Annotated in this window: 33 protein-coding genes and 1 pseudogene; 26 read left to right on the top strand and 8 right to left on the bottom strand. The window is 73.9% G+C overall.

Translation table 11 applies throughout. The annotated features are described in order from the left end of the window. Positions 1 to 295 precede the first annotated feature (295 nt). The 3 genes from ABD353_RS26025 to ABD353_RS26010 all read right to left on the bottom strand — a co-directional run bounded on the left by ABD353_RS26025 (position 296) and on the right by ABD353_RS26010 (position 3,632). Positions 296 to 1,270, bottom strand: a complete 975-nt coding sequence (locus ABD353_RS26025) for a recombinase family protein (RefSeq protein WP_344626102.1) — start codon at positions 1,268 to 1,270, stop codon at positions 296 to 298. 412 nt (positions 1,271 to 1,682) lie between these two features. Further along, positions 1,683 to 3,107 (bottom strand): RtcB family protein, encoded by a 1,425-nt coding sequence (locus tag ABD353_RS26015; RefSeq protein ID WP_344626101.1) that lies wholly within the window; start codon positions 3,105 to 3,107, stop codon positions 1,683 to 1,685. 81 nt (positions 3,108 to 3,188) lie between these two features. Continuing rightward, on the bottom strand, positions 3,189 to 3,632 hold the full coding sequence (locus ABD353_RS26010; RefSeq protein ID WP_344626100.1) for an archease: 444 nt from the start codon (positions 3,630 to 3,632) through the stop codon (positions 3,189 to 3,191). Between the two features lie 88 nt (positions 3,633 to 3,720). Here ABD353_RS26010 and ABD353_RS26005 point away from each other — a divergent pair, with 88 nt between their 5' ends. The 14 genes and pseudogenes from ABD353_RS26005 (at position 3,721) to ABD353_RS25945 (ending at position 19,197) form a co-directional block, all read left to right on the top strand. Beyond that, the gene (locus ABD353_RS26005; protein ID WP_344626099.1) at positions 3,721 to 4,569 is read left to right on the top strand and encodes an HAD-IIA family hydrolase; all 849 of its coding nucleotides are present in this window, start codon (positions 3,721 to 3,723) and stop codon (positions 4,567 to 4,569) included. A gap of 97 nt (positions 4,570 to 4,666) precedes the next feature. Further along, positions 4,667 to 5,794 (top strand): CapA family protein, encoded by a 1,128-nt coding sequence (locus tag ABD353_RS26000; RefSeq protein WP_344626098.1) that lies wholly within the window; start codon positions 4,667 to 4,669, stop codon positions 5,792 to 5,794. 138 nt (positions 5,795 to 5,932) lie between these two features. Further along, positions 5,933 to 6,454 carry a nucleoside-triphosphatase gene (locus ABD353_RS25995; protein ID WP_344626097.1) on the top strand — a complete coding sequence of 174 codons (522 nt, stop codon included), beginning with the start codon at positions 5,933 to 5,935 and terminating at the stop codon, positions 6,452 to 6,454. Continuing rightward, positions 6,451 to 6,816 (top strand): hypothetical protein, encoded by a 366-nt coding sequence (locus tag ABD353_RS25990; RefSeq protein WP_344626096.1) that lies wholly within the window; start codon positions 6,451 to 6,453, stop codon positions 6,814 to 6,816. The genes ABD353_RS25995 and ABD353_RS25990 overlap by 4 nt, the downstream gene beginning before the upstream one ends. A gap of 491 nt (positions 6,817 to 7,307) precedes the next feature. After that, positions 7,308 to 9,443: a SpoIIE family protein phosphatase gene (locus ABD353_RS25985; protein WP_344626095.1), complete on the top strand. Its 2,136-nt coding sequence runs from the start codon at positions 7,308 to 7,310 to the stop codon at positions 9,441 to 9,443. A 280-nt stretch (positions 9,444 to 9,723) separates the two neighbouring features. Beyond that, positions 9,724 to 11,067, top strand: a complete 1,344-nt coding sequence (locus tag ABD353_RS25980) for a serine hydrolase domain-containing protein (protein WP_344626094.1) — start codon at positions 9,724 to 9,726, stop codon at positions 11,065 to 11,067. 293 nt (positions 11,068 to 11,360) lie between these two features. Continuing rightward, positions 11,361 to 11,627 carry a hypothetical protein gene (locus tag ABD353_RS25975; protein WP_344626093.1) on the top strand — a complete coding sequence of 89 codons (267 nt, stop codon included), beginning with the start codon at positions 11,361 to 11,363 and terminating at the stop codon, positions 11,625 to 11,627. A 3-nt stretch (positions 11,628 to 11,630) separates the two neighbouring features. Next, on the top strand, positions 11,631 to 12,908 hold the full coding sequence (locus tag ABD353_RS25970; RefSeq protein WP_344626092.1) for a M14 family zinc carboxypeptidase: 1,278 nt from the start codon (positions 11,631 to 11,633) through the stop codon (positions 12,906 to 12,908). 83 nt (positions 12,909 to 12,991) lie between these two features. Further along, positions 12,992 to 13,117 (top strand): annotated as a pseudogene (locus tag ABD353_RS40525) (exodeoxyribonuclease III); the annotation flags it as partial. 698 nt (positions 13,118 to 13,815) lie between these two features. Beyond that, a complete protein-coding gene (locus ABD353_RS25965; protein ID WP_344626091.1) occupies positions 13,816 to 14,484 on the top strand; it encodes a hypothetical protein in 669 nt (222 codons plus the stop codon). Between the two features lie 196 nt (positions 14,485 to 14,680). Continuing rightward, the gene (locus ABD353_RS25960; protein WP_344626090.1) at positions 14,681 to 15,385 is read left to right on the top strand and encodes a TNT domain-containing protein; all 705 of its coding nucleotides are present in this window, start codon (positions 14,681 to 14,683) and stop codon (positions 15,383 to 15,385) included. A 198-nt stretch (positions 15,386 to 15,583) separates the two neighbouring features. Continuing rightward, positions 15,584 to 17,620, top strand: a complete 2,037-nt coding sequence (locus tag ABD353_RS25955; protein ID WP_344626089.1) for a thioesterase domain-containing protein — start codon at positions 15,584 to 15,586, stop codon at positions 17,618 to 17,620. Between the two features lies 1 nt (position 17,621). After that, a complete protein-coding gene (locus ABD353_RS25950; RefSeq protein WP_344626088.1) occupies positions 17,622 to 18,887 on the top strand; it encodes an ATP-grasp domain-containing protein in 1,266 nt (421 codons plus the stop codon). A gap of 157 nt (positions 18,888 to 19,044) precedes the next feature. Beyond that, positions 19,045 to 19,197, top strand: coding sequence for a hypothetical protein (locus ABD353_RS25945; protein ID WP_344626087.1), 153 nt, complete (start codon positions 19,045 to 19,047; stop codon positions 19,195 to 19,197). A 31-nt stretch (positions 19,198 to 19,228) separates the two neighbouring features. On the opposite strand, the gene ABD353_RS25940 is transcribed toward ABD353_RS25945, so the two are convergent. From ABD353_RS25940 to ABD353_RS25920, 5 genes are all read right to left on the bottom strand, one after another. Continuing rightward, complete coding sequence (locus tag ABD353_RS25940) at positions 19,229 to 19,999, bottom strand: hypothetical protein (RefSeq protein ID WP_344626086.1); 771 nt, start codon at positions 19,997 to 19,999, stop codon at positions 19,229 to 19,231. Then, positions 19,983 to 21,212 carry a hypothetical protein gene (locus ABD353_RS25935; protein WP_344626085.1) on the bottom strand — a complete coding sequence of 410 codons (1,230 nt, stop codon included), beginning with the start codon at positions 21,210 to 21,212 and terminating at the stop codon, positions 19,983 to 19,985. The genes ABD353_RS25940 and ABD353_RS25935 overlap by 17 nt, the downstream gene beginning before the upstream one ends. A gap of 58 nt (positions 21,213 to 21,270) precedes the next feature. Continuing rightward, positions 21,271 to 24,225 (bottom strand): AfsR/SARP family transcriptional regulator, encoded by a 2,955-nt coding sequence (locus ABD353_RS25930; protein WP_344626084.1) that lies wholly within the window; start codon positions 24,223 to 24,225, stop codon positions 21,271 to 21,273. Positions 24,226 to 24,409: 184 nt separating this feature from the next. Continuing rightward, complete coding sequence (locus ABD353_RS25925) at positions 24,410 to 25,693, bottom strand: cytochrome P450 (RefSeq protein WP_344626083.1); 1,284 nt, start codon at positions 25,691 to 25,693, stop codon at positions 24,410 to 24,412. Next, entirely contained in the window at positions 25,690 to 27,951 is a 2,262-nt protein-coding gene (locus tag ABD353_RS25920) for an alpha/beta fold hydrolase (RefSeq protein WP_344626082.1), read from the bottom strand. The genes ABD353_RS25925 and ABD353_RS25920 overlap by 4 nt, the downstream gene beginning before the upstream one ends. 229 nt (positions 27,952 to 28,180) lie before the next feature. On the opposite strand from ABD353_RS25920, the gene gntD reads away from it, so the two are divergent. The 12 genes from gntD to ABD353_RS25860 all read left to right on the top strand — a co-directional run. After that, positions 28,181 to 29,233 (top strand): guanitoxin biosynthesis L-enduracididine beta-hydroxylase GntD, encoded by a 1,053-nt coding sequence (gene gntD, locus ABD353_RS25915; RefSeq protein ID WP_344626081.1) that lies wholly within the window; start codon positions 28,181 to 28,183, stop codon positions 29,231 to 29,233. After that, entirely contained in the window at positions 29,230 to 30,078 is an 849-nt protein-coding gene (locus ABD353_RS25910) for a dimethylarginine dimethylaminohydrolase family protein (protein ID WP_344626080.1), read from the top strand. Before gntD ends, ABD353_RS25910 begins: the two co-directional genes overlap by 4 nt. 9 nt (positions 30,079 to 30,087) lie before the next feature. Further along, complete coding sequence (locus ABD353_RS25905) at positions 30,088 to 30,300, top strand: MbtH family protein (protein WP_263102138.1); 213 nt, start codon at positions 30,088 to 30,090, stop codon at positions 30,298 to 30,300. Beyond that, entirely contained in the window at positions 30,297 to 35,282 is a 4,986-nt protein-coding gene (locus tag ABD353_RS25900) for an amino acid adenylation domain-containing protein (RefSeq protein ID WP_344626079.1), read from the top strand. Before ABD353_RS25905 ends, ABD353_RS25900 begins: the two co-directional genes overlap by 4 nt. Continuing rightward, positions 35,272 to 42,798, top strand: a complete 7,527-nt coding sequence (locus ABD353_RS25895) for a non-ribosomal peptide synthetase (protein WP_344626078.1) — start codon at positions 35,272 to 35,274, stop codon at positions 42,796 to 42,798. The genes ABD353_RS25900 and ABD353_RS25895 overlap by 11 nt, the downstream gene beginning before the upstream one ends. Positions 42,799 to 42,982: 184 nt before the next feature. Then, positions 42,983 to 43,954: a TauD/TfdA family dioxygenase gene (locus ABD353_RS25890; RefSeq protein ID WP_344626077.1), complete on the top strand. Its 972-nt coding sequence runs from the start codon at positions 42,983 to 42,985 to the stop codon at positions 43,952 to 43,954. Between the two features lie 14 nt (positions 43,955 to 43,968). Further along, positions 43,969 to 45,144, top strand: a complete 1,176-nt coding sequence (locus ABD353_RS25885) for a Zn-dependent hydrolase (protein WP_344626076.1) — start codon at positions 43,969 to 43,971, stop codon at positions 45,142 to 45,144. Then, on the top strand, positions 45,141 to 45,728 hold the full coding sequence (locus ABD353_RS25880) for an LOG family protein (RefSeq protein ID WP_344626075.1): 588 nt from the start codon (positions 45,141 to 45,143) through the stop codon (positions 45,726 to 45,728). Before ABD353_RS25885 ends, ABD353_RS25880 begins: the two co-directional genes overlap by 4 nt. Positions 45,729 to 45,792: 64 nt before the next feature. Further along, positions 45,793 to 46,674 (top strand): FAD binding domain-containing protein, encoded by an 882-nt coding sequence (locus tag ABD353_RS25875; protein WP_344626074.1) that lies wholly within the window; start codon positions 45,793 to 45,795, stop codon positions 46,672 to 46,674. Then, entirely contained in the window at positions 46,674 to 47,147 is a 474-nt protein-coding gene (locus ABD353_RS25870) for a (2Fe-2S)-binding protein (protein ID WP_344626103.1), read from the top strand. Before ABD353_RS25875 ends, ABD353_RS25870 begins: the two co-directional genes overlap by 1 nt. Positions 47,148 to 47,150: 3 nt before the next feature. Further along, positions 47,151 to 49,538: a xanthine dehydrogenase subunit D gene (pucD, locus tag ABD353_RS25865; protein WP_344626073.1), complete on the top strand. Its 2,388-nt coding sequence runs from the start codon at positions 47,151 to 47,153 to the stop codon at positions 49,536 to 49,538. Positions 49,539 to 49,555: 17 nt separating this feature from the next. Beyond that, the coding region (locus ABD353_RS25860; protein WP_344626072.1) for an XdhC family protein at positions 49,556 to 49,932 on the top strand (377 nt) is incomplete at its 3' end.

Raw genomic sequence — 49,932 nt, 5'->3', positions numbered from 1 at the left:
GTGACCGCCTCCGAGGTGATCGCCGACCTGACCGAGCTGACCACGCCGTGAACCCTCGCGACCTCACCGCCCCCCGGGGGAAAGGCCGCCCGTGACCACGACCACCGCCGAGGAGGAGCTCCAGCGACCGCCCGCCGAGGTCCGGTACGCCGAGGAGCGGGCGGCATTGCACCCCGAAGACCGCGACCCGTGCTGGCGCTGGGAGCTGAGCCTGCGCGGTCCGCCGGTTCATCGTCGGCGACGAGGCCGCCGGCATCGCCCGCAAGTTCGTCGGGGGTCCCGACGGTCCCGCGCATCACGCGCCCGACGCCGAGCTTTCAGCACACTTCGTCTGTCGTACTCGTGCTTCGAGTTCGGCGGGCAGGTACCAGCCTTCGATGGTGGGTGTCATGTAGAGGCGGGCCTTGAGACCGAGAAGGAGTTGGCGGCGCCTTTCCTGGTCGGCACGGCTCCAGGCGTCGGCGAAGGTCTGTCCGGTCTCGACCTCGACCCAGGCGGAGGGGCGTTGTGGGAGGGCGGCGAGGCGGCGGCGTTCGTCGACGAGGGTTTCGAGGGCTTCGGAATATTCGTCGTCGCCACCGGGGTAGTCGAACAGGTTGCGGCGTTTCTCCTCCCGGAGATCTTTCATGGCCTGGGTGTCGAAGCCTGCGGCTTCCAGAGCCGTAGCGATCATCCACTGGCTCTGCCCTTCCAGGAGCAGCTTGCCCATGTAGCGGACGGCCTCGGAGGTGACCGGGTCCGGTTCGAGGGTGCGCCCGCCGCCGGGACGGTCCACGATGCGGTACCCGTACGGTGGCTGCCCGCCGGCCCAGCGGTCCGTCTTCCGCAGGTGCTTGTGCGCCGCCGTGACCATCGCCTTGATCCGCTTGAGCTCCATCTCCGCGAAGATCGACGCCAGCATCAGGAACACCTTCGCCAGCTCGTTCCCGAACGACGACTCGCGGCCCTTCCGGTAGTCCAGCGTGATCCCGTCGTCCGTGAACACCAGGACCTTGTGGTTCTCCTCCGCCCAGTGCGCCACGTCCGCGCAGTCCTTAGCCGACCGGAACGCCCGGTCCACCTTCGCCCACACCAACGCGTCCCGCTCACCCTGCCGCTCGGTGAGCCACGGGCCCAGGTCCGGCTGCTTCCACGGCGTGATCTCCGCCGAGACGTCCAGGTCCTCGAACGACCCGACAACCTCCCACTCCTTTGACAGCGCATGCCGCGTCGCCGACTCGGCCTGCACCAGATGCGAGACCTTGCCCTCATCCCCGTGCGTGTCCGACACACGCGAACCCACCACGCCCGAACCGGCACCGAAGCCGTCATGACGCTCACAGGAGGTCCCCTACCGCCCAGGCCAGCGAGCACCCTCGAACAGGCTGCGCTCGAACGGGTGGACCTTTTTCGAAGATGCGTCTCTTCGCTGGCGCATCGATTACCACATCGCCTCCGCCGGCCTGGCCGCCCGCACCACCGACGCCACCGTCGAACGCGCCGCGGCCCACGCCGAGCGCTGGTCCGACCACGCCCCGGTCACCGTGTTCTACGACCACGGAGTCTGACGGTCCGTCTCGGACCGGGTCCCCGGCGCCCGCCGGGCGTTCTTCGCGAGGAGTCGTCGTGTCCGTCCCCGTGCGGCACCGTCCGCGCGACCGGCGACGGTCGTCGAGGCCGCGTACGGCGCGCCCTTCGGCCCGTCACCCCTTCAGCACCCCGAGCGGGACCAGCCGGGCGACGATGCGGCTGAGCCCGTTGCGCTCACTGGCGGTGACGACGGCGTCGACGTCCTTGTAGGCCTCCGGCGCCTCCTCCGTCGCACTGCGCCACGAGGTCGGGCGGGCCGACACGCCGGCCGCGACCAGCTCGGCGCGCAGGTGGCGGATGTCGATCTCGCGCTGGGCGCGGTGGCGGCTCCAGACCCGGCCCGCACCGTGGCAGGAGGAGTCGAACGCCTCGTTCCCCGGCACCCCCGCCAGGACGTAGGACGCCGTGCCCATGGTGCCGGGGACGAAGACCGGCTGCCCTGCCCCGGCGAGGTCGGCCGGCAGGTCCGGGTGGCCCGGCGGCAGAGCCCGGGTGGCACCCTTGCGGTGGACGCAGAGCAGTCGGCGCTCTCCGTCCACCTCCTGGCGTTCCAGCTTGGCCAGGTTGTGCGACACGTCGTAGAGCAGGTCCAGACCGTGGCCGGTGTGCTCCCGGAACACCGCTCGGGCGGCGTCGGCCAGCAGGTGGCGGTTGGCGCGGGCGTAGTTGGCCGCGGCGGCCATCGCCCCCAGGTAGTCCCGGGCCTCCGGGGAGTCCACCGGGGCGCATGCCAGCTGCCGGTCGGGGACGGAGATCCCCCGGCGGTGCATCACGGCCTCCATCCGCCGGACGTGGTCGGTGCAGATCTGGTGGCCCAGGCCGCGCGAGCCGCAGTGGATCATCACGCAGACCTGATCGGTGCGCAGACCGAAAGCCCGGGCGCATGCCTCGTCGTAGATCCGGTCGACGGCCTGGACCTCCAGGAAGTGGTTGGCCGAGCCCAGGCTCCCGACCTGGCCCGCCCCGCGTTCCAGCGCGCGGTCGCCGACCTGCGTCACGTCCGTGACGTCCACCGCCCCGCCGTCCTCGCAGCGGTCGAGGTCGCGCGGCACCCCGTGCCCCATGTCCACCAGGTAGCGTGCGCCGCCGCGCAGCAGGTCGGCCAGTTGCCGGCGCCCGGCGGGCCGCCACAGGCAGCCCCGCCCGAGGCCGCGTGGGATCAACGGGTCCAGCCGGTCCATCAGCGCCGGCAGCACCTCGCGCACCGTGTCCCGGTCGAGCTCGCTGGTGAGCAGCCGGACCCCGCAGGAGATGTCGAACCCGACCCCTCCCGGAGACACCACACCGCCGGCCGCGACCTCCGTGGCCGCCACCCCGCCGATCGGGAAGCCGTAGCCCCAGTGGATGTCGGGCATCGCGTAGGAGGCCCGGACGACACCCGGCAACGAGGCGACGTTCGCGACCTGTTCGAGTGCGCGGTCGCCCTCGTCGAGCGGCAGCAGCCCGTGCGGGGCGAAGACCACCCCCGGCACCCTCATCACGCCGCTGCGCTCGATCCGGTAGCGCCAGGGGGTCTCCTCCACCAGTCGGACGTCCATGTCAGCCGATGCCTCCTCGGCCCCGTCACGCTCATGTGCCGTGGTGGCGCTCGTCCGCCGCGTGCCCGGGCCGCGCGCCGGTCAGACGTCCAACGTCACGTGGCACCGCCAGCCCCCAGCCGCTTCCCTCGTCATCCGCAGTCCGTGCAGGGACACCGCCTTCGGCACCGCGCCGACCTGCTCGACCAGGGCACTGTCCACCATGGCCAGCCGCATCCGCACGGCCGTCCCCGTGCGCCGGACCGACACCCGGGCCGGCAGCTCCCCGGCCGTCTCCGCCCGGAAGATCATCTCCTCCAGCGCCGAGACCAGCAGCCGCTCGTCGGTGTCGTCGGCCAGCTCGTACTCCCGCTCGGTGCGCACCGCCTCCGGCGGGATCTCCGCGAAGCCCCCGACCGCCCCGCGGACCGCCTCCGCGACGCACTCCTCCCGCTCCGGGGCCCATGCCTCGACAGCCAGATCCCCGGTGTGCGGCACGGTCCGGTGACCGGTGCCGCCGGGAGCTGCGCCCTGTGCTCCACTCACGCCACCAGTCTTCCCCCCGAACGGGGCCCGGCGGTAGTCCGGGGAACCGGAACGTGCCGCACGGCCGGGTCGGCGCTACGGTCGGCCCATGCGGCACCGCACCACGACGACCGTCAGCGCGGCCCTGATCGACATCGACGGGGTGCTCACGCTGTCCTGGAAGCCGCTTCCCGGCGCTGTCGAGGCGCTGGAACGGCTCCGAGATACGGGGCTGCCCTTCCTGCTCCTCACCAACACGACCTCGCGCACCAGGGCCTCGATCGCGACGGCCCTCGTCGGTGCGGGATTCCCGGTCTCGGCCGAGTCCGTCCTCACTGCACCCAGCGCCACCGCGGCCTTCCTGGCGGAGCACCATCCCGGCGCCCGCTGCATGCTGCTCAACAGCGGTGACGTCCGGGAGGACCTGACCGGGGTGGCTCTGGCCGAGGACGACGAAGCCACGGAGGGGGAGGACGTGGACGTCGTCCTGGTCGGCGGTGCCGGACCCGAATTCGGCTATCGCGCCCTCAACCGCGCGTTCGGCCACCTCCAGCGGGGAGCCCGTCTCGTCGCCATGCACCGCAACCTGTACTGGCGCACCGACCGTGGCCTGCAGCTCGACGGCGGCGCCTTCCTGGCCGGCCTGGAGCAGGCCTCGGGTCAGCGGGCCGAGGTGGTCGGCAAACCCGCTGCCGCGTTCTTCGCCGGGGCGCTGACCCGGCTGGGAGTCGAGGCGGACCGGACGCTGATGGTGGGCGACGACATCGAGTCCGACGTGCTCGCCGCCCAGCGCTGCGGCATCGGCGGCGTCCTCGTGAGGACCGGGAAGTTCCAGGGCCGTACGCTCCGCGACGCCGACGGAACCCCCGACCACGTCCTCGACTCCGTCGCCGATCTGCCGGGCCTGGTGGCGCGGTTGGCCCACGGCGTGTCTTCAAAGGCGATCGGGCAGCCATAGGGGCGCGTGGGGCACCTGAATCGACCACCCCACTGTCCTTTGAAGACAAGCCCTGGCTTGGCCTCTCCTCCGGAAGGAGAGGGCCTAGCGTTGAAGCGTGGACGCCGACGTCGTGACGCTGTTCCTCTGCGGGGACGTGATGCTCGGGCGCGGTGTCGACCAGATCCTGCCGCACCCGGGTGCTCCGCGGCTGCGGGAGCCGTACGTGCGGGATGCGCGGGACTATGTCGGGTCGGCGGAGGCCGTGAACGGCCCGATCCCCCGCCCGGTCGACTTCTCGTGGCCCTGGGGCGAGGCCCTGGCGCTGCTCGACCGGGCCGCGCCCGACGTCCGGGTGCTGAACCTGGAGACGAGCGTCACCCGGAGCGACGACTTCGCGCCGGGCAAGGACGTGCACTACCGGATGGATCCGGCGAACATTCCCTGTCTGGCCGCGGCCCGGCCCGACGTCTGCGTACTGGCCAACAACCACGTGCTGGACTTCGGTGTCCCCGGGCTCCGGGAGACGCTGGCCGCTCTGGCAGGCGCGCGGTTGCGGACGGTGGGAGCGGGGCGGGACGCGGACGAGGCCCGACGGCCCGCGATCGTCGGAACCGACGGCGGCCGCCGAGTGCTGGTCTTCGCCTTCGGAACCGCGTCCAGCGGGATTCCGTCGAGCTGGGCCGCGTCCGAGCAGCGGGCCGGCGTCCACGTCGTCTCCGAGGCGTCGAGCGCCGACGCGGCCGAGGTCGTCGACCGGGTGCAGCGGGTCAGGCGGCCGGGCGACACCGTGGTCGCCTCGGTCCATTGGGGTTCCAACTGGGGCTACCAGGTCTCCCGGGAACAGGTGCGCTTCGCGCACACGCTGATCGACGGTGGTGTCGACGTGGTGCACGGGCACTCCTCGCACCATCCCCGTCCCGTCGAGCTCTACCGCGGACGGCTGATCCTCTACGGGTGCGGCGACTTCATCGACGACTACGAGGGCATCGCCGGCCACGAACAGTACCGGGACGACCTGCGGCTGCTGTACTTCGTCGCGGTGGAGCCCGACAGCGGGGAGCTGGTCGGTGTACAGATGGCACCCGCACGGGCTCGCCGGATGCGGCTGGAGCGCGCCTCCTCCGAGGACTCGCAGCACCTGCGCGACACGCTGGACCGGATCAGCCGCGGCTTCGGCGTACGCGTGGGTTCCGGGCCGAACGGCATGCTGGCGCTCCGTGCCGCACGGGGGAAGGAGGCGTGACGGGAGGACCTCCCGGGGCCTTCCCCCTCCCGCACCCCCGCGAGCGGATCCACGCCCCGCCCTCGGGGGACCCTGCCCGTCATCCGGGTGGGAGGCTGGTAGGAGGGCCTGAGCGCCGACGACCGATCCGAGCACGTGATGCCCACGAGGATTCTGCTGGAGGGGCGCCCCGGCAGCGGGAAGACGACCGCGATCCGCCGGCTGGCGGCGCTGCTGCACACCCGGGAGGCCGTCGGCTTCACCACGGAGGAGATCCGCGAGGGCGGCGCCCGGGTCGGTTTCGCGTTGGAGACGCTGACGGGCCACAGAGGTGTGCTCGCCCGGATCGGCTTGCCGGGGCCTTTGCAGGTCGGACGGTACGGCGTCGACACCGGAGTGATGGAACGGCTCGCGGTGCCCTCGCTCGCGAGGCCGCTGGAGCCCGGCACGCTCGTGCTCGTCGACGAACTCGGGCGGATGGAACTGGCGTACTCCCCGTTCCGGGACGCCGTCCGGGCCGTGTTCGCGGCCGATGTGGACGTGGTCGCCACCGTGCACGCACAGCACGGCCCCTTCACCGACGTCCTCAAGCACCGTCCCGACGTCGAGCTGATCCGGCTGACCCGGGCGAACCGGGACCTCCTCCCGGAGCGGCTGGCGACGCGGCTGGAGGGACGGTGAGCGGCACGGTGCCCCACCGGGGCCGGGCCGGCGCCGCGGTCCTCCGGCGACGCGACGACTGGCGGGCCGGGTTCCTGACCGCCTCCGACCGGTGGGCCGAGCGCGCCGACCGGTGCGCCGATTGGACCGGCCGGGGCGTGGAGCGGTGCCGCCGATGGGCGCGCGAGGGCTCGCAACGGCCCGGGGAGCTGGCACCGCCGTCGTGGTTCTTCCTCGCCCTGCCGTTCGGCACCAGCTGGTACCGGGTGACGGGTGGCGCTGCGCGGGCCTGGTGCGGACTGGCCCGCCCGCTGTGCCGGATCGTCGCCGGAGCCCTCTCCGGGGTGCTCACCGCCTTGGCCCTCGTCCTGTCACGGCCGTGACCAGGAGACGACGCACGTGGTCACGGCGACACCGGACGCCCGAGAGCCGGCCGGCGCCCTCAAGCAGCACCGGACGAGCAACCACGCGGCCTCCCGGAGAGGCCTGCGCCGTGGTGCCGGGGAGAGTGGCGCTCCCGCCGACCGTTGCCGCAGGGCGAGCCAGGCACCCGTCGAGCCACGGGTTCTCCAGGTTTCAGCGATCACCGGCATGCCGTGCTCGTTGCTCCGCCCGCCCCGTGCCGGTTGCCGTCTCCGCCCGGCTTTCGCCTGGAGGACCGGCACGAGGCCTGAACCACGGCCCACACGTCGATGCCGAGCCGTCGCCCCCTGGATAGACTGACCAAGCGTTCCAGGAACGGACCGGCGCCGGCGGCGGAGCACTCATGCGCCTCGTTGCCGTACCTGTACGCCGCTCTCCGTGACCGCACGGCGATGGCAAGCCCGTCGCGGATGATCCGGCAGCGGGCCATCGATCGGACGGGAGCCCTGCCATGGCGAACACGTCCAGGTCTCCGGACGGCCACGACCCCGAGATCACCCTCCCCGTGTCCGCCCGCGCTCCTTCGCCGTCGTCGGGCTCCCCCGGTGACACCGAGCCGACTGCGGCCAACGACCGGCTGGCGCTCAACGGCATGGGCAGCTTCGACTGGGACCTCGACAAGGGCACCTACCACCTCGACGACGTCGGCCTGGAAGTGTTCGACCTACGGGCCGACGAGTTCGACGGAGTGCCCGCGTCACTCTCCGCCAGGGTGCTGCCGACGGACAGCGAGCGGCTCGACAACGCCGTGTCCCTCGCGCTGCGGGAGGGGCACCTGACCTTCGCGTCCTATTTCCGCCTGGTCTGCCGCGACGGAACCCTGCGCTGGGCCCACACGCAGGGGCGCATCCTGCGCGACCCGCAGGCGCACCCCTACCGCATCGTCGGCATCGTCCGCAACGCCGAGGAGGAGTTGGCCCACGCCGAGGGGATGCGTACGCTCGCCGCTGACCGGCGCCGCCAGACCGACTCCGTGCGCGCCACCACCGAGGCCCTCGCCCGCGCCATCACCGTCCGCGACGTGACCAACGTGCTGACCGACAGCGAAGGGCTGCGACGCTTCGGGGCGGACGGGCTGGCCCTCGGGCTGGTGGACGGGGACGTCATGCGCCTCGTCGCCGTGACCGAGCAACCGTCCGCGGAGCTCAGGGCCCGGGACGACCTGTCGCTGACCCACTTGGAGGACGGGCTGCCGCTGTCCGAGGCCGTGCTCACCCGGCGCGCGCGGTTCGTCGGCACCCGCGAGGAGCTCACCACCCGCTACCCCCGCCTGCTGCCCTACGCCGAGGAGATGGGGATCGAGGCGGCGGCCTTCCTGCCCCTTGCCGCCCAGGCCCGCACCATCGGCGCACTGGGCCTGTTCTACCGGGGCAGGCACCACTTCAGCACCGAGGACCGCAACATCTGCATCGCGCTCAGCAGCGCCGTCGCGCAGTCCCTGCAACGCGCCATGCTCTTCGACCAGGAACGCGAATTCGCGACCACGCTCCAGACCACCATGCTGCCGCGCCGCATCCCCGAGATCAACGGCGGTGAGGTGGCCGTCCGCTACCGCGCCGGCCGCAGCGGACGCGAGGTGGGCGGGGACTGGTACGACGTCATCCCTCTGCCGGGTCGGCGGGTGGGTCTCGTGGTCGGCGACGTGGAGGGACATGACAGCCACGCGGCCGCCATCATGGGCCAGTTGAGGATCGCTCTGCGGGCCTACGCCACCGAGGGGCACACTCCCGCCACGGTCATGGCCCGCGCGTCCAGGTTCCTCGCCGATCTCGACACCGAGCGGTCCGCGACGTGCATCTACGTCGACGCCGACCTGGAGACCGGAACCCTGCGCATGGTGCGGGCCGGCCACCTCGAACCACTCGTGCGGCACAGCACCGGCCGTACCGGCTGGGCCGGCGTCCGCGGTGGCCTGCCGCTCGGCCTGGCCACGGTCTTCGGCCAGGACGGCTACCCCGAGACCCGTCTCGACCTCAACCCCGCGGACACCATGCTCCTGTGCACCGACGGCATGGTCGAACACCCCGGTCGGGACATCGCCGACGGCATCGAAGCGCTCGCCGCCGCCATGCGCGCCGGCCCGCTCGGCACCGAGGCGCTTGCCGACCACCTCTGCGGCGGCGACCCGAGCCGCCTCGGCAGCAGCGACGACGTGGCGCTCCTGCTGCTGCACCGCGCAGCCGGACCCGGCGCCCGCGCCACCCGGCAGATGACCCAGCACGTCCACCAGGCAGATCCGGAAGGGCTGGCGGAGACCCGTGCCATGCTCCGCCAGGCCCTGGCCGCGTGGGGTGCGACCGACTTCGCGTCCGACGTCGAACTCACTGCGGACGAACTGATCACCAACGCCCTGGTCCACACCGACGGGGGCGCACTGCTCACCATCGAACTACGGGCCGGGACCGCCCCCTGCATCCGCCTGGAGGTCCAGGACCGCTCCAGCGTCCTGCCGCGCCGCCGGACTCCCGGCGAGACCGCCACCTCCGGCCGCGGCCTGCTGCTGGTGGACGCCCTCAGCGGGAGCTGGGGCGTGGAGCCGCTCGGCAGCGGAAAGAACGTCTGGTGCGAATTCCCGCTGGCGGTTTGACCGTCTGACGACAGTTCACCTGCTCGGCCACTCGCCCGTCCACGCGGCCGCCGACGGCTCGACTTCGCCCGCCCCCTGAAGAAACTGCGCCGAGCATGGACGGAAGAGGCAAGTCAAGCCCCTTGATGCCGATGTGATTCACCGTCACCCCCGCTGTTCGACCGGGCGGCCCGGTCCTCGGGGCGCACGGTCGATGACCCTCCGGAGGACGAGGCGCAGGGGGTGCGGCAGATGGGACCGTGGTGCCGACGGCCCGGGGCCGGGCCGGAAGGGGGGCACCATGACCATCGTTCAGGCTCGAACACCGCACCGGCGCGGCCGGTTGGGGACGCGGCTCGCTGCCGTCGCCCTGGCCGGTGCCACCGCCGTCACGCTCGCCCCGACAGCGGCGGTGGCGGCGGGAGGGACGGGCGCATCGGTGTCCGGAACCGGGTCCGCGGAGGAACGACGGCCCCGCGTCGACGGACAGCAGGAGCTGCGGGACCTCGTGGAACGCGGGGGGACGACCGCCGCGCTCGCGGAGATCCGGTTCGCCGGCCGCCCCCAGTGGCGGGGCGCCGCCGGGACCGCCGACCTGGCCACCGGGCAGCCGGCCCGGGCGGACGGCCGGTTCCGGATCGGCAGCGTGACCAAGACCTTCGTGTCGACGGTCGTCCTCCAGCTGGTCGGGGAGGGCCGGCTCGGACTGGACGACCCGGTCGAACGGCACCTGCCGGGGGTCGTCCCGAACGGCGCAGCGATCACCGTGCGGCAACTGTTGAACCACACCAGCGGCCTGTTCAACTTCACGGAGGACGAGCGGTTCCTGGTCAGGAACGAGGCCGACCTGCAGGATTTCGCGTACGGCGGGTGGCGTTACCGCGACTACCGCCCGCAGCAGTTGGCCGCGGTCTCCGCCGAGCACGCGCCGTACTTCACGCCGGGGCAGGGCTGGCACTACTCCAACACCGACTACGTTCTCGCCGGGATGATCGTCCAGAAAATCACCGGGCGCACCTGGCAGCACGAGGTCGAGCGCCGGATCGTCCGGCCCCTGCACCTGGACGACACGACGTTCCCCGGCTCCGAGACCGGCCTCGGCGGTCCGCACGCCCGCGCGTACCTCGACATGCCGGCGGGGCCGGCCGACATCACCCGGCTCGACCCGACCGTCGTGGACGCGGCCGGCAACGGCATCTCCACCACCTCCGACCTCAACCGCTTCCACGCCGCACTGTTCGGCGGGAAGCTGCTGCGGCCGGCCGAGACGGCCGCGCTGACGGACACGGTGCCGACCACGATCGAGGGCGCGCGGTACGGGCTCGGCGTGGTCCGGATCGACCTGGGACCGGGCTGCGAGGCGGCCTGGGGCCACGACGGCAGCCTCCCCGGCTGGAGCACCCTGCTGCTCGGCAGCCGGGACGGACGGCGGCAGTTCGCACTGTCGACCAACCCGTACGTGGGCAAGGACGACTCGGCGAGCGGGGATGCGATCGGCTCGCTCATCGTCAAGACGCTGTGCGACCCGGGGACGGCTGCGGGCGCCGTCGCGGGTTCCACCGCCGAAGCGGTCCCGGCTCCGAGGACCGTCCCCCGGACCGGCCCGGACCTTCGCGTCGAGGGCGGCGGCCCGTCCGCCCGCTGAACCCCGGCTGAACCCCGCCGGGCGGCGGCCGCCGGCGGTTGGCGTCCGGGGCCCGGTGTGCCAGGCTGAAGGAGTGCGTGGGTTCCCCGCACCCGACGGCGGGAACCCCGGCTCTGGTGTTCCGGAATTGTCACCGTCCGTCACCCGGCCTGATGCGGGCCGGCGGTGACCCTGTGTACCCGGCGCTCCGGTCGGCCGGGCCCGGAGGCGCCGCCGGACGCGGCGGGCAGTCCCGGCCCCGCGCTCACGCACCGCATCCGCAGAGCGGGGCCGCCGGCAAGGTGGTGAGTGTCGTGAGCCTGGTTCAGATCGAAGGCTCCGAGGAGGTCCTGCGTGCCGTGCAGGGCATTCCGGAGCTCCACCTGGTGCGTTCGAGCCTGGAGGCCCGTTCCGACTACCGGTACAAGGTCGCGGCGTACGCGTCCGACCAGGCGGTCGAGGCGGCGGTCGCGCAGGGTGCACAGGTGACGGTGGTGCTCTCCTCGGAGGGCGTCGACGAGCACCACGCCCGGATGTCGGCCGTGATCGGCCAGGGGTACACCGAGCGCGGGGAGGTGTGAACGATGCCCCCGCCCTACGCCACACCGACCGTGCCGCAGACACCGGCCCAGATCGAGGCGGCACTCGCCGACCTCGCGGCCACGTTCCCCGCCCTGTGCACGCTCGGTGAGTTCCCGCATCGCAGCGTCGAGAACCGGGAGATCCACTTCATCCGCATCGCGAACGCACCGCAGAACGGCCGTCCGGCCGTGGTGCTGACCGGTGGCGTTCACGCACGCGAGTCCGCGCCGCCGGACGCGCTGGTCCACTTCGCGCAGAATCTCCTGGTGAGCCGCACCACCGGCACCGACATCGTCTTCCCCGCGAGGTCCTGTCGGCCGCTACCGGCCGGGCCGACGGTGAACTACCCTCCGTTCACCATCCCGGCGGTCGAGGTGGAGCGGATCCTGAACGGCGTCGACCTCTACGTCGCACCGCTGATCAATCCCGACGGCCGGCTGTTCGACCAGCTGAACCCGCCGTCCGACCCGATCGGTGCCGGCTGGCGCAAGAACCGGCGGCCCCACCCCAACCCGGCCAGGGTCGGAGTGGACATCAACCGCAACCACGACATCGCCTGGAAGTTCGAGGACTACTACGACATGGGGGTCTACCTGTCCTTCTACCAGGACGGCCCCGCCTCCACCGACAGCAGGGCGGAGACCTACCGGGGACCGTCCGCGGCCTCCGAACCGGAGACCGCGAACGTGCAGTGGCTCATCGACGACGCCAGGGCCACGTACTTCGTCGACGTCCACCAGTTCGGCCGCAAGGTCCTGCTCTGTTGGGGCATCGAGGACAACGGCAGCGACCCGTCCATGAACTTCTCCTCCCCCACCTGGACGAGCAAGCGGGACGGCCTCCGCCCGGGCAGCCCCGGCCTGCCGCCGGACCGCCCCGACTACCAGGAGTTCGTCAGCAACGCCCCGCCGCACTTCGTGCGCAAGACCCTCGTCACCATCGCAAGTGAGATGCGCGACGCCATCCTGCGCAGCGCCGGCGTGGACCCGACCGTCAGCACCGCGAAGCCCCAGCGCACCCACTCCACCTACGACGTCGGCCAGAGCGCCTCGCTGTACCACCCGCTGGGCGGACCGGTCACCGGCACCACCGACGACTACGCCTTCCGCCGGCAGTTCGACGACCCGACCAGGGCACCGGTCTTCGCCTTCACCATCGAGACCGGGCACGAGGAGGAGTCCGGGTTCCACCCCGACTACGACAGCCCGCCCGGGCACTATGCAAAGATCGAACGGGAGGTGCATGCGGCACTCGTGGCCCTCTGCAACTTCGCTGCCTGAGCGCCGAGTTGCCGGATCCGGAACCAGTACCGGGTCGCACACGCTCGAACGGGTACACCTGCTCGGAAAGCGGTTCGTTCCGCTGGCGCATCGACTACCCTGACGGCCAGCCCGGGCCTCGCCGCCAGTGCGCCGACGCGTACGTCGAGCGGGCCGCCTCCCACGGCGAGCGCTGGTCCGACCACGCACCGGTGACCGCCGTATTCGACTTCGGCCAACTCCATTGGTGTTCGGAGAAGACGGAGCGCCTCGGTGAGGTCTCCTCGGGCCACGGCACATCCGACCGGGGCAGAGCCGGGGTTCGCTTGCCCGTCACCACATCGCACACCACACGGCGACGGTCACATTGCTCGCGCGGGAGAGACCGGACGCCGCTCAGGGAGGCGACTCGGTTTGTAGAGATCGGATGGGCCGGCCTCGGTCCGGACCGTGGTGCTACGAGCCCGGCCGGGGAATCGGCAGGCTGTCAGGGCAAGGACGGCGGACGGGCCGCCCTGGCTCCAGTTCAGCGGGCTCTCGCCGCCGCGGCACTGCTGGGACGGACTGTCGATCACCCGGACCAGGCCGGTGGACCTCTGGTAGCAGGCGTGGATCCGGCCGGAGCCGTCCGGGATCGAGGCCCAGCTGATCCCGGCGGCGGTGGCGGTCAGGGCGGCGGCCGGCAGGACGGTTCCGCGTCGGCCGGTGCGAAGGGACATGCGTGTTCCGTTCCTCCCCCGGGTTCCGTCGGGCGAGGACGCCGCGACGCGCATCCGCGGCCAAGCTAGACCGCGGGCGGCCCCGCCCCGGTTTTCATCCGGTCGGACGGGAGCCCGCACGACCGTGGCGGGAGCGGGGACGGCAGCGGCGGCGGAGGCCCGGCCCGGGCGCCCGGCCCTGTGGTACGTTCCGGGACCGGGGGGCTGTCATGGACGAGACCGCGGACGCACGTGCCGAACTGGACCGGCTGGGCCGGTCGTTGCGGGAGCAACTGGTCGTGCTGATCACCGACCTGGCCCCCGGCGCCGACCTCGGCCTGCTGTTCCTCGACGCACCGTCGGTCGCCGACCGGCACGAGCCGCTGCGCCACCACTACGCCGCCGTGTTCCGCGGCGAACGTCCCGCGGCCGTGACCGCCGCCGGGACCGCCTCCCGCGCGGCCGCCCTCCTCGGCTCGGCCGGCTGGGACGTCACGGCCTCGGAGGAGGACGACGACGGGCAGCGCTGCAGCATGGTCCTCGCCCACCGCGACGGCATCCGCATCCGCGTCCGGACGGGCGACCACACGTCCGCCGTGATGTTCGGCGGCCGGACGCCGGCGCTGGCGTTCGGCCCGGCGGAGCCCTTCCGGCAGCCGGAGCCGGTGCGCACACCGGACACCCTCACACCCGGATACCTGCTCTGCTACGAGTGCGACGGCCTCGGGTGGTGCCCCGGATGCGGCGGCCGGGGGTGGGTGCCCTCCGAACCCCGCGGACGGACCCGCTGCCGGGTGTGCCGCACCGAACGCGTCTGCCCGATCTGCCGTGGCGGGGGCGAGCTGGCCGCCTCCCAGCTGTCGGACTACCAGCGGGGCTACTACCCGGAGCTGGACTGAGCCCACGGCCCCGGCCCCGGCGGCCGCCGGCCCTGGTCTACCGTCAGATCGATTAGCCCGCACGTGTGTTCTCCGACCGGCCGCCGCCGGGGTTCTTCGCGCGCGGAGGGGGTTGCGTGTGCAATGACGGTGCTGTCGGGCGCCGTGCCTCCGGGCACCCGTGCCGCCCGTTGACCCGGTCCCCTTGGAGCTGCCCGTGCGCTCTCTCACGCTCGTCTCGTTGTCCATGGCGGCCGCGCTGCCGCTGACGCTCGTCGCCGGCGCCGGGGAGGCCGCGGCCGCCGCGCCGGCCCGTGCGGCGGCCCGTCAGCTGCCCGCGGACTGTCCCGACCTCCTCCCGCCCGACGACCCGGCCGTCCACTACTGCGGCCGCCCCGAACTCGGTCCGGCCGTCCTGCCGACGACGGGGCCGGTGGCGGCACTGCTGAAGGGCTACCACCGGCTCGGCGGCCTGCAGCCGACCCAGTTCCTCGACTGGTACCGCGTCGGCGACCAGTGGAAGTACCCCGGCAACCGGGGCTTCGCGGAGCTGAACGGCGTCCTCGACATGCACCGGCGGACGATGGCGCCGGGCGGTCTGCTGGACCGCTTCGGGGCCGACACCGGCAAGTACCTGGCGACCGGCGGGACGCCGTACGCCGAGCGCGCCCTGCCGCCGGACTCGCTCAACGGCGCGGGCAACGGCTACCACTGCTACGTGGTGAACCGCGACTTCGACGTGCAGGCGGGCCACATCGCGGCCGGCTTCGCCCAGCCCGGCTTCGGCGTCCAGGAGTGGCTGGACCCGGCCCTCAAGCCGGCCGACTTCGCCGACTCCGAGACGTACAACGTCGCCAACCTGGTCAAGCACGAGTACCTCGCGGACACCGCACCCGAGCGGTGCGCCGCGAACCGCCCCTGAGCGGCCGCCCGCACGCAGCGTCCTGACGGAGAGGGCGGGGGGCCCCCCCGCCCTCTCGGCGTGCCGGGACGCCCGTCCGGCTCCCCCGTAGGGAGGGGACGGCCCGAAAGACCCGACGCCGTGCCCATTACCGGCCCGACGGCGATGCCCAATCATGACGGGAGAGTCCATCGCGGGCACGCCAGGAGGGGACCGGGCATGAGGGTAGACGAACTGTTGCCGTTGTGGGCCGGACGCGGCACGGGCCTCCCGGTCTTCTGCCTGCCCCACGCCGGCGGCTGCGCGTCCGCCTACCGGGGCATCGCCCGGGGCGCACCCCCGGAACTCGGCCTGCAGCCCGTCCAGCTCCCCGGCCGGGAGACCCTCGCCCGGCTGCCCCTCTGCGACGACGTGCCGCACCTGGTGGACCTGCTGGGCACGGCCCTGCGGCCGCTGCTGGACGAGCCGTTCGCGCTCGCCGGGCACGGCATGGGCGCGCTGCTCGCCGCCGAGCTGACCGCCTGGCTGGAACGCCGCGGGGCCCCGGCGCCCCGGCTGCTGGTCGTCTCCTCCTGCGGCGGCGACCTTGGGCCGGACGCCATGCCGACCGGCGACCTCGGCGACGCCCGGCTGCTCACGGGGCTCGCCGGGCTCGGCCGGACGGCCCCCGGCCCGACCGCGGACCCGGAGACCAGGGCCCACCTGCTGGACGTCCTCCGCAACGACCTGCGCCTGATGCGCCGGTACCGGCCGGGCCAGGGCCGGCTGACCGTCCCCGTCCTGGCCATCGGCGGCGACCGCGACCCGGCGGTGACCGCCACGGCGCTGGCCGCGTGGCGCCACCGCACGGACGGCGACTGCCGCGTCGAACTCCTGCCGGGCGGCCACTTCGTCCTCCACGAGCAGGCCGCGGCGGCGTGCGCCCTGATCGCGCGGCAACTCCGGCAGGTGGCACGGCCGTTCGACGTCCTGTCCGCGGCGGACCGGGCACGGCTGCCGGCCGGGCTCGCCGACGCCTTCCCGGCCTCCGCGGAGCAGTCGGCGCTGCTGGCCGACCGCCGGGGGCCGGGCCGGGACGTGGTCGGCGTGCACGTCGAGGCGCCGTTCGACGAGGAGCGGTTCCGTACCGCACTGCGCACGGTGACCGCCCGCCACGACTCCCTGCGCAGTTCGTTCGCGGCGGCCGGGTTCTCCGTGCCGCTGCAGCTCGTCCGGGCGGAGGCGGACCCGCCGCTGGAGGTCGAGACCGGCGGCGGCGCCGCACTCGTCCGCGCCTTCCAGCGGCGGCGGTTCGCCCCCGGCGCCGACGCGGCCGGGCCGCCGGCCTTCCGCTGCCACGTCGTCCGTGAGCCGGCGTCCTTCAGCGTCTCGGTGGCCGCCCACCACGCCGCCGTGGACCGCTGGAGCGTGTGGGTCCTGCTGACCGAGCTGGTCGCCCTGTACGAGGCCGAACTCACCGGTTTGCCCGCCGAGTTGCCCGACGTCCCGCCGGACGGGCACCGGCGGCTGGCCGTACCCGAGTACGCGGACCCGGCCTCCGCGGCGTTCTGGCTCGCCGAGGCGAACGCACCGCCGCTGCTCCTGCCGCTGCGTGCCGCCGACGCCGTCCCCGACCCGGACGAGGCACGGTTCATCCCGCTGGACGGGCCGGCCGTCGACCGCATCCGCGCGGCCGCCGAGGAGGCGGGGGTGCCGCCGAAGAGCCTCTTCCTCGCCCTGCACGTCTGGTCGCTGGCGCAGGCGACCGGACGCGACAGCGACATCGTCACCGGCCTGGTGACGGACTGCCGGCCCGCCGGCACCGGGTCCGACCACCTGGTGGGACGCTTCTCCAAAACCCTTCCGCTGCGGCTGCGGACCACCGGCGGCAGCTGGGCCGACCAGGCCAGGCGGGCCTGGAGCGCCGAGCGGAACACCGCGGCGCACCGGCACTTCCCGCCTGCGGAGATCGAACGCCGGCTGCGCCGGGCGCCGTTCGACGTCGCCTTCGGCTTCACCCGGTTCCGTCCGCGCCACCGACTGGAGCACCTGGAGACCGCCGTCGGCTCCTGGTGGTCCGTCGGCGGGGCGGGCATCCCGCTCGGCGTGGACGTGCTGCTCGGCTCGCCCGACCTCGGCAGCGGCGTGCTGGTCGCCTTCGACCCCGGGCTGGTCAAGGCCCCGGTCGTCGACGAGTACGTCCAGTCCTTCACCTTCGCACTGCTGTGCGTCGCCAACTCCCTTCCGTTCGTCATGCGCACCTTCCCCGGAGGCTGACATGCTGGTGATCGCCTACGACCACGGGGCCGCCGCTGCGGCGGAGATCGCCACGGCGCTGGCCGCGGACACCCCGCTCGCCTTCCTCGTCCCGCGGACCGACCACACCGTCCAGGTCCGGCCGCTGCTGGAGCAGTTGGGCACCGTCGTCGACCTCGCCGGTGACGACCGGGACGTCGCCCGGGTGCGGGCGCTGCGCCCCGACGGCATCGTCACCTACAGCGAGCCGATGCTGCGGGACACCGCCCGGATCGCCGCCGCCCTGGGGCTGCCGGGCCACCGGCCGGAGACCGTGCTGCTGCTCACCGACAAGGAGCGGCAGCGCCGGCGGCTCGCGCAGGCCGGGGTGGACTCGGTGCGCCACCACCCCGTCCACCGCCCGGAGGACTGGGCCGCGGCCCTGGACGCCGTCGGGCTCCCGGCCATCGTGAAACCGCTGTACGGCGGCGGCAGCCGGGACACCCACCTCGTCCGGGACGAGGAGACCCTCGCCCGGCTCGCCGAACGGCACCCCGCCGGCATGATGGTCGAGGAGTACCTGCAGGGCAGGCCCAGCCTGCCGTACGGGGACTACGTGTCGGTCGAGAGCCTCTGCGCACCGGACCGGATCACCCACGTCTCCGTCTCGGGCAAGTTCCCGATGGCTCCCCCGTTCCGCGAGCAGGGCCAGTTCTGGCCCTCGGCGCTGCCCCCGCAGGACGTGGCCGCGGTGGCCGACCTGACCACCCGGGCGCTGCGCGCGCTCGGCGTGGACTTCGGCGTCACCCACACCGAGGTGAAGCTCACCGCCCGGGGGCCGCGGATCATCGAGGTCAACGGCCGGCTCGGCGGGCTCGTCAACGAGATCAGCCGCCGGGCGGCGGGAGTCGACCTGATCCGGCTGGCCGGCCTGCGGGCCACGGGCAAGGACGACTGGGCCGAACCGGAGCCGATGGACCGGGTCCACTTCCAGTACTGGGGTGCCGGGCCCGCCGAGCGGTGCCGGCTGACCGGCGTCGAGGGCGGCCGGGAGGCCCGGGCGGTGCCGGGCATCACCGCCTACCGCCCGATCGTCAAGCCCGGCCAGTGGCTGTTCGACGGCGGGATGACCTGCCAGCTCGACATGGTGTGCGGAGAGGCGGCGTCCCACCGGGAGATGTTCGCGGTGCTCGACGAGGCGCTGGGGAGGATCGCCTACGACTTCCGGTTCGAGGACGGGCGCACCGTCCGGGTCACACCGCCGCGGCCGTGGAGCGAGGCCGCCGGTAGCGCGTCGCCGCAGGTCTGACGGCCTCCGCCGCGGCCGCTATCGCGGTGGCGGCGGAGGCGATAGTGCACCGATGCGGTGGCAATGGGCGGCCTTCCTAGCGTGAGCATCACGAGGAAACGCCGAGCAGGGCGCCACCGCCCGCCGGCCCGGCCCCGCCGACACATGGGAGACAGCGATGACCAAGCTCATGTTCGTACGTGCGTGCGCATGCCTGCTGGCCGCCGTGGCCCTCACCGCGGCCGCCGACTCCCTGGAGTCGCAGACCGGCCCCACCCACCCCGTCCACGTCGTGGCCGACAACCCCTGGGGCCCGGGCCCGCAGTCCTGACACCCGGTTCGCAGCCCTGGCGCGGTCGGGGTCAGACGGGCGGCATCAGGTCGCTCTCGCTGACGGTGTACGTCAGCAGGGGGTAGGTGAAGTCCGCTTCGTGGTTCTCGCGGCGCCGCAGCCGGTAGAACTCGCGGCTCTGCTCGTCGTCGGCCGCCACGAGGCGTGCACCGTCCGGGAGGTGGGCCTGATCGTCGCGGAAGCGGACGAAGGTCTTCGAGGTCCGGAACGTGACGCCCAGCCAGTGGTTGTCCGACGCCGGGACGGTCGTGTCGAGCACGATCCTGTGCCGGAGCCGCCGGTTCGAGGCGACGGAGAACGCGACGACGCCGTTGTGGGCGAGCGGGATCTCGAACCCGTCGAGATCCGGCTCCTTGGATTCGAAGATCAGCTTCCTGGACGGGCCCGCTTCGGGACGCAGGTAGCAGGAGAAGACGGCGATGAACGAGTCGTCGGCCAGATCGAGGGCCTGGTCGGAGTGGGCGCCCATGGTCCGGTAGGCGTCGGTGTAGCGCTCGACGAGGGCGTTGTTGAAGCCGACCGGGAGCGCCGCACCGTCCTGGATCCGCTGCGCCAGCCGTTCGTGCACCGCCCGGAAGCGCTGCGCCGGGCTGCCGTACCGGGTGGTGGTGCGCACGAGGGGCACGCCGCCCGCCTCGTCGACCCTGGTGAGCACGGCGCCCTGGCGGCCCCTCCCCACGTCCTCCAGGCGGGCCGACGCGGCCAGCTCGGCGAAGAGGTCCTCCGCGGCCGGCAGGGTGCACGAGACGATCTCGTCCGCGATCCTAGGCCCGGGGTGCACCGTAGTCTCCCGTGTTCATACTGAAGAGCAGTTCGTCGCCGTAGTCGACGAAGGACGAGGACCTGTTCTCCTCGGCGTACAGCCTGCGCAGCTCGTCCATGCCCTCCGGTGTGGGCGGCCCCAGCCGCACCGGGCCGCCGGCCGCCTTGAGGAAGGTGCGGCCGTCCTTGTGGACGGCCTCGGCCTTCGAGCAGCGCACCACGTAGCCCAGTCGGGTCGGGAGCAGCTCGGCGTCCAGCGCCGAGGGCCGGATCTCGTGCGTGTACAGGCGGTTGGTGGACAGCGGCACGAAGAACACGGAGCCGGGGTGGAGGGTCACGGTGAACTGCGCCGGGAGCGCGGCCCCGTCGTGTCCTGCGGTCGGCTCCTTGAGGCGGAAGTGCAGCCTGGTCAGCGCGCTGACGCCCTTCACGCCGCGGTCGAAGGCGTCCTCGGCCGAGGGCTGCAGCCCGTCGAGCCGGTCGTAGAAGGTGCAGAAGGCCATGATGCCGTTGACGGGCATGTCCTTGGTCTTGTCGGCGTGGGCCGAGATCTTGGCCTTGGACTGCTTGCGCCCGTCCGTGGCGGGGGTGTTGTGGTAGATCTGGGCGAGCACGTGGTTGAGCGGAGCCTGGTTCCGGAAGACGGCGGCGGCCTCGCGGTTGAGCGCCTCGACGATCTCCGTGTCGGTCGGGCGGAAGCCCTCGGTCGGCCCCGAGAGGTTCGTGGAGCAGCGGAGCAGGCGGAAGTGCAGCTCCTCGCCGTCCCGGGTGACGGGCGTCAGGTAGATCCCGCTGCGGTGGGCCGTTCCGGGCTTGGTGGACTCCGTCAGGGACTGGAAGGCGTGCTCCGCACGGATCCGTCCGAAGTGGTCGGCGTCGGGGTCGAAGAAGCGGGGGTAGTACACGCCCGCGCCGTGCACCCGCACGGGGACCCGGCCGAGGCCGACGACCGTCCACGGCTCGTCGGCGTCCTCGCGGTGACCGTGCGACAGCTCCCGGACGACGAACACCCGGGCCGCCGCCCGCAGGTGGTGCCTGCTGGTCCCGGAGACGTCACCGCACAGGTAGACCGTCCTCCCCGCGAGGTCGGGCGCGCCGGAGGCGAGCTCCTCCGGTGTGACGGTGGACCCGAAGAAGTCCCTGACGACGTCGTTGTCCTGCAGCTCCGAGGGTGCGACCAGGACGGTGCGTGCGGCCTCGATGCAGGCTTCTGCCGGCTCTGTGGTGTCCATCAGACCTTGATCGTCCCACGGGGGCCCGACAGCGGGCAACGGAATGACTCGGGAGGGCCTAGCGGTTGACCCCGTCCAGCCGTGCCAGGGCCGTTCGGGCCCGGGTGAGGGCGGCTTGGTGGTCGTGGTCCTCCAGCACGCGCAGGGCCTCCTCCAGCAGGTTCCTCGCGCGGCCGTCCAGGCCCTGGGCGATGCACACCTCGGCGAGGCTGACCCGTACCTGTGCGGCCGCGTGCAGGTGTCCGGCCGCTTCGGCCGTGACGAGGGCGCCCTCCAGGCAGCCTGCGGCCTCCGCGTGGTCGCCCCTGGCCATGTGGGTGTCGCCCAGGCCGTGCTGGACGATGCACTCCCCCAGCGAGTCGGCCTGTCGGCGGACGATGGCGAGGGCCTCCCGGTACCAGCGCAGTGCGTCGTCCAACCGCCTTTGGCCGAGGCAGAGTTGCCCCAGGCGGTGGAGGCTCATCGAGGCGACCCGCGAGCTGCCGATCGACTGGCAGATCCGCAGTGCCTCGGTCAGTTCCTTTTCGGCCCGGCCGGGGTCGCCGCCGGCGGCGTGGATCGGCGCCATGTTGGACAGGACGTGGGCGCGGCCCAGCGGGTCCCCGGCGAGCCGGAAGAGCTCGGCCGCCCGTTCGTACCGCCGGAGTGCGCCGTCGAGGTCGCCGACGGTGTGCAGGCACAGCGCGATGTTGCGGTTGGCCAGGGCGGTTCCGCCGGTCTCGTCGAGTTCCTCGAAGAGTGCCAGCGATCTCTCCAGGTGGGGAAGCGCCCGGCCGGCCTGCCGCTGCGAGAGGTGGAGCGATCCGAGCGAGCAGCGCACCGCCGCCTCGCCGCGGACGTTGCCCGTCCGCCGGACGAGTTGCAGGGCCGTCTCGTGGCTCTCCTGCCAGTCGGCGTAGTGCTGCCGCACTTCGAAGAGGGTGACGAGTTGGGTGGCGGCCTCCCAGCACTCCTCGTCGAGGCCGTGTTCGGCGGCGAGGCCGACGGCGGCGAGGAGTCCGGGCCGTTCGGTGTCCAGCCAGCCGAGCGGGTCGGTCAGGACGTGCCGGACGACGGCCTCCGGGGCCTGCCAGCGGGCGGAACCGCCGCGGACGACGGTGTAGTTGCCGCCCCACAGCTGGGCCTGGGCGAGGTCCATCAGGCCGAGCCAGCCCGCGAGGACGGCGCGGACGGTGCGGGCGCGCTGTTCGGCGGGGAGCCGGTCGACGGACTCCCTGAGGTAGAGGCGGACGAGGCTGTGGAAGCGGTAGCGGGGGTTGTCGGTCGGTTCGGCGTCGGTGGCGACGAGCAGCTGGCTGGTGGCGGCCTCGTCGATGACGTCGTTGGCGTCCTCGGTGTCGCCGCCGAGGATCGCGCCGGCCATCCAGCCGGGTAAGGCCTCCGCGCCGAACAGGCTGAGGTCGCACAGGAGGTCGCGCAGGTCGGGCTTGAGCGTGTCGAAGGTCGAGGAGATGGTGCTGCGGACGGCCCGGTTGCCGTGGGCGAGTTCGTCGAGCCGTCGGCGCTCGTCGTGGATGCGGTGGGCCATGGAGGAGATCGTCCGGTGCGGCGAGGCGGCGAGGCGGGCGCCGACGATGCCCAGGGCGAGCGGCAGCCGGTCGATCTCGCGGACCAACTGGGCGCTGGCCAGGGGTTCCTGGGAGACCCGCCGGTCGCCGACGATCCGGCCGAGGAGTTCGACGGCCTCGGTCTGGGTCAGCACGTCCAGGTGGACGGACTCCAGTTCGGGGAGGCCGGTCTGCGGGCGGCGGCTGGTGACGACGACGCCGCAGTCCCGGCCGCCGGGCAGCAACGGGCTGATCTGGTGCTCCTCGGCGGCGTCGTCGAGGATGACCAGGATCTTCTTCTCGGCGACCAGGCTGCGGAACATCGCGGCCCGCTCGTCGAGTTCGTCGGGGATGTCGCCGGGCGGGACGCCGAGCGCCCGCAGGAAGTGGTCGAGGACCCGGACCGGCGCCGCGGTGACGGTGTTGCTGCCGTGCAGGTCGTAGTAGAGCTGTCCGTCGCCGAAGCGGTCCTGGAGGGCGTGGGCGACGTGGACGGCGAGGGCGGTCTTGCCCGTCCCGCCGGGGCCGTACAGGTTGACGGCCCGGTAGGGGTGGTCCTCGGGCCCGCGCGGGTCCGCCAGGACCGCGGTCAGCCGGCGGACGGTCTCCTCGCGGCCGATGAAGTAGCGGGACTGTCTGGGGAGTTGGCGCGGGGCGGCGGGTCCTTCGGGCTTGCCGTAGCCGGGGTTCAGCTCGGGTGCGTCGCGGAGTATCTCCTGTTCGAGGCGGCGCAGTTCGTCGGAGGGTTCGATGCCGAGTTCCCGCACCAGCAGCCGGCGGCCCTCGCGGTAGATCTGGAGGGCGTCGGAGCGCCGTCCGGCGCGGTGCAGGGCGAGCATCAGCTGGCCGCGGAGCTTCTCGCGCAGCGGGTGTTCGGCGATCCGGTCGGCGAGTTCCTGGATCAGTCCCCGGTCGCGGCCGCGCAGCAGTTCCAGGTCGAAGTACTCCTCCAGGACGGTGAGCCGTTCCTCGTCGAGGGCGACCGCCCGGCGCTGCAGGACGTCGCTGTCCACGCCGCCGAGCGCGGGCCCGCGCCACAGGGCGAGCGCCTCGCGGTAGGTGCGCACCGAGGTCTCGAGGTCCCCGGCGTCGCTGGCGGAGCGTGCGCCGCGGACGAGTTCGGTGAAGCGGTCGACGTCCCGGCGGCCCGGGGCGAGCATCAGGGCGTAGCCCACGGGGTGGGTGACGAGGGCCTCGCTCATCCCGATGACGCCGAGGGTCTTGCGCAGGGTGGAGATGCAGATCTGGATCTGGGTGCGGACGGTGGTCGGCGGGTCCTCGGCCCAGACCACCTCGCTGAGGTGCTCGACGCTGACGATCTCCCGCGGCCGGCAGGCGAGGGCGGCGAGCAGGAGCCGGCTCCGCCTGGCCTGGAGGGGTACCGAGGTGCCGCCGCGCGTGACCTCGAACGGCCCGAGGAGTGCGAAGTGGACGTCGTCGTCCGCATCGTGCGGCTGCAGCCCCATCTGGTTCCTTTTCTGGTGGATTCCGTCCGGCGGGCCCGATCGGCCGTCCTGCCTCGTGAGCGGACGGCGACCGTGAGTGGCGATACGAGCCGCGGGTAATGCTCGCATGCTTCATCCGTGGGCGAAACCAGTCTGTCGACGCGGTGTCAACATCCTTTCGGAACAACCGATGGGAGGGGGCCGCTCACCCCTGCGGGCCCGTCGGGCGCAGTGTCATGGCGACCGGCATGCTGCCCAGGCCGGCGATGAAGTTGGACCGCAGGCGCCGGACGGGGCCGGCCGGTTCGAGGTGTTCCAGCCGGCCGAGGAGTTCGGTGAACAGCTCGTTCAGGGCGATCCTCGCCAGGATCGCGCCGAGGCAGTAGTGGGCGCCGGCGCCGAAGGTGATGTGGCGGTTGCCGGTGCGCCGCAGGTCGAAGCGGGCGGCCTCCTGGAAGACGGTCTCGTCGCGGTTGGCCGAGCCGACCCAGGCGGCGACCGCCTCGCCCTTGCGCAGCACGCCGCCCTCCAGTTCCACGTCCTCGACGGCGTGCCGCAAGAAGCTGCTGGCGGGGGAGGTCCAGCGCAGGCCCTCTTCGACCAGCGAGGGGACGAGTTCGGGGTGCCGGCGGGCCTCGGCGAGCTGGTCGGGGTGCTCCAGCAGGGCGAGGACGGTGCCGGTGAAGGCGTGCGGGGTGGTGGCGTTGGCGCCGAGCAGCAGGCTGTAGCAGTTGTAGACGGTCTTCGCCCGGCTGCCGAGTCCGGCCAGCAGGTCGAGCAGGTCGCCGCTGCCGTCCGGCCGGGCGGCGGTCTGCTCGGTGAAGTAGGAGAAGAGCTCGTGGTGGGCGATGGCCAGGGTGGCGTGCCGGTTGCGGATCTGGAAGCCGGGGTCCTCGGGGGACGCGGCCATCGAGGTCCACCGGACGAGGTCGGGCCAGTCCTGCTCCGGGATGCCCATGAGCGCCCCGGTGAACGTCATCGGGAAGTCCAGGGCGGCGGTGACCAGGTCGAAGGGCCGGCCGTCGGCGGCCGGGGCGAGGACGGCGCGGGCGGCGGCCCGGATGCGGGGCCGGGCGGCCTCCAGGGCGTTGCGCTGCAGGGCGTGCTGGAGCGGGCGGCGCAGTGCGGCGTGGTCGGGCGGGTCGGTGGAGACCATCATCTGGCCGGCGGCCTCGTCGCCGTGGCCGAGCTGGTCGAGCAGGCTGCCGCGCTCCGAGGTGAACGCGCGGGAGTCGCTGAGGACCCGGCGGACGTCGTGGTAGCGGGTGACCGAGGCGAAGTTCCGGCCGTCGGGCAGGGTCTGGCGGTGCAGCGGTGCGGCCCGGCGCAGGTGTGCCCAGATCCGGTGCGGGTCGCCGTCGGCGTGCAGGCCGGGGTCGAAGAGGTCCACCGTGTCGAGGTCCACCGTGTCGAGGTCGACGTCGGGGGCGGGCTCGGGGGCGGGCTCCTGCCGGGGGTCGCTGCCGGTGTGCCGGGTCAGGACGGTCATCGGGCCTCCCCCGGCCGGCCGGGCGCCGCGACGGTGGCGAGCGCGGCGCCGAGGGCGTCGACGTACCGGTCGACCAGGGTGCCGGGGACGAGCGCGGGGTCGTGCGCGACCAGCACCCCGCTGCCCAGGTCGGGTGCGTCGATCATCGCGTCGACGCCGAGCGGGAAGCTGGCCTTGTCGTAGGACCACCACTCGTCGACCTTGAACCTCAGGTCGTCGACCTGCCGGTACGGGTGGAAGTGGGTGAAGTTGAAGGAGACGTCGAAGGCGGGCCGGCCGAGGCCCTGTTCGATCGCCGAGAGCGGGTGGCGCCGGTGGGCGAGCAGGCGCTGTTCGGCCTCCCAGGTCCGCCCGGCGAGTTCGGCCCAGTCGCCCTCGACGGACCGCAGCCGCAGCGGGACGGTGTTGAGGAAGAGCCCGATCAGTGCGGCGGATCCGGGCACCTCGGGCCTGCCGTTGGCCACCAGGCCGGTCACCAGGTCGCGGTCGCGGCCGGTGGCGAGGGCGAGGGCCCGCAGGTGCAGGGAGAGCAGCAGGCTCTTCAGCGGGACGCCGGCGTGTTCGGCGGCGGCCTCCAGACGGGCGACGTCCGCCGGGTCGAGCGGGAGGTGGCGGGTCGCGACCGGGTCGGGGACGGCGCCGTCGGGGCGGTCGGGCAGGAGCAGCGGTGGCACGTCGGCCTCGGCCTCCCAGAACGGTGCGGACTCCGCGGCGGCCGCCTCCAGGGCGACGAACTGCCGGTGGCCGTCCGCCGGTACGGCGGGCAGCTGCGGGGTGCGGCCGGCCAGTTCGGCGTCGTAGCAGGTGAGCAGTTCGACCATCAGCTGGGCCATGCTCCAGCCGTCGATGACGGCGTGGTGGATGGCCAGGGTGAGCCGGAAGGCCTCGGGTTCGCGGGCGATGTGGATGCGGAAGGCGGGGGGTGTGCCGCAGTCGATGCCGGTGGCGAGGTGGCGTTCGCGGAAGGCCCGGACGAGTGCCTCGCCGTCGCCGGTCTCGATCTCCACCGGGACGGTGACCTCGGGGTGGACGAGCTGCACGGCGGTGGAGTAGGTGGCGAGGTCGAAGGAGCTGCGCAGCAGCGGGTGGCGCCGGGTGAGCGCGCCGAGCGCGGCGCGGAACCGCTCCTCGTCGAAGGGCGCGTTGACGCGCAGGCCGACGAGGTCGTTGTAGAGGCTGGGGTCGCCGGCGAGTTCGCAGAGGTAGATCAGCCCGACCTGGAGGGTGGAGGCGGGGTAGGCGTCCTGCAGGCCGGCGGGCAGCAGGGCGCGGTCGGCGGGGCCGAGTCCGTCGAACGGCCGGTGGGTGGGTTCGGGTGCGGCGGCCGGGGTGAGGAGCGGGACGAGTTCGGCGACGGTGGAGGCGGTGAGGAGGCCGCGCAGGGGGAGGTCGAGGCCGCGTTCCTTGAGATCGCCGACGACGGCGAGGGCGATCAGCGAGTCGCCGCCGGCGGCGTAGAAGTCGTCGTCCGGGGTGATGCCGTCGTCGCCGAGGTGGTGGCGCAGCACGTCGAGGAGGGTCTGCTCGGGTGTCCCCGGGCGTTCCGCGATCAGGGCGGCGACGGTGCCGGGGTTCTCGAAGACGGCGAAGTGGCCGCCGGGGAGGATCTCGACCCGGCTGCCGGCGGTGGTGCGGTTGCGCCAGGTGGTGAGTGCCTCCTCGTCCGCGTCGGGGTCGTCGGTGCCGCCGAGGGCGAGGATCGGGACGTTCACCGTGTCGTAGGTGGGCCGGTAGCCGCGGACGAGCCGGAGGTCGTTGCGGATGGTCTCCAGGATGAAGGAGAGCATCTCCTCGTTCTGCAGGACCTCCGGTGCGGTGCCGCCCAACTCGGTGAGGACCTCGGCCAGTTCCTGGTCGGTCCGGTCGCGGGCGGCCATCCGGTTGTGCCGGAAGTCGCCCGCGTAGGCGGAGACGACGAGCAGCTCGGGGGCGGGCCCGCCGTTGCGCTCCAGCCAGGCGGTCAGCTCGGCGGCGATCAGGGAGCCCATGCTGTGGCCGGCCAGGACGAAGGGCCGGTCGAGCCGGGGCAGCAGGCGCGGGCCGAGCCAGTCGACGAGCTGCCGGGCGTCGTCGACCAGGGGCAGCGCGACGAGGTTCTCGCGGCCCGGCAGCTGCACCGGCTGGAGGTTGACGGCCGGGCGCAGGTCGCGGGCCAGGGTGCGGAAGGCACCCGCACCGGCCCCTGCGTGCGGCAGGCAGAAGACCGGGAGACCGGGGAGGTCGTTCTCCCAGAACGGCAGCAGATCCTCTGTCCTCATGCGGGGTTCCTCTCCGGGTTCGGGCCGACTGCCGTCATCGTCCGGGGTGTCCGCGGTGCGGGTGTACCGGCCGGGCGTCGGCTTTCCGGGGCGCTCTCCGCCGCGCGGGGGAGGCGGTGGTGCGCCGGGGCCGCCGGCATCCGCCGCGCGGCGGATGCCGGGGCCGATTCCACTCCCGGGGCGGATGGTTCCGCCGGTCCGGCTCGGCGAGTTTGGTACCGCAGAACGAATGGCGGACCAGCCGGTCCGCCCGCCGAGAAAGCGGGCACTGATGAACTCCAAGAAATTTCCCCGGGACGTGGGTGTCTACCGGGTCGACGGCGGCGAACTGGAGCGGATCGAGCGCCTGGTGGCCCGGGTGCGGAAGCAGTTCGCCACCGCCTCCGACACGGACTTCCTGTTCCACGCGGCGAGCCTGGCGACCGGGCTCCCGGACGGCCTGGTGGACTTCCTGCGGTCGTTCGAGCTGCACGAGACCACCGCAGGCGTGGTGGTCAGCGGGCTGCCGGTGGACGACGACGCGATCGGCCCGACTCCCCCGCACTGGTCGCAGCAGCCGGAGCCGTCCTCGACCGTGCGGGAGGAGGTCTTCTTCGTGCTGCTCGCGGCGCTGCTCGGCGAGCCGTTCGGGTGGTCGACGCTGCAGTCCGGCCGGATCATCCACGACGTGCTGCCCGTCCGCGGCGAGGAGACGGCGCAGAGCGGGCACGGCAGTTCCGACCTGCTGGAGTGGCACACCGAGGACGGCTTCCACCCGTTCCGCTGCGACTACCTCGGGCTGATGGCGCTGCGGAACCCGACGGGGGTGGCGACCACCTTCGCCGGCGTCGGGAGCCTCGCGCTGCCGGCCGAGGTGACGGAGGTGCTGCAGCAGCCGCGGTTCCTGATCCGGCCGGACACCGAGCACCTGCGCACCGGCCCGGCGGGCAGCAGCGTGCACGACATCGCGGCGCGCACCAGCCCGGTGCCGGTGCTGTTCGGCAGCCGCACCGAGCCGTACCTGCGGATCGACCCGTACTTCATGGACGCCGTCCCCGGGGACCCGGACGCGACGCACGCGCTGAAGTGCGTGGTGGCCGCGCTGGAGGCGGACCTGGAGGACCTGGTGCTCGACCCGGGCGAGGTCGCCTTCGTCGACAACTACCGGGCGGTGCACGGCCGGCGGCCGTTCGAGGCGCGGTACGACGGGACGGACCGCTGGCTGAAGAAGGTCGTCGTCGCCCGGGACCTGCGCAAGTCGCGGGAGTTGCGGAGCAGTGCGCGCTCGCGGGTGGTGGCATGATCCCGCAGGCGGTGGCGCGGCCGTTCCTGCTGCGCGATCCGGAGCACTTCCGGATCGAGTTCGAGATCAACCCGTGGATGGCCACCGGTTCGCAGCCGAGCCCGGAGCTCGCCAGGGCGGAGTGGGAGGCGCTCGGTGCGGCGCTGCGCGGGGCGGGCGGGGTGGTGCACACCGCACCGTCCGACCCCGACTGGCCGGACATGGTGTTCCCGACCGACACCGCCGTGGTCAGCGGCGGCCGGTTCCTGCGGTCGCGGTTCAGCCGGCCCGAGCGGGGCGGCGAGGCACGGTTGGCCGCCGAGTGGCTGACCGGCAACGGCTGGCAGGAGATCCGCACCGCGACCTGGGATTCGGCCGCCCGGCTGGAGGGCGGTGACGTGCTGGCGTTCGGGGAGCGGCTGCTCGCCGGGCACGGGATGCGCAGCACGGTGCAGGCGCACGCCGGTCTCGCCGCGGCCTTCGGCCGCGAGGTGGTGCCGGTGCGCCTGGTGGACCCCCGGTTCTACCACCTGGACATGTCGGTCTGTCCGCTGGACGACCGGCGGGCGCTGGTGTTCCCGGGGGCGTGGGACGGGGAGAGCCGCCGCCGGCTGCTGGACCTCGTCCCCGAACCGCTGGTGGTGACCGAGCAGGAGGCGCTGACCTTCTGCGTGAACTCGGTGGTCATCGGCACCTCGGTCGTGATGTCCGCGTGCCCCGCGCGGATCGGCCGCCGGCTCGAGGCGTGGGGCTTCGAGCCGGTCGTGACCCCGATCGACCAGTTCACCAAGGGCGGCGGCGGCATCCGCTGCATGACCCTCGACCTCGATTTGCTCGCCCAAGGCGTTCCCGCCGTCCGACCGTAGGAGCAGAAAGTGTCCGAGTCGAATTCCGCGCTCTACCAGGTCGTGGTCAACCACGAGCTCCAGTACTCCATCTGGCCGGCCGGCCGTGACCTGCCCGCGGGCTGGACGGCCGAGGGCGTCAGCGGCACCCGGGAGGCGTGCCTCGCGCACATCGAGGAGATCTGGACGGACATGCGTCCGCTGAGCCTCCGTCTGCGCATGGCGCAGGAAGTCGGCTCATGACCGTCCGTGCCGCCGTGCCGGGCGTCCCGCACACCGCGGAGCTGCTGCTGCCCGAGCTGTTCTGGCGTCAGGTCGCCCTGACGCCGGACGCCGTGGCCGTCAGCGACGGGGCCGAGGCCCTGAGCTACCGCGAGACCGGCGAGAGGGTGCGGGCCCTGGCAGCGCGGCTCAGTGAACTCGGGGTGGGCCCGGAGGCGATGGTCGGCATCCAACTGCCGCGGTCCGTCCGGCTGGTGGTGGCCATGCTGGCCGTGGCCACCGCCGGCGGCGCCTTCCTGCTGCTCGACCCGGAGCACCCGGCGGAGCGCCGGGCGGGGATGCTCGGCACGGCCCGTGCCCTCGCGCTGGTCTGCGAGGAGCCGGTCCCCGGTCCGTGGTCGCGGGTGCGGCCGGACGAGGGGCCGGTGGCCGACGGGCCCGTCGCGGCGCCCGCGGAGCTGTACCCCGACAACGCGGCGTACGTCGCCTTCACCTCGGGGTCGACGGGTGCGCCCAAGGGGGTGGTCAACACCCAGGCGGGCCTGGCGAACCGGCTGGCGGACGCGGTCCGCCGGCACGGTGTCGGCCCCGGCGACCGGCTGCTGTCGGCGACCGGTCTCGGCTTCGACCCGGTGGTCTTCCAGGTCTTCCTGCCGCTGGTCTGCGGCGCGACCCTGGTGCTCGCCCCGGACGGTCTGGAGCGGGACCCGGTGGCGCTGGTCGAGCTGCTGCGCGAGGAGCGGATCACCGCGCTGGAGCTCGTCCCCTCCGTGCTGCAGGTGCTGCTGGAGCAGCCGGAGGCCGCCGGGGTCGGCGACCTGCGCTGGCTCACCTCGGCGGGCGAGATGCTGACGGGTGACCTGTGCGCCCGCGCGCTGTCCGTGCTGGGTGTCCGGGTGCGGAACGTGTACGGGCCGGCGGAGTGCGCGATCGGCGTCACCGACCACCCGTACGACCCGGCGCAGGGCCCGGGCGGGGTGCCGCTGGGCGGGCCGATCGACAACGTCCGGATCGTCCTGCTCGACGAGGACGGCCACCGCGCGGAGAGCGGCGAGATCCACCTCGGCGGGGTGTGCGTGGGCCGCGGCTACCTCGGGGCGCCGGGCCTGACCGCGGACCGGTTCCGGCCGGATCCGGACGGCCCGCCCGGTGCCCGGCTGTACCGGACGGGCGACCGGGCGCGGACGAACCTGCGCGGCGAGCTGGAGTTCGCCGGGCGGATCGACAACCAGATCAAGCTCAGCGGGGTGCGGATCGAGCCCGAGGGCATCGAGGCGCTGCTGACCGCGCACCCCCTGGTGGAGGCGGCGGCCGTCACGGTGGCGCCCGACCGGGTGGGCGGGCAGCAGCTGGTGGCGTTCGTGAAGGGCTCCGCCGGCCACGAGGAGCTGCGCGGCCACCTGCGCGCGCACCTGCCCGACTCGCACCTGCCGTCGGTCTTCCAGCCGGTCGACGAACTGCCGCTGACCGCGAACGGCAAGGTCGACCGGACGGCGCTCACCGTCGACGCCGACCCCCGCCGGGCGCCGTACCGGGCGCCGCGGACGCCCGAGGAGGTCCAGGTCACCGAGATCTGGCAGGAGGTCCTCGGCGTCGGGCGGATCGGCCTGGACGACAACTTCTTCCAGCTCGGCGGCTACTCGCTGCTGCTGCTCCGGGTGGCGATGCGGCTGCGCAAGCTCTCCGGGCTGCCGCTGCAGGTGCGCGAGCTGTTCGGCGCGCCGACCCCGGCCGGGCAGAGCCTGCTGATCGCCGGCGCCCGGGCGCAGGCTTCGCCGGTGTCGGCGGTCGAGCCGGTGCCGCGGGACCGGCCGCTGCCGCTGTCGTACGCCCAGCAGGACCTGTGGGTGCTGGACCGGATGAACCCGGGCAGCGGCGAGTACACCATGCCGATCATGATCCGGCTGCCGGAGAACGGCATCCCGACCGTGGTCGTCGAGGGCGCGCTGCGCGACCTCGCCGCCCGGCACGAGATCCTGCGCACCCGCTACGCGTCGGTCAACGGCAGCCTCTGCCAGATCGTCGACAAGGACCGGCCGGTCCGGCCGTCCGTGGTCGAGGTGACCGAGGCGCAGCTGCCGGAGGCGGTGCGCCGCGAGACGGCCGCCGGGTTCGACCTCGCCGAGGGGCCGGTCTGGCGGGCCATGCTGGCCCGGGTGTCGGACGGCACCGACGCGCTGCTGCTGACCTTCCACCACATCGCCTCCGACGGCTGGTCGATGGTCGTGCTCCGCCGCGAGCTGGACGAGCTGATCTCGGCCCGCAAGGACCGCCGCGAGCCCCTGCTGCCGGACATGTCCGTGCAGTACGCGGACTTCGCGGTGTGGCAGCGCGAGCGGGTCGACGGCGGCGCGCTCGACGAGCAGCTCGCCTACTGGCGGCGGCAGCTGGCCGGCCTGCCGACGCTCGACCTGCCGACCGACCGGCCCCGGCCGCCGATCCGGGACACCCGCGGCGCCGCGTTCGAGTTCGAGATCCCCGCCGCCGTCATGCGCCCGGTGCTGGAGGCGGGCTGGCAGCGGGGGGCGACCCCGTACGCGACGCTGCTGGCCGCGTACGCCGCCCTGCTGGCCCGGTACTGCGGGCAGGGCGACATCCCGATCGGCACGCCGCTGGCCGGCCGGCTGCGCGAGGAGGTCGCCGGGGTGCTCGGCTGCTTCCTCAACACCGTGGTGATGCGCTGCGACGCCGCCGGCGACCCGGCCTTCACCGAGCTGCTGGAGCGGGTGCGGCAGACGGTCTCACAGGCCCAGGGGGCGCAGGAGGTGCCGTTCGCCCACCTGGTGCGCGAACTGGCCCCGGAGCGGGACCAGTCCCGCAACCTGCTGGCCCAGGTGCTCTTCGACCTGCACGACGACGGGGTCACCTCGGTCGACGGCGGCAGGACCGACACCGGGATGCTGCTCGACGCCTGGACGGGCTCGAAGGCCGACCTGAACCTGGTCGTGCAGATCCAGCCCGACCGCTCCTGCCTGGCCGTGCTGGAGTACTCGACCGCGCTCTTCGACGCGGAGACCGTGCGCCGGCTGGCCGGGCACTTCCGGCAGCTGCTGGCGGGCGTCGCGGCCGACCCGCAGGCCCGGCTGCACGAGCTGCCGCTGCTGCCCCCGGACGAGCTCCGGGCGGTCCTGGCGGCGGGCCGCGGGGCCGACGCGGCCCGCCCGGAGCTCGCCGTGCACGAGCTGTTCGCCGTCCAGGCCGCGAAGACCCCGGACGCTCCCGCGCTGCTCTCGGACGCGGGCGGGCTGAGCTACGCCGAGCTGGCCGACCGCAGCGACCGGCTCGCCTCGCGGCTGCGCGGCCTCGGCGTCGGACCGGAGTCGGTCGTCGGCGTCTGCCTCGACCGCGGCACCGACCTGGTGGTGTCCTTCCTCGCGGTGTGGAAGGCCGGCGCGGCGTACGTACCGCTGGACCCGGACTTCCCGGCCGAGCGGCTGCGGTACATGCTGGACGACTCCGGCGCCCGCTGCGTGATCACCGACCGCGCCCGGGCCGGCGTGCTGCGGCCCGCGGTGCCGCTGCTGCTCGACGATCCCGGGGAGCGGGCCCGACTCGCCGCGCAGCCGCCCTTCGAGGCCGCCCCGGCCGACCTGGACGCGCTCGCCTACGTGATCTACACCTCCGGCTCGACCGGCCGCCCCAAGGGCGTCATGGTCGACCACCGCGGCCTGCTCAACTACCTGATGTGGACGGTCGAGGACTACGCGGGCTCGCGCCCCGGCGGCACCCCGCTGTTCTCGTCGACCGCCTACGACATGGTGGTGCCCGACCTCTACACCGCCCTGGTCACCGGCGAGCCCGTCCGGCTGCTGCCGCCGCACTTCGACCCGTCCGAGCTGGGCCGGCTGCTGGCCGCGGGCGCGCCCTACTCCTTCGTCAAACTGACGCCCGGCCACCTCGACCTGCTGAGCGCCCAGCTCACCCCCGAGCAGGCCGCGGGCCTGGCGGGCGTGCTCGCCGTCGGCGCCGACTCCTTCCCGGTGCCGGTGCTGGAGCGGTGGCTCGCCAAGGCCGGGCCGGACGGACCGCGCCTGCTCAACGAGTACGGCCCGACCGAGATCTCGGTGGCGAACTCCACCTACCGGATCACCGGCGGCGGCCACCCGGAGGTGCTGCCCATCGGCACCCCCGTCCCCAACACCACCATGTGGGTGCTCGACGGCCACGGGAACCCGTGCCCGGTCGGCGTGCCCGGCGAACTCCACATCGGCGGCACCGGCGTGGCCCGCGGCTACCGCAACCGCCCGGGGCTGACCGCGGCGGTCTTCGTGCCCGACCCGTTCTCCGCCGAACCCGGCCGGCGCCTGTACCGGACGGGCGACCGGGCCCGGCTGCTCCCCGACGGGAACGTCGAGTTCCTGGGGCGCCTGGACGAGCAGATCAAGCTGCGCGGCCACCGGATCGAACCGGGCGAGATCACCGCCGTGCTGACCGAGCGCCCCGAGGTCGCCGACGCGCTGGTGCGGGTCGACACCAAGGGCGCCACCGGCCGGCTGGTCGCCTGGGTCGTCCCGGCGGACGGCCACGAGCCCGTCCCGGCCGAGCTGCTGGAGCACTGCGCGCTGCGGCTGCCCGCACCGATGGTGCCCGCCGCGCTGGTGCTGCTCGACCGGATCCCGCTGAACGCCAACGGCAAGGTCGACCACGCGGCGCTGCCGGCCCCGCCCGAGGAGGCGGCGGAGCACAGCACCGGCCCGCTGAGCGAGCTGGCGGAGGGCCTGGCCGGGCTCTGGAGCGACCTGCTGGGCTACGACGTGCTGCCCGAGCTGCACCGGACGTTCTTCCAGCTCGGCGGCGACTCCGTACTCGCCTCCCGGCTCGTCGCCGCGGTCGAGGCCGACTACGGGGTCCGGCTGCCGCTGCGCAGCGTGTTCGAGCACCCCACCGTCGCCGGCCTCGCCCGGCTCGTCGAGGAGCGGATCAGGGCGGACATCGCCGAGATGTCCGACGCCGAACTGACCCGGCTGACCACATCGGACGAAGAGGACCGAGATGAGCACTGAGATCGACGACCGGCGGCAGTCGCTGCTGCGGCAACGGCTGGCGGGTGCCCGGCGCTCCCGCACGGCCGTCCCCCGCCTCGACCTCTCGGCCGAGCTGCCGCTCTCCTTCGGCCAGCGCCGGCTCTGGTTCCTGGACCGGTACGACGAGAGCGCCACCGACAACCTGGTGCCGATCGTGCTGCGGCTGACGGGCCCGCTCGACGCGGCGGCCCTGGGCCGCGCCTGGGACCGGCTCGTGGAGCGGCACCTGGTGCTGCGGACGCGCTACCGGGCGACCGGGGACGAGCCCGTCCAGTGGATCGCCCCCGACGGCCCGCGGCTCGAACTGACCGACCTGGCCGCCGCCGAGGACCCGGAGCGGGCGGCGCAGGAGCTGGCCGAACGGCTCGCCGCCCGGCCGCTGCCGCTCTCCGGGGGCGCCGTCGCCCGCATCCGGCTGCTGCGCACGGCCGCCGACCGGCACCTGCTGGTCGCGGTGTTCCACCACATCGCCTTCGACGGCTGGTCGGAGCCGGTGTTCTGGTCGGAGCTGAGCGCGTTCTACCGCGAGGAGACCGGGACGGGCGCCGCCGCGCTGCCCGAACTGCCGGTGCAGTACGCCGAGTACGCCGCCTGGCAGCGGCAGCGCTTCGACGAGGGCCGGGCGGCCGCCGCCACCGCGTACTGGACGGAGCGGCTGGCCGGGGTCGTCCCGCTGGAGCTGCCCGCGGACCGGCCCCGGCCGGACGTGCGCGGCCCCGCCGGCGGGGCCTGCCGGTTCGCCGTCCCCGCGGACACCGCCGACGGCGTCCGCGCGCTCGCCCTGGAGCACGGCACCACCCCGTTCGCCGTGCTGCTGACCGCCTTCCAGGCCCTGCTGGGCCGGTACACCGGGCGCAGCGACGTCGCGGTCGGCGTGCCGGTCGGCAACCGGCAGCGGCCCGAACTGCAGGACCTGATCGGCTTCTTCGTCAACACCGTGGTGATGCGGGCGCGGTGGTCCGGGCAGCAGGGCTTCGCGGAGCTGCTGCAGGACAACCGGCTCGCCGTCCTCGACGCCTTCGACCACCAGGAGCTGCCCTTCGAGTGGCTGGTGAACGAGCTGGACCCGGAGCGGGACCTGTCCCGCACCCCGCTGGTGCAGGTCATGTTCGGCTACCAGAACACCGGCGCGAGCGGCCCCGAGCTGCCCGGGGTGCGGGCGGAGGCGGTCGAAACCGCCTGGACCACCGCCAAGTTCGACCTCAACCTGCAGGTCGTCGACGCCCCGGCCGGCCCGCTGGACGCCGTGCTGGAGTACTCGTCCGAGCTGTTCGACGCCGCCACCGCGGAGAGGATCGCCGCGCACTTCCTGCGGCTGCTGGCGAGTGCGGTGCAGGCGCCGAAGACCCCGGTCGCGGCCCTGGAGTACCTCACCGCCGACGAGCTGCGCCGGTTCGTCACCGTGCCCAACGACAACGCGGTGGAGCGCGGCCCGGCGGCGGTGCACACGCTGGTCGCGGCGCAGGACCCGGCCGCGGTCGCCGTCGTCGCCGCCGACGGGAGCCGGCTGACCTTCGGCGAGCTCGACGGGCGGGCCAACCGGCTGGCCCGGCACCTGATCGCGCTCGGCGCGGGCCCGGAGACCACGGTCGGCGTCCACCTCGACCGCGGCCAGGACCTGGTGGTCGCGCTGCTCGCGGTGCTGAAGTCCGGTGCCGCGTACGTGCCGGTCGATCCCGCGCACCCGGCGGAGCGGACGGCGCACGTGCTCGCCGACGCCGGGGTGGCGCTGGTCCTCACCAGTACGGCGCGGGCCGGCGCGCTGCCGGCCGCCGAGGGCCGGACGGCCGTCCTGGTGGACGCCGTGCGCCTGGACGGCCTCCCGGCCACCGACCCGGGCGTGGTGGTCGACCCGGACAACCTGGCCTACGTCATCTACACCTCCGGGACGACCGGCCGCCCCAAGGGCGTCGAGACCACCCACCGCGGCCTCTCCAACTACCTGTCGTGGAGCGCCGAGGCGTACGCGCAGGCACCGGGCGGCACGGCGCTGTTCTCCTCGGTCGCCTTCGACCTGGTGGTGCCGAACCTGTGGACGGCGCTGATGCTCGGCCGCCCGGTCACCCTGCTCCCCGCGGACTTCGACCTCGCCGACCTCGGCCGGCTGCTGCTGGCGGCCGGCCCGCTGAGCTTCCTCAAGCTGGCCCCCGGCCATCTGGAGGTGCTGGCGGGCCAGTTGGACGCCGGGCAGCGCCGTTCGGTGGCGGCGACGGTGATCGCGGCCGGCGACAGCTTCACCAGTGCCCTGGTGGACCGCTGGCGGGTCGACGGCGCGCGCCTGGCCTCCGAGTACGGCCCGACCGAGATCACCGTCGGCAACTCCTGCCAGGAGGTGACCGGCCCGATCACCACCGAGCTCGTCCCGCTCGGCGCCCCGATCCCCAACACCACCGCCTACGTGCTGGACGGGGGCCTGCGGCCGGTGGCGACGGGCGTGGTCGGCGAGGTGTACGTGGGCGGCACCGGGGTGGCCCGCGGCTACCGCGGCCGGCCCGGGCAGACCGCCGGGAAGTTCGTCCCGGACCCGTTCTCGGCCGTGCCGGGCGGGCGGCTCTACCGGACGGGCGACCTCGCCCGGATGCTGCCCGGCGGGGAGATGGAGTTCGTCGGCCGGTGCGACACCCAGGTCAAGATCCGCGGATACCGGGTCGAGCCCGGCGAGGTGCAGAACGTCCTCGACGAGCACCCGGCCGTCCGGGCCTCGGTGGTCGTCGGCCGGACGGACGGCCCGTCCGGCACCGAACTGGTCGCCTACGTGGTGGCCGACGACCGCGGCGCCGACCTGACGGCCTTCCTGGCCGAGCGGCTGCCCGCCTGGATGGTCCCCTCCGCCGTCGTCCACCTGGCGGAGATCCCGCTCACCAGCAACGGCAAGACCGACCACCGTGCGCTGCCCGCGCCGGGCCGCCGGTCCCGGCTGACCACGGAGTTCACCGCACCGCGGCCGGGCGTCGAGGCCGAACTCGCGGAGCACCTGCGGACGGTCCTCAAGACGGAGGCGGTGGGCGCGCACGACAGCTTCTTCGAGCTGGGCGGCGACTCCATCCGCGCGGTGGCCCTGGTCGGCGCGCTGCGGGCGGCCGGCTTCGACGTCGCCGTCCGGGACGTGTTCCGGCACCGCACGGTCGCCCGGCTCGCCGCCGCGCTCGGCGGGCGCAGCCGCGGGCGGCTGGACGCCCCGCTGGTGGCCCCGTTCGAGCTGCTCTCCGAGGCGGACCGCCGGCGCGTGCCGGAGGGAGTCCGCGACGCGTACCCGCTCAGCCACGTCCAGTTGGGCATGCTGTTCGAGATGCACGCGGCGGGCGGCGAGGGCAACTACCACAACGTCACCTCGTTCCGGATCCGCGACCCGAGGCCCTTCTCCGCCGCGGCGTTCCAGGCGGCGGTGGACCACGTGGTGGACCGGCACGAGATCCTGCGCACCTCGATCGACCTCGACGGCTACTCCGAGCCGATCCAGCTGGTGCACCCGGACGCCCGGATCGCGGTGGACAGCGTCGACGTCTCCGGTCTCGCCCCGCAGGAGCAGGAGGCGGAGCTGCGGGCGCTGATGGCCCGGGAGCGCGACCGGCCGTTCGAGCTGGACCGGCCGCCGCTGCTGCGGTTCTTCACCCGCAGCTACCGGGGCGGCTGGTGGCTGACCTTCACCGAGTTCCACCCGATCCTGGAGGGCTGGAGCTTCAGCTCGATGATCATGGAGGTGCTGGACCGCTACCGGGAGCTGGCGGCGGGCTCGGCGCCCGAGCCGCAGCCGCTGCCGGAGGTGCGCTTCGCGGACTTCGTGGCGCTGGAGCGCACGGCGCTCGCCTCGGAGGCGTCCCGCGAGCACTGGCGGGCGTCGGTGGCCGCGCACCCGAAGTTCACGCTGCCCGGTGCCTGGGGTTCGACCACCGAGCCGCCGGGTTCGATCCAGCAGACCTACGTCCGCTTCGCGGACCTGCAGGAGGGGCTGCGGGCGCTGGCGGCCCGCGCCGACGTGCCGCTGAAGAGCGTGATGCACGCCGCGCACCTGAAGGTGATGAGCATGCTCACCGGCGAGGAGGCCTTCTCCTGCGGCCTGGTGTGCGACACCCGGCCCGAGGTGGCCGGCGCCGACCGGGTGTACGGCCTGTACATCAACACGGTGCCGTTCCCGTTCCGGCGGGGTGCGCGCACCTGGACGGAGCTGGTCCGGCAGGTCTTCGAGACGGAGATCGGCCTCTGGCCGCACCGCCGGTTCCCGCTCGGCCAGATGCAGCGGGAGTTCGCCGGCGGCCAGCGGCTCGCCGACGTGTACTTCAACTACCTCGACTTCCACGTCCTCGACACCGAGCTCATCGACGTCGAGACCAGCATCGACGACAGCCCGAACGAGTTCGGCCTGTCGGTGACCTCGCACCCCGGGCTGCTGGCGCTGATCAGCCGTCCGCAGGACGTCTCCACGGAGAACCGGGAGCGCCTGGGCGCGATGTACCGCGCGGTGCTGGAGGCGATGGTCGCCGACCCGGAGGGCGACGCGACGGCCGCGCACCTGCCGGAGGGCGAGCGCGAGCTGGTGCTGGTGGCGCCCAACCGGACGGACGCCGCCTACCCGGCGACCACGCTGCCCGACCTCTTCGAGGCGCAGGTCCGCCGCACCCCGGACGCGGTCGCGGTGGTGGAAACCGACGGCTCCACGCTCTCCTTCCGGGAGCTCGACGAGCGGGTCAACCGCCTGGCGCGCGTCCTGGTGGAGCTCGGCGTCGGCCCGGAGCGCTTCGTCGCCGTCTGCCTGCGCGAGGGCACCGAGATCCTCACGGCCCTGCTGGCGGTGGCGAAGGCCGGCGGCGCCTACGTGCCGATCGACCCCGCCCACCCCGCGGACCGCTCCGGCTTCATCCTCGACGACACCGCGGCGGGCGTGCTGGTCACCCGGGACTCGCTGCGGCAGCGGTTCGCGGCGTACGCGGGCACCGTGCTGTCCGTGGACGGCGACGCGCGGCGGATCGCCTCCGCTCCGGCCACCGCGCCCGGCCGGGAGCTGACGCCGGCCAACCTGGTGTACACCCTGTACACCTCCGGCTCGACCGGGCGGCCGAAGGGCGTGCTGATCACCCACGAGGGGCTGGTGAACTATCTGCTCTGGGCGGTCGACGGCTACGGTCTGGACGGCGCCGACGGGGCGGTGATGCTCGGCTCGGTCGCCTTCGACCTGTCCGTGCCGAACTTCTTCCTGCCGCTGATCGGCGGGCGCAGCGTGACGGTGCTGCCGCCGGAGCAGAGCCCCGAGTCGCTCGCCGCGCTGCTGGGCGGCACGGCCGACTACAGCCTGCTGAAGATCACCCCGGCGCACCTGGACGTGCTGCGCTCGCTGATCGGCCCCGAGGGGACGGTCGACTCGGTGCGGACCTTCGTGGTGGGTGCCGACGAGGTGAAACCGGAGACGGTGGTGGCCTGGCGGAAGACCGCCCCGGGCGCCCGGATCATCAACGAGTACGGTCCGACCGAGACGGTGGTGGGCTGTTCGGTCCACGTCGTCCCGGAGGACTTCGACCCGTCCGTGCCGGTGCCGATCGGCCACCCGATCGCCAACATCCGGATGTACGTGCTGGACGCCGCGCTCCAGCCGGTGCCGGTCGGGGTGGCCGGCGAGCTGTACATCGGCGGCGCCGGCGTGGCCCGCGGCTACCTGGGCCGGGCGGCGCTGACGGCGGAGCGCTTCCTGCCGGACCCGTACGCGTCCGCCCCGGGCGCCCGGTTCTACCGGACGGGCGACCTGGCGCGCCGCCGCCCCGACGGCGAGCTGGAGTTCCTCGGCCGGATCGACCACCAGGTCAAGATCCGCGGCTACCGGGTCGAGCTCGGCGAGATCGAGGCGGTGCTGCTCACCCACCCGGAGGTCGCCGAGGCGGTGGTCGCGGCCCGCGAGGACGTGCCGGGCGTCCGGCGGCTGGTGGGGTACGTGGTGGCCGTCCCCGGGGCCCGGCCGGCGCCGTCCGCCCTGCGGGCGCACCTGTCCGCGGCGCTGCCCGAGTACATGGTGCCGGCGGTCTTCGTCCGGCTCGACGAGCTGCCGCTGAGTTCGGCGAACAAGGTCGACCGGAAGGCGCTGCCGGCGCCGGAGGAGGCCGGGGCGGCGGAGCGGGCGGCGGAGTTCGTGCCGCCGCGCAGCACGACGGAGCTGGTGCTGACCGCGATCTGGGCCCAGGTGCTCGGCAACGACGCGATCGGCGTGCACGACGAGTTCACCCGGCTCGGCGGCGACTCGATCACGGTCGTCCGGATGGTCGCCCAGGCGAAGCTGACCGGGCTGGACCTGACGCCGCGGATGGCGATGAGCCACCAGACGGTGGCGGAGCTCGCCGCGGCGCCCGACGCCGCCGCGGCGGACGGCCCGTCGACCGGCCGGGACTGGACGGCGCGGCCGGCCCGCGGGCGCGGCCGGGGCCGGCTCTCGGTGCGGCCGGACGACGGCCTGCGGGAGCTGCTGGCCGACCGGGCGATCCCCGGGGTGAGCGTCGCCGTGGTCGACGGCGGGGAGGTCGTGGACACCTGGCAGCTCGGGGTCGTCCGGGCCGGTGCGGCGGACCCGGTCGGTGACCGGACGCCCTTCCAGGTGGGCTCGATGAGCAAGCCCACCTCGGCGGTGGTCGCCCTCGCCCTGGCCGCCGAGGGGCGGCTCGACCTGGACACGGACGTCGCGGAGTACCTGCACGCCCTGCGCATCCGGGACGTGCACGGCGCGCCCGCGAAGGTGACCGTCCGTCAGCTGCTCAGCCACAGCGCCGGGCTGCCGATCGCCGGCTTCGCCGACTTCCACCCCGCGGAACCGGTGCCCGCCCTGGACGCGGTGCTGGACGGCACGGCGGTCGCCGGACGGCCTGCGCTCCGGGTGGACCCGCTGTTCGCCGGGCTGACCAGCTACTCGGCCACCAACTTCTCGGTGCTGCAGCAGGTGCTGGCCGACCTCACCGGGGAGCCCTTCGCCGAGCTGGCCCGGCGGCTCGTCCTCGGGCCGCTCGGGCTCGCGGACAGCAGCTTCGCCCAGGACCTACCGGACCACGCCGCGGTGCCGGTCGCCCTGGGCCACGACGCCGACGGCCGGCCGCTCGACGGCGGCCTGCGGATCACCCCGGAGGCGGCCGCCGGCGGACTGTGGACCACCCCGGCGGACCTCGCCCGGCTGCTGCTGTCGGTCCGGGCGGAGGCACTGGGCCTGGGCCCGGGGGTGCTCGGCACCGCCCTGGCCCGCGCCGCGCTCACCGGGCACGCCGACTTCGACTACGGGCTCGGCATGATGACGGACCGCCAGGGCCGCTGGTTCGGGCACTCCGGGTCGACCAAGGGCACGGTCGCGATGGCCGCCGTCGACCTGCGCACGGGCAGCGGCCTCGCCGTCGCGGTGAACGGAGCGGCCGGGGGCGAGGCCGTCGCCCGGATCACCGGGCAGGCGGCCCGCGCCGACCGCGACCTCGCGTGGATGAACGGCATCCACCGCTACATGCACCTCACCGGGTACCTGGGCAGAAGGCCCTAGGGCATGTCTTCCAAGGGCAGTCGGGTGGTTGATTCAGGGGCCCCCACGCGCCCCCTGTGGCTGCCCCCCAATCGCCTTTGAAGACGATTCCGCGGCCTGACGCGCCGCCCACCGGGCCGGCGGGGGGAACTGCCCCGCCGCCGGCCCGCCTTGCTCAAGCAGACCAAGAGAGGGCAGAAAGACAGTGGCTGTAAGTCTGGACATCCATGCCGAACCGGGCGCTCTCGTCCTGGACGGCGCCGAACGCGCGGACATCGAGCGGCTCGTCGAGCACCTCTCCGCCGTCCCACCGCGGCTGGTGGACCACCCGACGTGGCTGGCCGCCGCCCGCGACCGCTCCTGCCGGCTGCCGGCCCGCGTGCTGGAGGAGTTGCGCCGCTTCCGCAGCGACCCGGGGCCCAACGGCTGCCTGCGGATCGCCGGACTGCCGGTCAGGCCCGAAGGGCCGACGCCGGCCGAGGCCGGCTCGGTCGAGCGCAAAGCGACCGCCTCGGCCACCCTGCTGGCGCTGTGCGTGATGCAGCTCGGCGAGATCGTCGCCTTCCGGCAGGAGAAGTCGGGGGCGCTGCTGCAGAACGTGGTGCCCGTCCCCGGCCAGGAGTTCGAGCAGAGCAACGCGGGCTCCCAGCCGCTCCAGATGCACGTGGAGAACGTGCACCTGGACCACCGGCCGGACTTCGTGTCGCTGCTGTGCCTGCGCAACGACCACGACGACCGGGCCGGGCTGCGGGTCGCCTCGATCCGCCAGGCCCTGCCGCTGGTCGGGCCGGAGCACCGGCGCGTCCTCGCCGAGCCCCGCTTCCGCTCCACCCCGCCGCCGTCCTTCGCGGCCGGCCGGGACCCGGTGCACGCCGTGCTGAGCGGCGCGGAGGAGGACCCGGACGTCCGCGTCGACTTCGCCAACACCCATCCGCTGGACGCCGGGGCCGCCACGGCGCTGGCCGGGCTGCGGCGGGCCGTCGAGGCCGTGCAGACGGACCTCGTCCTCGGCGCGGGCGACCTGGTGGTGGTGGACAACCGGGTGACCCTGCACGGCCGGTCGGCCTTCGTGCCGCGCTACGACGGCCGGGACCGCTGGCTGCAGCGGGCGTTCGTCCACATCGACCACCGGCGGACCCGCGGCCTGCGGCCGGGCGACGGCAACGTGCTGAGCTGATGGGAGCCAGTGTCGTGAACTCACCGAAGATCTCCGGGCGTCGACTCCTCGACGACCTGGACATGCTCGCCACCTTCGGCGGGCGGGAGGACGGCGGGGTGGACCGGGTCGCGGGGTCGCCCGCCGACCTGGCCTCCCGGGTCTGGCTGGCCGACCGGATCACCGCCGCCGGGCTGCACGCCTGGACGGACGAGGTCGGCAACGTGTTCGGGCGCCAGCCCGGATCGCGCGGCCCGTGGCTGCTGACCGGCTCGCACACCGACACGGTGCCGGTCGGCGGCCGGCTGGACGGCGCGTACGGCGCCATCGCGGCCGTCGAGGTGCTGCGCACCCTGCACGAGGCCGGCCATCCGGCGGCCGCCGCGGTCGAGACGGTCGGCTTCTGGGACGAGGAGGGCGTCCTGCCGACGTCCAACGGCGGACTGGTCGGCTCCGGCACGCTGGTGGAGTCCGGGCACATCGACGAGATCACCGGGTTCGTCGAACTCCACGTCGAGCAGGGCCCCCGGCTGGAGAGCCGGCGCAGCACGCTGGCGGCGGTGGAGGGCATCGTCGGGATCGACCGGTACCTGGTGGTCGTCCGGGGGCAGGCCAACCACGCCGGGACGACGCCGATGAACGTCCGCGCCGACGCGGGCCGCGCCGTGGCGAAGATCGCGGCGCACCTGTGGGAGACCGCGAACGAGGTCGACGAGTCGATGGTGGTCAACGTCGGCGCGATGCAGCTGTACCCCGGGGCGCCGAACGTGGTGCCCGGGGAGGCGCACCTGACGGTGGAGTTCCGGGCCGAGTCGGAGCTGTCGCTGCTGCGGGCGGTCGAGCGCACCCGCGCGCTCGTCCGCCGGATCGGCACCGAGCAGGGCTGCTCGGTGGAGGTGTCCCAGCTGTCGCACAAGCCCGTGGTGCGCTTCGAGGACGGCTACGTCGACCGCATCCACGAGGTGTGCGTGCGGCACGACCCGACGGCGGCCCGCCTGATGAGCTACGCGGGGCACGACGCCTCCGCGCTGAGCTCCCGGGTGCCCACCGGCATGATCTTCGTCCCCAGCACGGCCGGCATCAGCCACTCGCCGGTGGAGCAGACCCCGAAGGACGACCTGATCCTGGGCGCCCAGGTGCTGCTCGACCTGCTGGTGGAGCTGGAGTCCTCGCGTTCGCACGCCGTTCCCGTCCACTCGGAGGCACGATGACCGGCTTCCGGAGGGTGGGCGTGTTCTGCGGCGCGCGGCCGGCCAGGCAGGAGTACCTCGACCTCGCCCGGGAGACCGGCCGCTGGCTGGGCCGCCGCAGGGTCGGCCTGGTGTACGGCGGCGGCGGGACGGGGCTGATGGGTGCGGTGGCCGAGGGTGCGCTGCTCACCGGCTCGTACGTCACCGGGGTGGTGCCGCACCACCTGCTGAGCCTGGAGGGGCGTCAGCCGCCGGGCGTGGAGCTGATGGTGGTCGCCACCATGCACGAGCGCAAGGCGCTGATGTACCAGCTGTCGGACGCCTTCGTCGTCCTGCCGGGCGGGCTCGGCACGGCCGACGAGCTGATGGAGATCGCCACCTGGGCCAAGCTCGGCCTGCACAGCAAGCCGGTGTTCGTCGTCAACCACGGCGGGTTCTTCGACGGTCTGCTGGCCTGGCTCGACCTGGCGGTGGGCGAGCGGATGATGACCGCCGCGGACCGCTCGTTGATCAGGGACGTGCCCTCGCTGGACGCCCTCGACGGCTGCTTCTCGCCCGACCTGCCCGTCCCGGTCGCCGGGGCGGCCCCCGGCCTGCCCCGCTGACCCGGGCCTGCCTGCCGCCCCCGGGCGGTCCGCCCGGTCCGGGAACGATTCGAGAGGGAGTCCCATGGAGTTCATCCGCCCCGGCTGCTGGGAGGAGGCGCTCGCCGCCAAGGCCGAGCACCCGGCGGCCGTGCCGCTCGCGGGCGGCACCGACGTGATGGTGGAGATCAACCTCGGCCGCCGCCGGCCCGGGCACCTGCTGGACCTGAGCCGGATCGGCGAACTGTCCGAGTGGGAGGTCGGCGAGCGGGAGGTCCGGCTCGGCGCCGGCGTGCCGTACGCCCGGATCGTCGCGGAGCTGGGCCGGGAGCTGCCGGGCCTGGCGCTGGCCTCCCGCGCCGTCGCCTCGCCGCAGATCCGCAACCGCGGCGGGGTCGGCGGCAACCTCGGCACCGCCTCCCCGGCCGGTGACGCCCATCCGGCGCTGCTGGCCGCCGGGGCGGAGGTCGAGGTGGAGTCGGTGCGCGGCGCCCGCCGCATCCCGATCGACGCGTTCTACACGGGCGTCAAGCGCAATGCGCTGCTGCCGGACGAGCTGATCAGGCGGGTGCACATCGGGCGGGCGACCGGCCCGCAGCAGTTCTCCAAGGTCGGCACCCGCAACGCGATGGTCATCGCGGTCTGCTCCTTCGGGCTCGCGCTGCACCCCGGCACCGGGACGGTGCGCACCGGCATCGGCTCGGCCGCCCCGACCCCGCGGCGGGCGGCGGAGGCCGAGGCGTTCCTCGCGGACGCCCTGGCGGAGGGCGGCCTGTGGGAGAGCCGCGGGCCCGTCCCGCCCTCGGTGGCGAAGCGGTTCGCGGCGCTCGCGGCCGGTGCCTGCAGTCCGATCGACGACGTCCGCGGCACCGCCGGCCACCGCCGGCACGCCGTCGGGGTGATGGCCCGCCGGACCTTCCTGTGGGCCTGGGAGGCGTACCGCAAGGACGCGGAGGGAGTCGCATGATGCGGGTGGGTTTCACCGTCAACGGCGTCCGGCGGACGGCCGACGGGGTGTGGGAGGGCGAGAGCCTGCTGTACGTGCTGCGCGAGCGGATGGGCCTGCCGGGCTCCAAGAACGCCTGCGAGCAGGGCGAGTGCGGCTCCTGCACGGTGCGCCTGGACGGCGTCCCGGTCTGTGCCTGCCTGGTCGCGGCCGGCCAGGCGCAGGACCGCGAGGTCCGCACGGTCGAGGGCCTGGCCACGGCGGACGGGCCGGCCGCCGTCCAGCGGGCCTTCCTCGACGCCGGGGCCGTCCAGTGCGGCTTCTGCACGCCCGGCCTGCTGGTGGCCGCCGACGAGCTGCTGGAGCGCGACGCGGACCCGAGCGACGCCGACGTCCGCGAGGCGCTCGCGGGCAACCTCTGCCGCTGCACCGGCTACGAGAAGATCATGGACGCGGTCCGCCTGGCGGCCGCCCGGCGCCGGGAGGCGGTCTGAGGCATGGACACCCGCACACCGACGACGTCGGGCCCCTCCCCCGCCGGTCCCGGCCCCTCCGCCGCCCGGGGCGGCATCGGCGAGTCCGTCCGCCGCCCCGACGGCACCCCGAAGGTCACCGGTGCCTTCGCCTACTCCTCCGACCTGTCGCACCGGGACATGCTCTGGGGGCAGGCCCTGCGCAGCCCGCACGCGCACGCCCGGATCCTGTCCGTGGACGTCTCCGCGGCGCTCGCGCTGCCGGGTGTGCACGCCGTCCTCACCCACGACGACCTGCCGGCCGCGCAGAAGCGGTACGGGCTGGAGATCGCCGACACCCCGGTGCTCGCCGACGGCGTGGTCCGCCACCACGGCGAGCCGGTGGCCCTGGTGGCCGCCGACCACCCGGAGACCGCACGGCGCGCCGCCGCGCTGATCAGGGTCGAGTACCGGCAGCTCCCGGTCGTCACGGACGAGGCGTCCGCCCTCGCACCGGACGCGGCCGTCCTCCACCCGGACCGGGACGACCGCCATGCGCGGCGCGCCCCGCACCCGAACGTCCTGCACCGCCAGCCGATCGTCCGCGGCGACGTGGCCGCGGCGGCCCGGCGGGCCGACGTCGTGGTGACCGGCGACTACGTGTTCGGCATGCAGGACCAGGCGTTCCTCGGCCCGGAGTCCGGCCTCGCGGTGCCCGCCGGGGACGGCGGCGTCGACCTGTACGTGGCCACCCAGTGGCTGCACTCGGACCGGCGGCAGATCGCACCCGTCCTCGGCCTGCCGGAGGAGAAGGTGCGCCTGACGCTGGCCGGCGTCGGCGGTGCGTTCGGCGGCCGCGAGGACCTGTCGATGCAGATCCACGCCTGCCTGCTGGCGCTGCGCACCGGCCGGCCCGTCAAGATCGTGTACTCCCGCGAGGAGTCCTTCCTCGGGCACGCCCACCGCCACCCGGCGAGGCTCCACTACGAGCACGGCGCCACCCGCGACGGGAGGTTGACCCACGTCCGGTGCCGGATCGTGCTGGACGGCGGCGCCTACGCCTCCTCCACCGCCGCCGTCGTCGGCAACGCCGCCTCGCTCGGCATCGGGCCCTACCGGGTCGACGACGTGGAGATCGAGGCCGTCGGCCTCTACACCAACAACCCGCCCTGCGGCGCGATGCGCGGCTTCGGCGCGGTGCAGGCCTGCTTCGCCTACGAGGCGCAGATGGACAAGCTCGCCGCCGAACTCGGCATGGACCCGGTGGAGTTCCGCCGGATCAACGCGATGCGCCAGGGCGACCTGATGCCGACCGGCCAGCGGGTCGACTCCCCCGCGCCGGTCGCCGAACTGCTGCGCCGGGTCCGGGACCTGCCGCTGCCGCCGCCGCTCGACCCGGAGGACCCGGACGTCCGCGACCTGCCGGGCGGGCTGTCCAACACCTCGCACGGCGAGGGCATCGTCCGCGGCATCGGCTACGCCGTCGGCATCAAGAACGTCGGCTTCTCCGAGGGCTTCGACGACTACTCCACCGCCCGGATCCGACTGGAGGTCATCGACGGCGAGCCGGTCGCCACCGTGCACACCGCGATGGCCGAGGTCGGCCAGGGCGGCGTCACCGTGCACGCCCAGATCGCCCGCACCGAGCTCGGCGTCGAGCAGGTCACCGTCCACCCCGCCGACACCGCCGTCGGCTCGGCCGGCTCCACCTCCGCCTCCCGGCAGACCTACATGACCGGCGGCGCGGTGAAGAACACCTGCGGGGCCGTCCGCGAGCACGTGTTCGCGGCCGGCCGGCGCAGGTTCGGCGGGGACCGCCCGGCCTGGGGCGGCGCCGGGCTGCAGCTCGACGGCGGCAAGGTCGTCACCGGGGACGGCGAGGTCCTCGCCACCCTGGCGGAGGTGCTGGAGGGCGAGGAGCCGATCGACCTCGAACTCGAGTTCCGCCACCGGCCGACCGAGCCCTTCGACCCGGTCACCGGCCAGGGCTTCGGCCACGTCCAGTACTCCTTCGCCGCGCACCGCGCGGTGGTCGACGTGGACGTGGAACTCGGCCTGGTCAAGGTGGTCGAACTGGCCTGCGCCCAGGACGTCGGCCGGGCGCTCAACCCGCTCTCGGTGGCCGGCCAGATCCAGGGCGGCACCGTCCAGGGCCTCGGCATCGCGCTGATGGAGGAGGTCCGGGTCGATCCGGCGACCGCGCGGGTGCTCAACCCCTCCTTCACCGACTACCTGGTGCCGACCCTGCTGGACGCGCCGGCCGTGCCGGTCGACGTCCTGGAACTGGCCGACCCGCACGCCCCGTACGGCCTGCGCGGGGTGGGCGAGGCGCCGACGCTGTCCTCCACCCCGGCCGTGGTGGCCGCCGTCCGGCAGGCCACCGGGAAGGCCCTCACCCGGGTCCCGGTCCGTCCCGAACACATCGTCGACTGAGAGGAGTTGACCCGACCGTGCTGGACATCGCCGCCGATCTGCACCGGTGGTGCACCGAAGGACGCGACTTCGCCGTGGCGACGGTCGTGCACGTCAGCGGCTCCGCCCCGCGGCCGCCCGGCACGGCCCTCGCCGTCGACGCCGCGGGCACCGCGCTCGGCAGCGTCTCCGGCGGCTGCGTGGAGGCCACCGTCCACCAGCTGTGCCAGGAGGCGCTGGTGACCGGCGAGAGCGTGCTGCAGCACTTCGGCGACGCCGACGGGGACCCGTTCGCCGTCGGCCTGACCTGCGGCGGCAGCATCGACGTCCTGGTGACGCCGGTGCGCCGCGGGGACGCCGTCCGGCCGGTGCTCGCCGCCGCCCTGGCCACCGCCGCCGGGGGCGGGGCCGTGGC

Source organism: Kitasatospora arboriphila (assembly GCF_039528095.1).
Classification (GTDB): Bacteria; Actinomycetota; Actinomycetes; order Streptomycetales; family Streptomycetaceae; genus Kitasatospora; species Kitasatospora arboriphila.
This window is presented reverse-complemented; position numbering and strand designations above follow the sequence as displayed.

Bases quoted from the DNA above. Each gene is read 5' to 3' on its own strand.
- ABD353_RS25910 (WP_344626080.1), top strand. From the start codon at position 29,230: ATGATCCCGCAGGCGGTGGCGCGGCCGTTCCTGCTGCGCGATCCGGAG.
- gntD (WP_344626081.1), top strand. From the start codon at position 28,181: ATGGCGGACCAGCCGGTCCGCCCGCCGAGAAAGCGGGCACTGATGAAC.
- ABD353_RS25970 (WP_344626092.1), top strand. From the start codon at position 11,631: ATGCCCCCGCCCTACGCCACACCGACCGTGCCGCAGACACCGGCCCAG.
- ABD353_RS25875 (WP_344626074.1), top strand. From the start codon at position 45,793: ATGGAGTTCATCCGCCCCGGCTGCTGGGAGGAGGCGCTCGCCGCCAAG.
- ABD353_RS25945 (WP_344626087.1), top strand. From the start codon at position 19,045: ATGACCAAGCTCATGTTCGTACGTGCGTGCGCATGCCTGCTGGCCGCC.
- ABD353_RS25900 (WP_344626079.1), top strand. From the start codon at position 30,297: ATGACCGTCCGTGCCGCCGTGCCGGGCGTCCCGCACACCGCGGAGCTG.
- ABD353_RS25995 (WP_344626097.1), top strand. From the start codon at position 5,933: ATGCCCACGAGGATTCTGCTGGAGGGGCGCCCCGGCAGCGGGAAGACG.
- ABD353_RS25880 (WP_344626075.1), top strand. From the start codon at position 45,141: ATGACCGGCTTCCGGAGGGTGGGCGTGTTCTGCGGCGCGCGGCCGGCC.
- ABD353_RS25870 (WP_344626103.1), top strand. From the start codon at position 46,674: ATGCGGGTGGGTTTCACCGTCAACGGCGTCCGGCGGACGGCCGACGGG.
- pucD (WP_344626073.1), top strand. From the start codon at position 47,151: ATGGACACCCGCACACCGACGACGTCGGGCCCCTCCCCCGCCGGTCCC.
- ABD353_RS26015 (WP_344626101.1), bottom strand. From the start codon at position 3,107: ATGGACGTCCGACTGGTGGAGGAGACCCCCTGGCGCTACCGGATCGAG.
- ABD353_RS25980 (WP_344626094.1), top strand. From the start codon at position 9,724: ATGACCATCGTTCAGGCTCGAACACCGCACCGGCGCGGCCGGTTGGGG.
- ABD353_RS25965 (WP_344626091.1), top strand. From the start codon at position 13,816: ATGGACGAGACCGCGGACGCACGTGCCGAACTGGACCGGCTGGGCCGG.
- ABD353_RS25920 (WP_344626082.1), bottom strand. From the start codon at position 27,951: ATGAGGACAGAGGATCTGCTGCCGTTCTGGGAGAACGACCTCCCCGGT.
- ABD353_RS25895 (WP_344626078.1), top strand. From the start codon at position 35,272: ATGAGCACTGAGATCGACGACCGGCGGCAGTCGCTGCTGCGGCAACGG.
- ABD353_RS25925 (WP_344626083.1), bottom strand. From the start codon at position 25,693: ATGACCGTCCTGACCCGGCACACCGGCAGCGACCCCCGGCAGGAGCCC.
- ABD353_RS25950 (WP_344626088.1), top strand. From the start codon at position 17,622: ATGCTGGTGATCGCCTACGACCACGGGGCCGCCGCTGCGGCGGAGATC.
- ABD353_RS25930 (WP_344626084.1), bottom strand. From the start codon at position 24,225: ATGGGGCTGCAGCCGCACGATGCGGACGACGACGTCCACTTCGCACTC.
- ABD353_RS25935 (WP_344626085.1), bottom strand. From the start codon at position 21,212: ATGGACACCACAGAGCCGGCAGAAGCCTGCATCGAGGCCGCACGCACC.
- ABD353_RS25955 (WP_344626089.1), top strand. From the start codon at position 15,584: ATGAGGGTAGACGAACTGTTGCCGTTGTGGGCCGGACGCGGCACGGGC.
- ABD353_RS26005 (WP_344626099.1), top strand. From the start codon at position 3,721: ATGCGGCACCGCACCACGACGACCGTCAGCGCGGCCCTGATCGACATC.
- ABD353_RS25985 (WP_344626095.1), top strand. From the start codon at position 7,308: ATGGCGAACACGTCCAGGTCTCCGGACGGCCACGACCCCGAGATCACC.